Consider the following 57,671-nt stretch of genomic DNA (forward strand, 5'->3'; position numbering starts at 1 on the left):
GGCTTGTCGCGTCGTGAAATTCACGCTCGGCCGGCATAGACCGCCGACTGTCCAGACGGAAGGCAACACATGGCGTCCAATCTGCTGTCCCGGCGCGATCTCGACTTCTTGCTATTCGAGTGGCTGCGGGTCCAGGAGCTACCGTCCCGGGACCGCTTCGGGGAGCATTCGAAGGAGACATTCTCGGCCCTGTTGGATCTGTGCGAAGACCTGGCAACCCGCTATTTCGCGCCGCACAACAAAAAGAACGACGCGCACGAGCCGACGTTCGACGGGGAGCGCGTCAGTGTCATTCCCGAGGTGAAGGAAGCGCTGGACGCGTTCGCCAAAGCCGATCTGCTGGCCATGAGCATGGACCAGACACTGGGCGGGTGGCAGCTGCCGACCGTTGTCGCCGGCGCGGGTCTGGCCTGGTTCCATGCCGCCAACGTGGCCACTGCCGGCTATGTGCTGCTCAGTCTGGCCAACGCGAATCTACTGGCGCACTACGGGACGGCGGAGCAGATCGCGCGGTTCGTCAAGCCGACGATGGCCGGTCGCTTCACCGGCACCATGTGTCTGTCCGAGCCGCAAGCCGGGTCGTCTCTGGCTGACATCACCACCCGCGCCGAACCCCAAGACGACGGCAGCTACCGCCTGTTCGGGGCGAAGATGTGGATCTCCGGCGGGGATCACGAACTCGCCGAGAACATCGTGCATTTGGTGCTGGCCAAGATCGCCGGCGCTCCGGCGGGAACACGGGGAATCTCGTTGTTCATCGTGCCCAAGTTCCTGGTCGAGGCCGACGGCACCCTGGGGGAACGCAACGACGTCGTGTTGGCCGGCCTCAATCACAAGATGGGCTACCGAGGAATCACCAATACCGCGCTCAATTTCGGTGAAGGCAGACACCGGCCCGGCGGTCGGCCCGGGGCGGTGGGTTTCCTGGTCGGGGAGCCCCACCGCGGCCTCTCCTACATGTTCCACATGATGAACGAGGCGCGGCTCGGTGTGGGTCTCGGGGCAATCGCCCTGGGGTACACCGGCTATCTCAAGGCGCTGCAGTACGCGCGCGAGCGGCCGCAGGGCCGGCCGGTGACCGGAAAGGATCCCACTGCGCCCCAGGTGCCGATCATCGAACATCCCGACGTCAAGCGAATGTTGTTGGCGCAGAAGTCGTATGTCGAGGGGGCGCTCGCGCTGGCACTGTACTGCGCACGCCTGGTGGACATCCGCAACAGCCCCGAGTCTCCCGAGGAAGCGGAATCCGCCGGCCTGCTGCTGGATATCCTGACCCCGGTGGCGAAGAGCTGGCCTTCTCAGTGGTGCTTGGAGGCCAATAACCTGGCCATTCAGGTGCATGGTGGGTATGGCTACACGCGCGAGTACGACGTGGAGCAGCACTACCGCGACAACAGGCTCAACCCGATTCACGAAGGAACTCACGGGATTCAGAGTCTGGATCTATTGGGCCGCAAGGTGACTCAGCACGGCGGTGCCAGCCTTGCGGCACTGACGAAGACGGTTGCCGCCACGGTGTCGCGGGCCAGCGAAATCGGTGGTGAAGCGGGCGAGTTGGCCAGCCAACTCGACGACGCCTGGCGGCGTCTGGTGAGCGTCACCGCGGCAATGTTCGCGTCAGGCGACGTGGACGCGGCGCTCGCCAACAGTGCCGTCTATCTCGAAGCGTTCGGCCATCTCGTCATAGCATGGGCCTGGCTTGAGCAGTTTGTCGCCGCCCACAGCCGCTCGGGCGATTTCTACGACGGCAAGCGGCATGCCGCTCGTTACTTCTACCGCTACGAATTACCCAGAACCGGGCCGCAACTGGATCTTCTGCAGCGTTTGGACCGCACCACCATGGAGATGCGCGACAACTGGTTCTGACACCGGCCGGGCGGGACTCGGCGCAGGGGTAGCTCAGAGCCGGCTGAGCAGTTCGGCCTTCTTCGCGGCGAATTCCTCGTCGGACAGGATGCCGCGCTGATGCAACCCCGCCAGCGACTCGATGGCGGCGACGACGGCGTCCGGGTCGGCTGCCTGGTGTTGCGGTGCGGGCGCTGCCGTCGGCGTCTCGGCCACCTGCTGGGCGCCGAGTTCGGTCAGGCTCGAAACGTCGAAGGTGCCCAACTGGCTGGTGAAGCTCACCGACCCGTAACCACCGCCCTGCTGCTGTTGCACGCCGGTGATCTGATGTTCGTCGGTGTCGAAGACCCTCGTGGCGCCGTTGATCTGGATCGCCAGCCGCCGGGTGTTCGGAAAGATGGCGTAGCGCAGGCTGTTCTGCGCTCCCGTGGAGGTGGGCACGCCCAGGTCCGCCGGCCACCAGTTGGCAGAGGTGAAGCCGGCCTGCGACTGCGTCGCAGTGCTGCGGAACACCCTGGTCGAGGCGAGCAATTGCGCCAACTCGCCGCACAGCGCGTCGACGCGGGCCTTCAGCGCGTTGTCGAACATGTTGCCGACCATCGTCATGCCGCCCCGCATCCATTGCCCGGAGCCACCCAGCTCGGGAATGGAGAACTGGGCCATCGTGCCGCCGCCGGCGTGGATGGCAAACAGCATGGCCAGCACCGCCTCGCGGGATAGTCCGTGGCGCTGCGCGATGTCGGTGATGGCGTTCTCGGCGTCGGGGGTGACCGTTGCTTGCATGGTCATCAATCTTTCGTCGTCGGTCCAGTTGCGAGACTACTCACGTGGTGCTGAAGCTGCAGGGCACGGATGTCTCAGTCCATTGGTACCCCGCCATAGTGGTCGGTGAATCATGGGCAGGGTGGACGTGTCGAACGGCTTCGACGTACGGGGGCGGATGCTGCGGGCGGGCGAGCTCGCGCCCTGGCTGGCGGAGAACAGCCTGGGAAACCGGTTCGGCCTGGCTGTGGTGGGCAGTGATGCCGGACACCGATCTAAAGCCGTTGCGCTGGCCATCGTCGCGGCCGACGGGGATGGCCGCTATCTCGACATCGCCACTTTGACCTCGGACGACGAGGCGGCATTGGCGTCTTGGCTCGCCGACCCGGGCCCGCCCAAGGCGGTACACCAGGGCAAGTGGACGACGCATGCGCTGGCCAACTGCGGATGGACATTGCGCGGCGTCACCTCCGACACCGCGCTGGCGGCGCACCTGGTGCGTCCCGGGCGGCACCGCCCCGCGCTCAACAATCTGCTGGTGCACCACATGCGTTGCGCGCTGCCCGAGGAATCTGCTGATCTCAACCGGTATTCGTCGCCCCCTGACGAGCCGGCGGTGCGCGCGTTGATCCTGCGTGCCTGCGCGGTCCTCGACCTGGCCGACGTGCTCGACGAGGAGTTGGCGCGAATCGACTCCTCGTCGCTGCTGGAACGGGTGGAGTTGCCGGTGCAGCGGCTGCTGGCCGAATTGGAGGCCGTGGGCATCGCCGTCGATCGCGCCAGCGCGGACCCGATCGCCGCCGCAGGGCGGGTACATGCCACGTACCACCACGCCGTGACACCGACCGGCAGTCTTTCGTCATCGAGCCCGGATCTGCGCAGTGTCGGGGCACCGTTCGTCGCGGCCGACGGCTACGCCGGACTGCTGCGCGCACGCTACGACCGGCTCGAGCTACGGCTGCTGGCCCACTTGTCAGGTGACACCGAGCTGGTTGGCACCGGGGGCAGCTCGGATTCCTACCGCATGCTGGCGTCGCGAGTGTTCAACATGGAGCTCGGCGAAGTGGCTCCTGGAAACCGGCGCCGGATTGAGACGGTGTCGCGAGGGCTCGCCTACGGGTGGCGTGGCGCGGCGCTGGCGGCCGCGCTGGGGATGTCCCACGATGAAACCAAAGGGCTTTTGCGGCAGTACTTTTCCTGCTTACTGAGCAACTATTTGGCGGGCACCGTCGACGACGCCCGGCGGCTGGGCCATGTGGCAACGGTGCTGGGCCGGCGGCGCTACCTGCCCGACTTGAGCAGTCCGGACACTTCGCTGCGGCAGGCCGCCGAACACGCCGTCTGCGTCATGGCGCTGCAGGGCGGGGTGGCCGACATCGTCAAGACGGCGATGATCGACGTCGGCGGTGCCGTCAAGGCCGCCAGGCTGCAATCGCGGCTGGTGGCGCAACTGGACGATGAGTTGATTCTCGAGGTGACCGACGACGAGCGCGAGGCCGTGGCAGCGAGCGTCCGCGAACAGATGGCCTGCGCTTACTCGTTTGACTCGCCGCTGGTGGTCTTGGTGGAGTAGGGGCCTGAATGTTGTCGCCAAGCCCTCACTTTCAACCTATACCGCATTGGTGGGCTTGCGGCAAGACCCCGGGTATGCCGCAAAATCGCTGAGCTAAACCAAGACTCGGCGAAAAGGGGGTAAGGGTGAGGTCCGAACATGCGGTGGTGGTCGTCGGTGCCGGTCCTACCGGATTGATGCTGTCAGCCGAATTAGCCTTGGCCGGAATCGATGTCGCTATCGTCGAACGTCGGGTAGACCAGACCCTGATCGGCGCACGTGCCGGCGGCCTGCATTCCCGCACCATCGAGATCCTCGATCAGCGCGGCGTCGCAGACCGTTTCATCGAGCAGGGCCAGGTCGCCCAGCTGGCCGGGTTCTCGCAGATCCACCTGGACATCAGCGACCTTCCCACCCGGCACCCGTACGGACTTGCGTTGTGGCAGAGCCATATCGAGCGACTGCTGGGCGAATGGGTCGCAGAGCTTGGGGTGCCCAGCTACCGTGGCCACGAGGTGAGCAGGGTTGTGCAAGACGATGCCGGCGTAACTGTCGGGTCGGTGGACGAGGATTTTGTGCGTGGTGAATATGTGGTCGGTTGCGACGGCGGGCGCAGCACGGTCCGCAAAGCGGCCGGCATCTCGTTTGCGGGTTGGGACCCGACAGCGAGCTACCTGCTGGCCGAGGCCCGACTCGACGCACCCGAAGAGCCGCCGTGGGGTATCCGTCACGACGACCTTGGTGTCCACGCGCTGAGCCGGGAGGGCGACGACGGGCCGGTGCGGGTGATGGTGACCGAACGCGACATCCGGTCCAGCGGGCAGCCCACGCTGCGCGAGCTGCGCCGGGCGCTGTGCGACGTTTACCGTACGGATTACGGAATACAGAGTCCGACTTGGCTTTTCCGATTCACCGATGCCGCCAGGCAAGCCACAGCCTATCGGCACCGGCGGGTGCTGCTGGCCGGCGACGCCGCACACGTGCATCACCCGATCGGAGGCCAGGGGCTCAACACCGGATTGCAGGATGCGGTGAACCTGGGATGGAAACTCGCGCAGGTGGTCGAGGAGACGTCACCCGACGCCTTGCTGGACACCTATCACGCAGAACGGCACCCGGTCGCAGCGCGTGTGTTGCGCAATGCGATGGCTCAAATGGCGCTACTACGCACAGATGACCGCACCAAGGCGCTGCGTGCGACCACCGCCGAACTGCTCGGCATGGATGAGCCGCGCAAACGGTTCGGCGCCATGATGTCCGGATTGGACATCCGTTACGGCCTTGGCGACAGCCATCCGCTGGTGGGACGGCGGATGCCCGATCTGGACCTGATCGGCGCCGACGGTCCGTCCACGGTTTACGCGCTGCTCCACCGGCCCCAGCCCGTGCTGCTCGACTTCGGCGAACCCGGCGACACCGACATCACCGGCTGGGGTGACCGGGTGCGGCTGGTGAATGCGAAACACGATGGTAAGTGCGAGCTTCCAGCGTTGGGCGAGGTGACACTTCCCACCGCCGTCCTGATACGGCCCGACGGACATGTCGCGTGGGCGGGTGACGGCCCGCACCCCGGTCTGACGGAGACACTGGCCACCTGGTTCGGCGCGGGGGGAATGGACCGACGGCGCGGATTTGTTAGAAAAGGTTATGGCTGAAAACGTCGAGCTGAGCCCCACGGATTGGGTACGCGAACAGACCGAACGGATTCTGAGGCAGGGCACCACCGACGGGGTCGAGATTTTCGACAAGCCCGTCGTGTTGGTCACCATGACCGGCGCGAAGTCCGGGAAGAAGCGGTACGTGCCGCTGATGCGCGTCGAGCACGACGGGCGGTATGCCATCGTGGCATCGAAAGGTGGCGCGCCCGATCATCCCTCGTGGTATTTCAACGTCAAGGCGAACCCCGCCGTGACGGTGCAGGACGGCGAGCGAGTGCTCAGCCTGACGGCTCGCGAACTAGAGGGCGCTGAGCGGGAGCAGTGGTGGCAGCGGGCCGTCGAGGCTTACCCCCCGTACGCCGAATACCAGACCAAGACGACCAGGCAGATCCCGGTTTTCGTATTGGAGTGAGGGAAGCGACGGTGCCGGTTTCGCGCCTCTCGGCAAAGGGTCGCTCGAAGCGACGATTCTGGTGTGGTACCCGGGGGAAGTATCCGGCACCGTCGAGATCGGTAACGCGGTTGCTGCCCCGGATATTTCCGATTGACCGGCGCCCCTGATCTAATGGCACCCATCACTAGCCTCCGCCCACGAGGGATTCCACTGCCGCGGCTGCCGAAGGTCCCCGCGCTGGCTCCGGTCGGGCAGCTGCCGGACGGGGTAGTCGTCGACCTCCCCGGACGGGGCAGCACCTATGTGCTCGACTCGGGTCCCGCTGACGGGCCCACCTACATCCTGTTGCACTCGCTGGCCTGCACTGGCCTGATGACGTGGTATCCCGCGCTGGACGTGGTACGTGAGTACGGCCGCGTGGTGATCTTCGACCAGCGCTGTCACGGACAGGGCATCTCGCCGCCGCGGATGCTGTTCGAAGACTGCGCCGACGACGTCGCGGCACTGGCCGACGTCCTCGGCATTCCCAGTTTCGTGCCGGTCGGCTATTCGATGGGGTCGTTGATCGCGCAGTTGGTGTGGCGGCGCCACCGGGATCGGGTCGACGGACTGGTGCTGTGCGCGGCGACGGCGGCGGTCAGTCGCGCCCGTTACGAGCGTGTCGCCACTGGTCTGTTCGCGGCTCTCATCGAGACCCTCACGCCCCTTCCCCGCCGCGGCGGACCGATGGCGGCCGTGCCCAGCGGATTCTTCGCCGACTACCAATGGGTGCTCAATCAAGCCCGCGCAACCTCCCCGGGCGGCATCACTCGCGCGATTGCCGAGGTCGTTCGCTTCGACTCGACCACCTGGGTCGGCGACATCGACGTGCCGACGTCGGTGGTGGTGACGATGAAAGACCGTGCCTTCGGCGTTGCGCGGCAGAAGTGGCTGGCCGAGCGCATCCCGGACGCGGAGATGGTGCCGGTCGATGCCGGACACGCCGGGTGCACGCTGCAGCCGGCCGCGTTCGTCCCGGGGCTCGCGCGGGCGATCGAATCGGTACACCACCGGCTCCCGCCGTCTCGGCACGCTACGCGGGCGGCCCAATAGGAGGCGGGCGGTGAAGCGACTCAGCGGTTGGGATGTGCTCATGCTGGCCAGCGAGACGCCCAACGTTCACCAGCACACCTTGAAGGTGGCAGTCGTCGACACCACAGACTTCGCAGGCAAGGCGACGTTCGAGGCGTTTCGCGAAGTGTTCCGCGGCCGACTGCCCGCGCTCGAGCCGATGCACTACCAGCTGGTGACGACGCCCTGGCACCTGCATCGCCCCGTCTGGCACGAGGACGCCGAGCTCGACCTGGACTATCACCTGAAACGCGTACGGGTTCCCCCGCCCGGCGGACGACGCGAACTGGATGCCGTGGTGGGCCGCGTCGCCAGCACGCCGTTGGACCGCGACCGGCCGCTGTGGCAGTTCTACTTCGCCGAGGGACTCACCGGTGAGCGCATCGCGGTGATCGGCAAGATCCATCACGTACTGGCCGATGGTGTCGCCTCGGCGAATCTCATGGCGCGGACCTTGCAGTGGCCCGCCGGCGAAGCAGCCGAGGGGCAGACTGCCGCTCTGGCTCCGCCGAAGACGCGGGACGTGGTGCGGTTCGCGGCGCGCGACCACGTGGCCCGCGTCCGGATGCTGCCATCGGCGGTACGCGACTCGTTGGTCGGTGCCTACCGGTTGCAGCGCCGCGCGCGGCAGCGCCTCACCAATCCAGCTCTGGCGGCCCACTTCGACCCGCCGCCGACTTTTCTCAATCACAAGCTCACCGCGGAACGTACGTTCGCCAGCGCCGCGCTGCCGTTGGCCGACGTCAAAGCGGTCGGCAAGAAATTGGGGGTGACGATCAACGACGTGGTGCTCACCGTCGCGGCGGCCGCCCTCCGGCGGCTGTTGCTGGACCACGGTGAGCCTGCCGACCGCCCGCTCGTCGCGTCGATACCCACCGCCACCGACACCTCACCGGACCGGATCGCCGGCAACGCGCTCGCCACGATGCTGGTCTCGTTGCCCGTCCAGGTCAGCGATCCCATTGAACGACTGAATCTGATCCGCACCTCGACGCGCATCGCCAAGGAAGACCACCAGCTGCTGGGACCGACCCTGGTCGGCCGGTGGCTGGAGTTCGTGCCGCCCAGCGTGACTCGCGCGACTTTCGGGTGGATGTCACGGCGCGAGGCACCGAACCAATTGTTCAACCTCATCGTTTCCAATGTGCCGGGTCCGCGCGAGCGGGGCCGTGTCGCGGGTGCCGTGGTGACCGAGTTCTACTCGGTGGGCCCATTAGCCGCGGGCTCGGCGCTCAACATCACCGTCTGGAGTTACGGTGATCACTTGAGCGTGTCGGTGCTGGCCGACGACGCAACCTTCAAGGACACCCACGAGGTGACCGATGCCTTCGTCGCTGCGTTCGCCGAGTTGCGCGACGCCGGAAAAGGCATTTCTCCGGTGTCGACAGATTAGTCGGACGATCCGTGGTGCCGGCACGCAGTTCGCGGCGCGGTTTACCGTCGCGGCGCTTCGGGTAATTCCGTGGGCGACGAACTGCAGCGATAAGCGTCAGCGTTCGGCGGCCGGAAACTGCCGGAAGAGGGACCGATGATGAGCGCCAGACACTGCCTGAGCGAGTCGCCGAAGTGGCGATCTCGGCCGGCTGAGAATGGGCCGGCGCGCACGAGTGCTCCTTTGCCCGGAATTATCCGCACGGCGTGGAGTGTCGTTTTCGGTTCGATGATTTTGGTGGCGGTATTGGCCGCGTTCTTGGCGGATGCGGCCGGGCGGGAGCAGACGCCGCCGGCGGCCGGACAACATGAACAGGTCAGCCAGGAGGGGACCCTGATTGCGGTGTCGGCGGTCTCGGTGACCGCTCGCAGCCCCGACGGGATCACCCGAACGTATCTGGTCACCCCGGAAACCGCGGTGATCACCAGGGCCGGCCGCCAATTCGCGGTCCATGACGAAGTGGCCATCGTCGGTACCATCCAGGGTGGAACGGCACTGGCGACCGCCGTCGCCCACCGTGAGCTGGGCCACGGGGACGCGCCACCGATGGATTGCGTTGCGGCGAAACCGGTCAACGGCGAGCTGGACAGCGACTGAGTGCCGGGCTTGGACGTGCGGGCCGGGTGTCCAAAGCGGATGGAATTCGGGCCTTGTGGCGGCGTGCGGCCGGACGGCCAGTGCGAAATGCGTTCCGGCCCATGTGTATTCGATGAAGTCGTGCCCTGGTCGGGACGGCCTGCGAACAATCGGCCGCCGGCCCCGGCGCCATTGGTGTTGACCGACTTCAGCTGTACGCCCTTTGATCGTGATGACGTCGCGGCGACCGCCGCGGTCCTGGCGTCCTCGTGTGACGCCGTCCTGGTGGGTGAGCATCAGAACAAACCGGATTTTCCGCCCACGTTGATGGGTTCGCTGCTGCTCGACGCGGGCGTGACGCCGTGGATCACGCTGTCCTGCCGGGATCGCAACCGCATCGTCCTGGAACAGGAATTGCGGGGGCTACGCACCATTGGGGTCGAGACGGTCCTCTGCGTAACCGGTGACGGGCGGGGCTACGACGTGCGTCCGGACGTCACTCAGACCTTCGACCTCGACGGGCTTCGCCTGGTGTCGCTGGCCGCCTCGGTGGGGATGGTACCTGCGGTGCCCGAGACGCCGACCGCGCCGCCTGTCCATGCCCGACCCGCCAGGCTGGTCGAAAAACAGCGGGCGGGTGCCGGATTGGCGGTGCTCAACCATGTGCCGTTCGCCGACATGATCGCCGAATTCATGAAAAACGCCCGTTCGCAGGGGTTGTCGATCCCGGTCATCGCCGCGGTCGCGGTGTTCACCGACAGCGTCTCGGCGGCCGTGCTACAGGGACTGCCCGGTCTCGAACTCGATCCGGCCGTGACGGAGGAGGTCTTGAGCGCGGCAGATCCGATAGCCGCCGGCATTTCGGCCGCAGTCGGCGAAGCGCGGGCGTTGCTGTCGATCGACGGCGTCGAGGGCGTGAACGTCTCCGGGTTGGCTTCGGCTTCCGGCGGCCGCGTCGGAGCCGAGATCAAGGCAGAGGTGGGTCGGCTGATCCGGGAGGACATGTCATGACCGATGCGATGGAGGCGGAGTTCGACACGGTCGCGGAGTGGACCGCGCAAGTCGCTGCCGACCTCGGCCCCGACTACCACGTGCCCGCAGGCTGCCGGGGCAGTGGCAGCCCGGCTGCACTGGACTGGCTCGTCGAGCGGATGGAACTCGACAGCGGCGCAACGTTTCTGGACTGTGGAGCGGGCGTCGGTGGTCCGGCGGCGTACGCGGCGCAATCCCGGGAGTTGCGGCCGGTACTCGTCGAGCCGGAGGCGGGCGCGTGTCGCGCCGCGAAAAGGTTGTTCGGTTACCCGGTGCTGCAAGCGGTGGGTTCGAAATTGCCGCTGGCGGAGGCCAGCTGCGGCGCGGCGTGGTCACTCGGAGTCTTGTGCACCACCCCGGATCAGCGAGCGTTGCTCACCGAACTGCACCGCACCGTGCGACGCGGCGGCCGAATCGGCCTGCTGGCGTTCGTCGCGCACCGCGAGTTGCCGAGCGATCAGCTGGAAGGCAACCACTTTCCGACCCCGGACCGGTTAGAGAACCTGGTGGAAGAGTCGGCGCTGCATGTCGAGCACTGGCTGAGAACCGCTGAGCTGCCGCCTATCCCGGGCGAATGGAATGAGCGGATGGACGCCGTGACGAACGAGCTGACCCGGCGGTACGGGCAAACTGAGGGCTGGCAGCTCGCCGAGCGTCAGAGCTCGCGGATAGCGCGGCTGCTGGAGGACGGGACGCTGACCGGCGAGTTGCTGGTGCTGCGTCACGCGTGAGCCGTGCTCATGACGTCGAGCCTGCGCCCACAGCCGCCCATGTCGAGATAGACAGGCCCCCGAAGCAGACTCGACGCCGTCAACGCAGACTCGGCCCAAGGTCACCAGTCAAACCCGTTCAGCGCTCGCGCCGCCATCCCGAAACACCGCGGTGATCTCGGCGACCCTCGGATCGGCACGCAACTCTTCGAATGTCTGCGGCAGCGGCAACCGCCAGTTCGGGTACTCGTCGATGGTGCCGGGCAGATTGGGCTGCCGCGTCTCGGCCAGCACGTCGTACGGCGAGATCAACTTCAGCCGGCTCGGCGTCGTCGCCAGCAGCCGGTGCATGGCGGTGATGATCGTCGTCTCGTCGGGTTCGGCGTCCCCGGCGGGCAGCAACCGTTCCGATCGCAGCAGTGCCAACCACTCGTCGCGTTCTTTTGCGGCCGAGGCCTGTTCGGCCGGCACGTCGTCGAGCAGACCAAGATCGGCGCGCGCCCGCACGTGTTGGCCGCGCAGGAAGCCCGCCGCCGTTGGCAGGTCGTGAGTGGACAGGCTGGCGGCCGCGCGGGCGGGCCACTTGGCCGGCGCCAACAATGGCTCGTCGGGTGCCGACTGATCGCGGGTGAACCACGACACCGCGCAGCCCAGCATCCCGTTGTCGGCCAGCGCCTCGGTGACCTCGGGCTCGACCGTGCCCAGGTCTTCGCCGACCACGGTGGCCTTCGCCCGGTGTGCCTCCAGTGCGAGCACCGCCAGCATCACCTCGGCGTCGTAGTGCACATAGGTGCCGCGGTCGGGGCCGTCGCCCGGCGGGATCCACCACAACCGCCACAGGCCGGCCACGTGGTCGATTCTCAGGCCGTCGGCATGGACGAGCACGGCGCGCAGCATGTCCCGCAGCGCGCCGTAGCCGGTGGCCGCCAGACGGTCCGGCCGCCAGGGCGGCAATCCCCAGTCCTGGCCGCGCGGGGTGAAGTTGTCCGGCGGTGCGCCGATACTCACTCCGGTGGCCAGCACGTCGGACAAGGCCCAGGCGTCGGCGCCGTCAGCGTCCACCCCCACCGCGAGATCATGCAGCACGCCAAGTGCCATGCCGGCGTCCCGCGCGGCGGATCGCACGGCGATCAACTGCTCGGCGCACCGCTGCTGTACCCAGGCATGAAACGCCAGGCGGGGCGCCAGTTCCCGGCGGGCCTGCGCAACGGCCGGGTCGTTGACATCCCGCAGCGGCGCGGGCCATCGGCTCCATCGGCCGCCATGCCGCTCGGCGAGCGCACAGTAGGTGGCCCAGTCACGCAGTCCGACGGAGCCGGGCGTCTCGTCCAGCGGCGACGGCCGGCCCTGTGCGCGCCAGAGCACTTCCAGTGCCGACCGCTTGGCGGCCCACACCAGATCGTGATCGATTCGCTCGGTGCTCGGCGAGACCCGCAGCGCATCCACTTCGGCGCGGGTGTCCGGACCGGCTTGACGGTAGGCGTCGAGGTCCTCGATGCGCAGTGCCAGCGGGTTGGCGAAACGCCGGCTGGATGGCGTATACGGCGAGGGCTGTACGGGATGGGTGGGGCCGGGTGCGTGCAGCGGATTGAGCAGTATTGCACCGGCACGGTGCCGCGCGGCCGTCCAGCCGATGAAATCCCGCAGATCTCCGAGATCGCCGATACCCCAGGAGCGGGCCGAGCGCAGCGCGTAAAGCTGCAGCATCCAACCCCAGGTGGCGGGCGTCGACGGAACCTGCCGCGGCGCCGCGACGACCGTGGCCTGCTGGCCGTCACGGGTTTCCACGCGGTACCACCCCGCCGGCAAGTCGCTCGGCAGCTCATCCCGCACGTCAATGCGGGCGCCGTCCTCGGCCGCCAGCGCGACGGCGCCGGGCAGCCGCCGCGGACGCCCACCGACACGTACGGCGACGGTCGGTGGCAGGACGCCGGCGCGGTCGGCCTCGCCGAGCCTGGCCAACTCGCGGCGCTGGTCGGCTTCGGTACGGGCTTCGACGTCGAGCAGGCCGAGCACGTTGATCACGACGTCTGCGTCGACGTCGACCGGTTCCCGTCGCTCGTTTCGGTAAGAGGTCGCCACGCCGTGCGCCGCGGCCAGCTCGCGCAAGCTGCCGGAGGCCGGTGAAGGATTCGCCACAGCGCGGTGTATACCCGGGCGAGGACATCTCACACCCGCGAAAGTCAGTGTGCTGCCGTGAAATATGGCCGTGAAATGGCTACGCGTCGAGCGCGCCGGCAGCCACCGCAGCGGCGTTGATCTTCGTCAACACCTCGCGCAGATGCTCAAGTTCGGCGAGTTCGACGCCGAGGCGCTCGATTACCGCTGGTGGAACCTTCAGCGCTTGCCGGCGAAGACTGCGGCCCTGCGCAGTCAGCGCGATGTGGGTGGTTCGTTCGTCAGCCGCACTGCGCGTGCGCGTGATCAGGCCTTGCGACTCGAGGCGTTTGAGCATCGGCGACAAAGTGGCCGAATCCATCTGCAGCAAACCGGCAATGTCTTTGACCGACAACGGGTTTCCGCCAGGTGTTGCTTTCGCGTTGTCCCACAATGCCAGCATCACCAGATACTGCGGATGGGTCAGACCCAGCGGTTCCAGTAGCGGCCGGTATACGGCGAGCACCGCCCGGTTGGTGATGGCAAGCGCGAAGCATACTTGGCGCTCCAACGACAGTGGGTCCAGTTCCGGGCCGGCTCCGGTGCGCATGACGTCATAGTTCCTTCGTTGCCGCTACAGCCCGGCGCCTCAGAACGGGCTGCTGTTGTCTTGCCACTTCGCCTCTTCGGGACGCGGGCCATAACGCCGGGCGTAGTCATCGTGGATATGGGCCTGCTTCTGGCGTCTGATGACGTCGACCAGCCCAGGGTCCAGGCCGTGCTGGGCCAACCGGTGCCGGCGCCAGACCTTGTTCAGGGCCAGCGCCATGAGCAGAACCCAGATGAAGATCGGGGCCGTCATTTCGGTGTGTACGTACAGCGATGCCGGCAGCAACCAGAGCGGGGCCAACACGACAAGCGCGGGTATCGCCATCCGGGTCAGATGCCGACGGATGGCGCCGGGCCCGGCAAGGTCACGGGAGACCCAGTCGCGCATCGAGTCGGGCAATTGTCGGCCGTAGGAATAACCGATGTATTGCCACAGGTTTGGGCGAGCGTTGGACATGGTCGCTCCTCGGGGAGTCCGAGCCGAAGCCGTGATCGGCCTCAACAGAATAATTGTACCCGATTAATTAGGGTACTAACTATGTGGGCCTGGTCACGCCACGGTTCAAGCGGCGATGAGCTTGACCGGCAGCTGGCGGTGCCGGTGGATGATGTTGTTGATCGCCCAACGGGGCTGCCCGGTCACTTCGATGCGGTCGACGCGTTCGAGCAGGGCGCGCAGGATGGCCGCCGTTTCCATACGGGCGAGGCCCTGGCCGGCGCAGGCATGGGTGCCGTTACCGAAGCCGATCTGGCGACTGGCGTCGCGGCGAATGTCGAAGGAATCGGGGCTGTCCCACTCGTTCTCGTCCCGGTTCGCCGACGCATAGAGAATCAGCACCCGGGAGCCCTTGGCGATCGGCGTGCCGTCGACTTCGGCGTCGGCGCGAATCTGGCGGGCGAAGGCGCGCAGCGGGGATTCGTAGCGGATGACTTCGTTGATGGCGTTCGGAATGAGAGCGGGGTCGTTCTTGAGCAGGCGCCATTGTTCGGGATGGGTTGCGAGCAGGTAGACGGCATTGGAGATGGCGCTGATCGTGGTGTCCAGCGAGGGGGCGATGTAGTCGACCATCAGCTTCGGGCATTCGGCGTGGCTGAGCTTCCCGTCGTCGGCGGCGCAGAGCAGTTCGTGCGCCATGCTTCCGTCGAGCACCGAGCGGTTGCGCACCACGCGTCGGGCGAACATCAGCATCTGCAACGTGAGTGGAATCGCCTTGACCGCTTGCCAATTCAGCGGACCGAGAATGTCGAACGTGGCACCGCCCCACGCGATCAGATGGTCACGCTCGTCGCGCGGCCAGCCGACCAGGTCGGGAACGATTGCCAGCGGCAGCGCGGTCGCGAGGTCGGCGACCGCGTCCACCGCGCCTTGGCGTACCGCGGCCTGGACCACTGCGTCGGCCTGTGCGTCGATGCTTTCCCCCACCGAACGCAGTGCTCGGGGAAGCATGCGGTGGGCAAGCAGCTTGCGGCGTCGATCGTGTTCGGCGCCGTCGCTGTTCAGCGTGGTGCCGCGGGACAGCCGGTTGCTCAACGGATTGAGCGCGACCCCGTTGCCGGATATGAAAAGGCCGTCGTCGCGCAGTGTGGCTTTGCACTCGGCGTAGCGCGGCAGCGCGTACACCCGGTGCCGGCTCAGCCAGACCACCGATCCGGCCCGGCGTAGTCGCTGGTAATGGGGATAGGGATGCAGCAGGGCGTCGGTGGAATAGAGGTTCTGGCGGTCGACCGCCACGCCGTGGGGGCCTCGACGCATGTGACCGCTCCTCAGACCCTGTGCGGGCAATTTCTGACGAAATCGTCACATACGATAACCCGCTCAGTCAATGTCTGGGCGGTAAACCTCCGCCCGCGGACAATCTGCCCGGGCATATGGTCGAGCGGTGACCATCACCTACGACGAGGTCCTGCGTGACCGGATTCGGGTCCACCTGTCAGGTCACCACCGTCGCACCGTGACCGACCCGACCAAGCGGCATGCGGCCGTCGCGGTGGTGCTTGTCGACTCCCAGGTCGGTGAAGACCGGGTGGATCCCGCGCCGGTGGACGAGTGGAACGACGGCCGACCCCTGCCGCAGGAGGGCCTCGACGGTCACATGGTCGACGTTGCCGGTGGCGCCGCATTTCTGTTGTGCCGCAGAGCCTCTCGCCTCAGAGCGCACGCCGCCCAATGGGCACTGCCCGGTGGCCGCCTCGATCCGGGTGAAACGGCGATCGACGCCGCGCTGCGCGAATTGCACGAGGAGGTGGGGGTGCGGCTATCGCCGACCACGGTGCTGGGCCAACTCGACGACTACCCGACACGGTCTGGGTACGTCATCACGCCGGTGGTGATCTGGGGTGGTGGCCGGCTCGATCTGCGGCCGGCGCCCGACGAAGTACTTGCGGTTTACCGGGTGGGATTGCACCAGTTACAGCGAAAGGATTCCCCGCGTTACATCAGCATCGCTGAAAGTCCGCGTCCGGTCGTCCAGATTCCCCTGGGCAACGACCTGATCCACGCACCGACGGGTGCCGTGCTGCTACAGCTGCGGTGGCTCGGCCTGGAAGGCCGCCACGACCCGGTCGACGAACTCGAGCAACCGACGTTCGCTTGGCAGTAGGGGCTAATTGCCGCCGCCGCAACCTCCCCCGCCACAGCCGCTACCGCCGCCGCAGCCGCTCAAGCCACCCCCGCAGCCGCCGCAGCGCAGTTGCTCCCCCCGCTGCATCGGTGCGATCGGGTCGCCGAAAGCCAAGCCGCCGTGGCCCGATCCTTGTAGCGGCTGGTCCCCCGCTGAGCACGGTGACCGGGGTGCGGTAGAAACGCTTTGTGCAAGGCGACTCCGGCGACGGCGCGGCGACACCGACCCTGCCCTACTTTCGGCGTGAGGAAAGCCGCTATGTGCCAACCGATATCGCGCGGGGCGGGTGGGGACCTGCGCTGAGCGGCCACGTCGTCGGCGGCTTGCTGGGCTGGGCGCTCGAACGTGCGATCGGTGACCCGCAGTTCCAACCAGCGCGTCTCACCATCGATCTGCCTCGTCCGACCGCGCTGCAACCGGTCGAGGTGCACGCCAGCGTTCGGCAAGACCGCCGTCGACTGCGCCTGGCAGAGGCTGTTCTCGTCCAGAACGGCGCCCCGGTTGCCCAGGCCAGTGCACTGTTTCTCCGCCGCGGACCGCAGCCTGATGGTCGGGTGTGGTCACAGACCGTGCAGATGCCGGAACTCCCGATGCAGGAAGGTGATGTGGAGTCACTGTTCATCCGTACCTATGGCTGGGGCGCGGAGATTCAGAATCCCGATCCGCACTGGCCCCAGACACTCGGACCGAAGTACACGTGGCTGCAGGAGACGCGCCCGCTGGTCGACGCCGAACCGATGACCGCGTTCACCCGGGCGGCGATGGCCGGCGACATCACTGCGTCCATTACGAACTGGGGAACGCAGGGCCTGCAGTTCATCAACGTTGATTACACCCTCACGCTGAGCAGGCTGCCCGACGGTCCCCAGCTGGGGCTGGGCTCGCTGACGCACTTCAGCGACGACGGGGTGGCCAGCGGGGCGGCGGTCCTGCTGGACCACAACGGCCCGATCGGCAACTGTGTATCTGTCGCCATCGCGCAGACCGGGTTTCTCGCTCCATCCGACAAACCGGCCCATTGACGGTCGCTCAGGTCTGACGGTGCCCGTCGCGCCGCAACCGCACTGCCCTGCTGATTGCAGCGGCCGCCGCCGAACCTGCCAGCGCTATGAAGATCATCGTCGCTTCCCGGCCAGTTCCGAGCATGGTCAGCAGGAGCGGCAGGGCGAATCCCAGATAGGTCACCGAGTAGAAAGCACAGGGATTTCTGAAGACCGCTGCGTCAGGAAGCCGATCATCGCTGCGGTCGAGGGCTATTGCTACGCGGGTGGGATGGAGATCCTGCAGGCTTTCGACATCCGGGTGGCCGATGCCAAGGAGGGGCCGCGTGCGTTTCCGGAGAAGCGGCCGCCGAACTTCACCGGCTCGTGACGGCGGTGTCGTTTCGTCGGCTCAGCAGCACGGCCGCAGTGAGTAACTGCCACAGAAAGATCGAGTAGGCGCTGCCGCGTTCCCACGCGCCGACCGGCAAGAGTCCGATGTTGGCCACTAGTAGCGCCAGGGACAGAAAGCCCAGGACTGCAACAACTGTCGAGCCGATGCGATACCACCGCAGTTGCGGCACCAGCAGTGTCGATCCAGCCAGGATGGCGGCGTTGCCGCCGGCAAGCGCCAGCGCCGCGCCGACCAGGTGCACCGGCCCGCTGTGCACCGTGCCGACCAGAATGTTGCCGACCGCGTTCGCCGCGACCAGGCCCAGGAACAGGCTTACCCGCCGTCGGACAGGCACACCGACCGCGACCAGTGCTCCCAGCAAGAACATGCTGCCCTGTAGGCAGAAGGCCGCATGCATCAAAGGCGCTCGTGGGCCGTGCCTCCCGAGATCACTGATGTAGTTGTGTGCATAGCTGTAGGCGGGCCGGTATGCGTCGGCCGCAACGGCTTCCAGCACCAGGTAGCCGAGGACTCCCACAATCCACACGGCGGCTCCTGTGCCGCGACGGTTCACTCGCCGGGCTGCACGTGAATATTCCGCGCGCCCTTGACATTCCGCAGACCCGAACAGTTGACACAACCGATACATCCGACGCAGTCGGTGCAGCGCACGCAGGCGATGCAGGCGACACACCGCGTGCAAGCCACGCAGGCCAGGCACGCCACGCATTCCCGGACAGCGACGCAGACCACCGTGAGCAGGCAGGCGATCACCCCGACGCTCCCGGCGGTGGCCGCCGACCCTGCCACCGCAACGCTGCCGGCGGTGGAGACCGACCCGGCCACCGCCACGCTGCCGGCGGTCGTCACCGAGCCTGCCACTGCGACACTGCCGGCGACCGCCGACGCGCCCGCCACCGCAACGCTTTCGATGGCCCCGACCGAGCCGACCACGGAGTCTGCTGCGTCGACGGTTCCCGGAGATTTCAAGTCAAGCATGGGCCCATCATGTCAGTCCTGCGGCTGAAGCCGAAGGGTTGACGCCGCATGCGGTTACGCGCTGCCGCCCTTGCCGCCGGTGCCGCCAACCCCACCCGCACCGCCGATCCCGGGGGTCCACCGCCAACCGCCTTCCCAGACGCCAAGTTGCCCGAAGTCTCCGTTTTCGCCGTCACGGCCGACGGCACCGGGCCCGCCGTAGCCGGTGCCACCTGTGCCGCCCGCACCGCCGCCACCTCCTGTACCGCCCGGCGCGTTGCCCAGAAGCGTGGTGCCGCCCCTGCCGCCGATGCCCCCGTCGGCTCCGTCGCCACCGGTTGCACCCGACCCTCCGTTCCCGCCGGCGCCGCCGTTGCCACCAGCGCCGCCGACGTAGGGGTTGGGGTTGTTGTGCCAGGTTCCCAGTCCGCCGCTGCCGCCGTTGCCGGCGGCGCCGCCCGCGCCGCCGATGTGGCCGCCGGCGCCGCCGGTGCCTCCGGTACCGCCGTTGCCGCCCTGACCGCCGATGCTTGGGGTGCCGATCAAATTGCCGAATAGGGCGTCGGTGTTCCAGGTGCCGGCCCCGCCGGCGCCACCGGGCCCTCCAATGCCGCCCGCACCGCCGGTGAGGCTGCCGGTCCCACCGGTGCCGCCGTTGCCGCCGTTGCCGCCGTTGCCGCCCCACGTAGGACTGTACGAATAGTCGCTGATTCCGCCGGTGCCGGCGGCCCCTCCGGCGCCGCCATTACCCCCGGCCGCCCCGGACACGCCGCCGCCACCGGCGCCACCGTTTCCGCCGGCACCGCCGTCGCCTCCAGACGTGTTGCTCGCGACGTCACCATCACCGGCTCTGCCACCCGTGCCGCCGTCACCGCCCGCGCCGGCGCCACCCGGGCGGCCCGCCAAGCCGTGCTGGGCTTGACCGGCTGATCCGCCGTTTCCACCGGTCCCGCCGTCCCCCCCGGCGCCGCCGTCGTTCTGGCCGTTGCCACCGTTCGCGCCGGCACCGCCCGCGCCCCCGGTACCGCCCGCACCGCCGGCCCCGCCGTTGCCGCCATTGCCTGCCTGAAGTCCTCCGTGCCCGCCCGCACCACCGTTGCCGCCGTTGCCGCCGACGGAGCCGGCACCGCCCGCGGCGTCTGGTTGAGTGGCGTTGTCGCCGGCGGCCCCCGAGCCGCCGACACCCCCGGCCCCGCCGTTGCCGCCGTTGCCCCGCAAACCGGCATTGCCGCCGGCTCCGCCGTCACCACCGTCGCCGCTCGCGAGGCCTGAGGCGCCGTTCCCGCCATCACCGCCCGTACCCCAAAGCCAGCCGCTGTTCCCGCCGATCCCACCGGCGCCGGAGCCGAATCCGCCGGCCCCGCCGGCACCGCCGTTGCCGAACAAGGTCGCATTGCCACCGGCGCCGCCCTTGCCGCCGCCGGTGCCGCCCGCACCGCCGCGACCGCCGTCACCGAACAGACCCGCGGGCCCGCCGTTGCCACCCGCGTGACCGGCCTTCCCCGAGCCCCCGTTACCACCGTTGCCGAGCAGGAGGCCGCCGGCGCCCCCGTTGGCGCCGCTACCGGGTGCACCGTCCGCGCCGTTCCCGATCAACGGTCGTCCGAGCATCGCTTGGGTCGGTGCGTTGACGGCGGTCAGTGCGAGGTTTGCGGTCTGCTGCAGGGGGTCGGCGTTGACTGCCTCGGCTGACCAGTAAGACGCGGCCGCCGCGGTCAGCGTCTGCGTGAAGCGGTCGTGAAAGGCCGCGGCGTAGCTGCTCAGCGCCTGATACTGCTGACCATGAGCGTTGAACAACGACGCGATCGCAACCGAAACCTCGTCAGCGGCTGCTGACGACACTTCGGTCGTCAGGCCGGCCGCCGCGGCACTGGCGGTACCGACCGCAGCTCCGATTCTCTGCACATGTGATGTCGCCATGCTCATCGCGTCGGTCGCAACGTGCACAGATGCCATCGCGTTCACCTTCCGGAGGGAGCTTGCTTCAATCTCGCAGTAGCAGGTTCGGCCAAACGCGGCATCGCGTCCAGTACAAGGTATCGGACGCATTCTTGCGAAATTTGATTTGGTCTATTGCCGCGACAGCGTTGTGACGCAGGCATCGTTCCAAACACGGTGCCCGGAACCGCCGCGAAAAGCAGTATGCGCGAGTATGATTCGACGTTCGGTTGACCGTTGGAACAGCTTGGGTCGAGATCGTGCGGCACGCAGGCACCGCATGAGCCGACCGGCGCGGCGCGCAAGACATCATTCGGTATGGTCTGCCGGACAATCCCTTTGACGCGCTGCAACCATGCGTAGCCGACCAAAACTTACACAGTTTGCAAGACGCTGTTGACAAGGACGCCGTAGTGCCAGCGGCTGTGCGTTGTCCAGAGTTGATCCTGGAATCGGCCTTCGCCGCAGTTCAACCGGGTGACTCGACGGTCGAAAGCACATGGGCTATTGCGCAGCAAAACGCAATGGTGCCTTGCAGGTTGGTCAGAGACGGTGGTCGCATCCGATCAGGAAATGTGATTGCTTGGTCGCATCGAAGATTCTGAACGATCTGCCACGGAGGCGACCGATGTCGTTTGTTCATGCGGTGCCGGAGTTGCTTACAGCCGCGGCATCGGATCTGGTGGATATCGGCTCGGCAGTCAGCCAGGCAAATGTGGCGGCGATGGCTTCCACCACCGCGGTGGTTGCGCCAGGCGCTGACGAAGTGTCGACGGCTATCGCCGAGTTGTTCGGCGCCCATGCTCAGGCATACCAAGAAGTCAGCACCCGGACGGCGGCTTTTCACAACCAGTTCGTCCGGTTGGTGAACGCCGGCGCCGGCGCTTATGCCACTGCCGAGGCTGTCAACACCTCACTGCAGACCCTGCAACAGGAGCTACTCGTCGCTGTCAACACACCGACTTTGTTGCTGCTGAACCGGCCGCTGATCGGCGACGGCGCCAATGCCGCCCCGCAATCCGGTGCCGACGGCGGCAACGGGGGACTGTTGTGGGGTAACGGTGGCAACGGCGGATCAGGCGGGGAGGGTCAGGCAGGTGGAAATGGCGGAGCCGCTGGCCTTTTCGGAAGCGGCGGCGCGGGGGGTGCCGGCGGTTTCAGCACCAGCGGCGGGGACGGCGCAGCCGCCGGATCCGGTGGTGCCGGAGGCCTGTTGTGGGGCAGCGGGGGTGCCGGAGGTGCGGGCGGACCAGGTCATGCCGGGGGGAGCGGCGGCGCGGCGGGACTGTTCGGCCGTGGCGGATCCGGTGGCGCCGGAGGAGATTCGGTCAACGCGGCAGGCGCGGGCGGTAACGGAGGCACGGGCGGGATGGTCTTCGGCGCCGGTGGCGACGGCGGGGCTGGTGGACAAGCCCTCAACGGCGCGGCCCCCGGATCTGGTGGCACGGGCGGCTCCGCAGGGTTGTTCGGCGCAGGTGGGGCCGGTGGGGTCGGGGGATCCTCGGGACCAAATCAGGGGCCCTACGTTGGCGGACACGGCGGTGACGGCGGTGCCGGCGGCAGGATCTTCGGCCATGGAGGCACCGGCGGAGCCGGCGGCTCCGTCAACGCGCTGCCGGAGACCACGGTCGCGGGTCTTGGTGGCACCGGCGGAAATGGCGGAGCCGCAGGCCTGATCGGCTTCGGCGGCAGCGGCGGTGCCGGTGGGTACGGGGGGATCTCGGACTGGGTTGTCGCGAATTGGGTCGGCGGTGCCGGTGGCAACGGTGGGGCGGGCGGATCGCTGGTGGGAACAGGCGGCACCGGCGGCACCGGCGGGTTCGGGAATTACGGTGGTGCCGGCGGCGTCGGCGGGTTTGGCGGCATGGTCTTCGGTGACGGCGGCTCCGGCGGCACGGGCGGATGGGGCACCTTCACCGGCGGAAGCGGTGGCGCGGGGGGCGACGGCGGCAACCTCACCGGTTCAGGTGGCAGCGGCGGCAGTGGCGGCAATGTCTTTGTAGGAGGGTTCGGCAATGCCGGCGCCGGCGGCGCCGGGGGAAGCGCCAAACTGCTCGGCAACGGCGGGAACGGAGGCAGCGGCGGGGTGGCGTTCAACGGTCCGGTCGCAGGAGGCCCCAGCGGGGTCGGCGGGTCGGGGGGTCTGTGGTTCGGCCGCCCCGGGGTGTCCGGGGCGTCGACCCTGAGCTGATAGTGGCGCCCGCGAAGCGCTGTCACGGCGGGTGCGCAGATGTCTCCGTGACGACTGTTCGAAATTCGTCGACTACCCGTTCAACGGTGCGCAGTGCCGATAGGCGCTGCAGTGGAATGCCGGCTCTCAACACGAGTGGCGCCAGAACGCGCTGATAATGGCAGCGGCCGAGTTACAAAGCCGAGCCATGTCGCCTGTCACGACCTGTGGCACAACCATATTCGTGAGCAGTTCGGGAACTCGGACTTCGACGCATTGTGCGCTGACGTTGCCGCGCTCCCGTTGGATACGCGGCCGCCGCAGCCGTGGAATTAGACGAGTACCGATTGAGCGAACCTGCAAAGCTCCTGCGATACGCAAGCTTTGGTTCGCAACCTTCTACTGGACCGTCCGGACAACGTTGCATAGCCTGACTCAGCAGCGGGGCTACAGGCCGACTCCGGCGACGCCACGCACCTTGAAAGCGTTGTGAAAACAAGGGACTGGCCGTTCGGGCACAGTCGGATGAATGAGGTCGTCGTGAACTTTTTCGTGCTTCCGCCGGAGATCAACTCCGCCCTGATGTTCGCCGGAGCGGGATCAGGGCCGATGGTTGCGGCAGCAGATGCCTGGAGCGGACTGGCCGACGATCTGCACTCGGCCGCAAGCAGCTTCACCTCGGTGACAGTCGGGCTCGCGGGCCAGTCCTGGCAGGGGCCCGCCGCCCAAGCGATGACGGACGTAGCGCAAACATACGTGGGTTGGCTCGCTGCTGCCGCGGCGCAGGCCGAGCAGGCAGCGGGTGGGGCCAGCACCGTAGCCGCGGTGTTCGATCAGGCGCGCTCCGCCGTCGTCCACCCCGTTGTCGTAGCGTCCATTCGCAACGAGCTGATCTCTTTGGTGGCATCGAATCTGTTCGGGCAGAACGCGCCGGCGATCGCGGCCACGGAGGCCACATATGAGCAGATCTGGGCCCAAGACGTTGCCGCCATGGCCGAATATCACGCGGCGGCGGCGGCCGCGATTGCGCCGTTGACGCCGTGGTACGTCACACCAGAGGGCTTGTACTTCAGCGTCGGCCAAATCGGGGGAACCATCAACCTCACCCCCGGCAACGTCGGCTCACTCAATCTCGGTCTCGGCAACGTCGGCGCGCTGAACCCGGGCTTCGGCAACACCGGCAACTACAACCTGGGCGCCGGCAACTTCGGAACGCTCAATCTCGGCAGCGGCAACGGCGCCTCCGGCAAGGGAAGTTCGGGAGCTCAGCTGCCGGCCGCCATGAATCTGGGCAGCGGCAACCTGGGCAGCTACAACCTGGGCAGCGGCAATCTCGGAGGGTTGAACATCGGCAGCGGAAACGCGGGCGACGCCAACCTCGGGCTCGGCAATCTGGGTAACTCGAACTTCGGAAGTGGGAACCTCGGCAGCTTGAACCTCGGCAGTGGCAACTGGGGTAGCCACAACCTGGGCAGCGGCAACACCGGTGACGGGAACTTCGGACTCGGGAACACCGGCAACACCAACCTGGGCAGCGGCAATACCGGTTCTGCGAATGTCGGTGGCGGCAATCTGGGCAACGCCAACTTCGGCCTCGGTAATCTCGGCAGCAACAACATTGGGTTCGGCAACAAGGGCAACAACAACATCGGCTTCGGACTGTCCGGCGACAACCAGATCGGCATCAATTTCGCCGGCCTGAACAGCGGTTCCGGAAACATCGGCCTGTTCAATTCGGGTACCAACAACATCGGGTTCTTCAATTCCGGTGACGACAACTGGGGCATCGCCAACTCAGGTCAGGGCGTAGGCCCGCTCAGCGTCGAATTCGGCACGTCAGGCGTGTGGAACACCGGCATCGGCAACTCGGGTTATCTCAACACCGGTTTGGGCAACTCGGGCAGTTACAGCACCGGCCTGTTCAACTCGGGCGCCACCAACACGGGCTTCTTCAACTCGGGCACCACCAATACGGGCCTGTTCAACTCGGGCGCCACCAATACCGGCCTGTTCAACTCGGGCGCCACCAACACCGGGTTCTTTGACTCGGGCACCGCGAACTTCGGCAGCTTCAACGGGGGCAGCACCAACACCGGCGGCTTCAATTCGGGTGATATCAACACGGGCTGGGGCAATTCCGGGGGTGTGAACACGGGGATCCTCAACGGCGGCAACCTCAACACCGGACCCGTCAGTCCGTTCAATCAGGACTTCGCCAACTCAGGGTTCTCCAACGCGGTCGACGGCGAGTTCGGCCGCGGCGGATACAACCAGTCAGGCATCGCGAACCAGGGTCTGAACAACTCAGGCATCGATTCCGCCGACAACATCACCAGCATCATCGGCGGGAAGGTCATCCAGGGCACCATCGGTTCCTCCGGATTCGAGAACCACGGAAACTTCGGGTCCGGCTTCCTCAACTCAGGCGCCTACAGCTCGGGCTTCAGAAACACCGGACCAACCTACACCGGCCCGGCGAACATGTCCGGATTCGCCAACAGCACAGGACAATTCATATCCGGCTTCTTCAATGCCGGCACAATCGCCGACGGCGCTCTGGTTCAATTCAACTCGGGAATCGCGAACCTGGGCAACGAGGTGTCGGGCTTCTTCAACGCGCAGAATCAAGAGTCAGGGCTGTTCCACTGAAATCTCGTTCACAGTGACCAGCGACTCGCACATGCAGAGCGACAACACGGTCGCTGTTGCATGGACCGACCAGCCGTCCGCGCGACACCGCGTTCAGGCAACCGTGGCGACCGTCCGGGATGGCGGGCGATTCCGCATCACCCGGGTGGGCCAGGGTTGCGGGACTCCGGTGGTGCTGCTGCCCGGGATGTTCGACAATCGGCGGCTGTATCTCTGGCAGGGAGGTCTCGCCGACACCCTGGCCGACGCAGGCTTCGACCCGTGGATCGTCGAGCGGCGCAGAACCGGCGGGGTAGCCCTGGGAAACGGCGCGCGGGCCGGCTGGGAGGAAACGGTCCGAGTCGACCTACCGGCGGTGCAGCGGCTGGTTGCGGCCGAGTCCTGCCGACCGGCGTTCTGGATCGGGCATTCTTTCGGCGGCGTGGCCCTGGCACGCGCCGCCGCGGAGACGCTGGACCGATCGGACCTCGCAGGGTTGGTACTGGTCAACTCCGCCGTCAATATTCCGTTGTTGGCCAATCGATTTGTCGCGGCCGTGGTGCGGTCCCGAATGTGGGACGGGGTGTTCCCGGCCCGACGATTGGGTCTCGGTCCCGAAGACGAGCCGATCGCTGCCCTCGGTGACGCTGTTGACTGGGGGATCGCCGAGCGAGGTCACCGCTACCTGTCGAGCGTGCTCACCACCGTCGACACACCGCTACTCGCGATCACCGCGCCCCGGGACCTCATCGCCCCCGCGACGCGGAGCCGCCAGATGGTGCGCCCGACTGCCGGTCTGGAAAGACGTGTGCAGTCTGCTGCTCGCGCAAACGGATTCGCCCGGGATTACGCGCATGCGAACACGTTGTTGCATCCCGCCGCACGAACGGACGTATTTCCCTTCCTGGTGGACTGGCTCATGACTCGGAGCGGTGAGCCCGCGCCGTCGAACGCGGCGCCGCGCGCAGCGGGACGTCATCAGCTGCATTTCAGCGAAACGTTAGACGTCTCTGCGGAGCAGCTATTCGGCCTCCTGAGCCGGCATTGGTCATCGCTGTGGCCGGTGCGGCAGCGTCGGGTGCGTGACGGGGTCGATACCGCGGAACCCGACGGTCTGCGTTCGGTTCGCTCGCAACTGGTGTTGGGGATGTGGCGGGTCCAGGAAGAAATCGTCACGTACCGACCACCCGGGCTCGTCGAGTACCGCACCATCAAGGGGCCGGTGCGAAACCATCTGGGACGCGTCGAGCTTCAGCCCGCGGCCGGCGGCGCCACCCATCTGGACTACCGCATCGACTTCGACGCGCCCGCCTGGGTTCCCGGGTGCATGCTGACCGCCGTGCTTGAAATGACCTGGCGCAAATGGAGCCTGCCTCGACTGCGGCGGCTCGTCGCCAGGGTCGACGATCAAGCGGCATGATGCAACTGTTCTGGAAGGACCAGTCGGCATGGCGGCAACCCAGTCGCATGCGATCGATCTCTTCGACCAATGCGCCAGGCAGATTCCCGAACTCGGTGCCCTTCAGCAGTCTTCCAGCCCGCGTCCGTGCCATGGACTCGCAGAAATTGCCCCGATCAGTCCAGAGCCCGGTGCTCGAACACCCGGTGTTCGTCGCACGCGTATCGGTAACTGACGCTGATTCTTTCCACCGCGTCGATGATGTCGTCCCCGGTGTGGTTCGCCATCACCTGCATACGGAAACGGGCTTGATCCCGCGCGACCGCGGGGTACTCGACGAGGTTGGCAACCAGGCCGTTGGCGTGCAATTGCCGACTGACGAGGCGGGCCATGCTCTCCGATCCCATCTTGACGCAGACGATGGGTGACGGGTCTCCGTAAATGTCAAAGCCTGCGCGTCCCAGCCGCGTTCGCAATTGAAGGATATTGGCCATCAGGCGCTGCCTGAGCATTTCACCCTCGCCGCCGTCCACGATGTCGAACGCCTTGAGCACGATTGCGGCTTGCACCGGCGAGAGCGCGTTGGAGAACGTATTCGGCGAGGAATAGAAGCGCAGGTACTCCTTGACTTTGCGGTGTTGGGTCGCAACGAATCCGCCATTCGATGCAAACGTCTTCGAGAACGATCCCATGATCAGATCGACCTTGCCGATCATGGATTGAACACCGAGGTGCCCACGACCCCCTTTGCCGATAGCGCCGAGGTCGTGCGCCACGTCGACGACCAGTGTTGCTCCGAACTCGCTGCACAGCCCTTGCACAACCGCGATATCAGGGGTGTCGGAGTCCATCGAGAACAGCGCTTCGGTCACCACCATGACGCCGCATTTCGTGTCCAGGGATCGGATGGCCTGCAGCTTTGCCCGCACGTCGTCGAGACTGTTGTGATCGAACAGATGAATATTGCGGGTTGCCGCCTGCGCCCCCTCCTGCAAGCACGCGTGAGCGAGTCGATCCATCACAATGTGGTCCTGCGGGCGCACCAGGCCTTTGATGACTCCGAAGCCCGCGGCCCATCCGGTGGGGAAGAGGCTGACGTGTTCGGCCGCAAGAAATTCGGCGATGCGCTGTTCCAGAGCCAGTGACAACGAGGTGTTGCCGACCAGCGCCGGTGAACCGGCGCTGTGCACTCCGTACTCCTCGATGGCGGCGCGCGCGGTGGCCTTGATTTCGGGATGGCCGGAAAGCGACAAATAGTCCTGTGACGCGAAATTCACTCCGGTCATCTTGCGGCCGTGATCGTCGTACACCGTCGCGTACGGTCGGGGACCCGCTTCCGTGGACCTACCGTAGGACCACAGCCCATGGGTGCGTCGCAGATCCTGCCATTGATAGAACGCGTCGAGCCGGTCGATCAAGTCGCCGCCGGACGGTTCGCGGAAGTCACGCAGACTTCCGCGAAGGCTGTAATGCGGGGCAACGAGGTCGCGGGGAGAATCCAAATGCAATTCCGCGAGGGGTTCTGACAAGGTCACTGCTTTACCTCCTGAGTCGTGAACGCGTGGAGATCGGTCGCAAATGTCGACGTTCAGGCGCCGGCCGCTTTTGCTTGCAGCGCAACGCTTTCAGCGCATACGCGAATGGAGGACGGATCGCGCCGGATTGCTGTGATGCTGCTCACACAGGGATGCTAAGTTCACAAATCGATAAACGTCCACCACGTAGTTCGCAAGAATCGCTTGCTTTTTTCGCAACGGACACGACGGACCTGGCTCGCCGGTGAGTATCGCTGAAGTGCTTGTCAGCGCATGGATTCCAGCGCAGCTACTCGCTGTCGGTGAGTCGGCAGTCGTGCGTGCACGCGCACCGTGCACAAGCTTGTGCTTGAGAAACTGCGCGGTGATCCCGACGGGGCTTCTCGTGGTGAGCCGTAGCGACTACCGCAGCGTCGCGAAACGACGCGCCGGCCAGGCCGGCGGGTCGGAGCCGTAGGGCACCAGCCGATCCGCAGCAGGGAGGGTCAGGTCGGAGAATGTCACGGGCGGAGCGAGGTTGGTGACCGGTCCGTAGGCGGTGTCGACCGACAATGTCTCCGCGGGGTAGATGTCGGTGCGAGGCAGGCCGTCCTGGATGCCGGCGTCCAGCAATCCGAACTCCTGAACCCACATCGTGCTGCGCGCGAGCGATACCTTCACGTGGTAGGAGCCACCCTCGGTAGCACGTCGATACAGGGCCGCCATCATGCCCGCTGCGGCCAGGTATCCGGTGATCAGATCGGCGAGGTAGAAGACCGGAGAGAACCGGGGCGGGCCGCCCTGGCCTTCGGTCACTGCGAAACCCGTTGCGACCTGAGCGTTCTGGTCGAACCCGGGGCGGCCCTGCCAGGGACCGCGGTGGCCGTAGGCGGTCGCCGACATGTATACCAGTCCCCTGCTGCTCACTGCTGCAAGCGACTGCGGACGCAGGCCGAAGCGCGCATTCACGCTCGGCCGGTAACTCGACGCGAATACGTCTGCGGTGGTGGCCAGTTCGCGCATCACCGCGATGTCCTCGCTGCAGCGCAGGTCGAGATAGGCGTTGTGCTTGCCGACGTCGGTGCCAAGGTGCTGGGGGAGGGTGTCGGCGTGGAACGGCGAGGTGATCCGGAGTACGTCGGCCCCGTACTCTGCCAGCGTGCGCGTGCTTCTGGGCCCGGCGAGCACATGGGTGAAATCGAGCACTCGTATCCCGTCGAGCGGCGAAGCACCGTCGGCGGCGAACGGAATCGGCTCACCGTCGCCGATCTTGACGATCTCGATCGGAGGCACGGCCGCCAGCGTCCTGCCCTGGGTATGCCGCAGCCACTCGTCGCGGGTGAACGCGCGGCACGCGGGCAAGCCGGCGTCACTGAGTGCATCCTCGAGCTGCTCGGCATCCCACTTGGCGACTTCCCGGGCGAGCGCAGCTCTACTGTTGCCGCAGTCGAAGAAATTGAGGTAGCCCGACAGCAGCTTCGGGTATGGCGGACCGGCTTCGATCATGATGTAACGCTGGTCTCGCGTCTGGAAGATCCCGTTCGTCGGCACGTGTTCGGCGCCGACATTCTGACGGAAGCGACCCTGCCTGACGTAGTGCGTGGGGTGCAGATAATGCAGCGCGTGGATGATGTCGGTGGAGATATCCGTAATCGCACCGTTGCGCTCCTGCCATATCGCGGCGCCCGCGGCGGCGATCAGCAGCAACGCGGTGGCGGAGGCCTCACCGAGGCGATGAGGGGAGCGGATCACCGGGTCGCTGCCGTGCAGCACGGCGTCGCCGCTGAACTGCTCCGCCAGGCCGATCCCCTCGAGCAGGGCACTCAGCTGACCCAAGTCCCCGGCGCGCAGCCGGGACTCCCAACGTGGTTGCATCTGTCGGCTTCCGTTTCTCGACACCCGAACCGGCCCTGTGCTAGCAGTACGGTCCGGTGAAAGCTACGCTAGCGGCCGCCATCACACAGCGTCCAGTAGATGTTTCGTTAACTAAGCTTGCATATTGCGCAAATATTAGGGATCCGCGTTGGTTCGACAGAGCGCAATGGTCTGTCTGGAAGCTTCTACTGGACGTCGCATGACGCGCCTGGATACCGTCTTGGGACGGTTGGCGGCGTAGAGACGGGCTTGAGTAGATGACAACGATGAACACCCCGCAACAGACGCGGAAGCCATTGACTGCGAACGACTTCCTCACCATAGACAGGGGTCTGTCCGACGATGAACGATTGATCCGTGACACCGTGCGATGCTTCGTCCGTCGAGATATGCTGGGACGCTTGCCCGATGCCTACATCGACGGCCGGCTCCCGTACGGATTTCCAACCGCTGCAGGAGACTTGGGACTGCTCGGTATGTATCTGAAGGGCTACGGCTGTCCTGGTACGAATGCGGTTTCTTACGGGCTGGCCTGCATGGAACTCGAAGCCGGCGATAGCGGTTTGCGGAGTTTCGTCTCGGTGCAGGGGTCACTTGCCATGTTCGCCATTTGGCGTTTCGGCAGTGAGCCCCAGAAGCAGACCTGGCTCCCGCCCATGGCTCGTGGCTCGGCGGTAGGGTGCTTCGGCCTGACCGAACCCGACGCCGGCAGTGATCCGGCCGGCATGCGCACCACCGCCAGATTCGAGGACGGACAGTGGGTGCTGAACGGCACCAAAACGTGGATCACCAACGGTGACATCGCGGACGTCGCCGTGGTCTGGGCCCGAAACTCCGACTGCATCCGTGGATTCGTCGTGCCGCGAGGGACGCCGGGTCTCGTGAGCCGGCAGATCAAGCGCAAGATGTCTCTTCGTGCATCGACAACGGCAGAGCTGGTGTTCGAGGATTGCCGGCTGCCGGCCGAAGCCTTGCTGCCCGATGCCGAGGGGTTACGGGCGCCGCTGGCTTGCCTGAACGAGGCGCGTTTCAGTATCGCCTGGGGAGCGGTCGGCGCGGCACGGGCGTGTTACGAGTCCGCACTGAACTACGCCGTCACCCGTACTCAATTCGGTTCTCCCATAGCGGGATTCCAACTGACCCAGGCCAAACTCGTCGATATGCTCACGCAGGTCAACAACTCCTACCTGCTCGCCTTGCACCTGGGCCGGCTCAAGGATGCCGGCCAGTTGCATCCCGAACAGGTGAGCTACGGCAAGCTGCATAACGTGCAGAAGGCGCTGGACGTCTGCCGTACCGCGCGCACGATCCTCGGCGCCAGCGGAATCACGCTGGAATACCCGGTGATGCGCCACATGGCCAACCTCGAATCGGTTCTCACCTACGAAGGGACCAGCGAGATCCAGACCCTCATAGTCGGTCAGGCCATCACCGGCATACCGGCATTCCGTTAGGCCGCGAGCACTGATTGCTAGACAGATTCCTGGCTCGTGTGCAGAACCTCGCCGCTAGCACAGCCGGGGACGCCGCTTGCGCCAATGCTGCCATCGGCGCCACCACTGCCGAACAGTCGAGCGTCTCCACCGAACCCGCCGAGCGCGCCGGGGCCTGCGTCTCCGCCTCCGTTACCACCACGACCACCGTCGCCGCCGCTGCCGCCCGGGCCGGCTGCACCGCCGTTGCCGATCAGGCCGCCGCGCCCGCCCGATCCGCCGAATCCCCCGCAACCGCCGTTGCCGCCGCGCGTCGTGCCCACCAGGTTGACCGTGCTTCCGCCTCCCGCGCCGTTGCCGCCGACGCCGCCGAACCCGCCGCTTCCGCGCAGGAATCCGCCATTCCCCCCGTCGCCCCCGTCGGCGCCGTCGCCGCCGTGGCCGCCCCGGATGCCGGCTAACGCAGTCACCGGCTGGCCCACGCCGCCATGGCCTCCGTCCCCTCCGGCGCCCCCGTTGCCGATCAAGCCCGAGTCTCCGCCCCGGCCGGCGGTTGCGCCGAAGTAGCTGCCGCTGGCGCCGCTCACGACCGTGTCGTCCTCAGCGAAAGAACCGCCGTGTCCGCTGTTTCCGCCGGCCCCGCCATCCCCGCAGAACCAGCCGCTGCGCCCGCCATTTCCGCCGTTGCCGGCCAGGCCGCCGGTTCCGCCCACCTGGGCGCGGGTCGCGGAGCCGGCGGCATCCCCGCCGTCGCCACCGAGACCGCCGGTGCCCCCATTGCCGGACAGGAGACCGCCTGGCCCGCCGGCGCCACCAGCACCTCCGTCGCCGCCGTTGTGGGCCGAGCTGACGCCCTCGCCTCCGGTTCCGGCATTGCCGCCTGCGCCTCCGACTCCGCCGTTGCCGCCCTGACCATGTATCCAGCCGCCGGCGCCGCCGGCGCCTCCCGTGCCGCCGGGCAAACCGGGTTGGCCCGCAATGCCATTGATCCCGGCGCCGCCGCGACCGCCGGATCCGCCGTTGCCGAACAACCCGGCTGACCCGCCACGGCCGCCGTTCTGTCCGGGCGCTCCAGAGCCGCCGCAACCGCCGTTGCCATACAGCCAGCCGCCGTCGCCGCCGTTTTGCCCGGTACCTGGGACCCCGTCGGCACCGTTTCCCATCAGTGGCCGTCCGGTGATTGCCCGCACGGGGTCGGTGAGCAGACTCTGCAGCGGCGGTAGCTGGGTATCGTCACCGGCTTCGGCGCAGGCATAGTGCTCCGCACCTGCGGCGATGAGCTGCACAAAGTGGTGGTGGAACGTGGCTGCCGCTGCGCCGAATTCCTGATATTGGTGTGCGTGCGAATTGAATAGTGCTGCCACTGCAGCCGAGACCGCGTCGCCGCCCGCAGCGATCGTTGCGGTAGTGGGCCTGGTGACGGCGCCATTGGCCTGCTTGATCGTGGAACCGATCGCGCTGAGCGCCGACGCCGCGGCAGTGAGAATCGTCGGTGACGCAATAACTTTCGACATGGGTGTTCCTACGGTCAAGCTGCCGGACAAGACAATGCGTCCATGCCACTTCACGCTAAGGAGCGCGATACCCGGCGTCCAGTAGAAGATTCCCAAACTAAAATTGCAACGAGCGCAACTGATCCCGCGGTTCGGCCGTCGCCGATCGTGACGACGACGACGCGAGTCGGCACCGGTCATAGACCTCGGCACCGGTCATACTGTTGTGCACCCGGCAACCGGTGAGGAGCCACGTGGATCTGGAGCGCATCACTCACCCGCTGCGACTGGCCCGGGGATCGCACCGACCGGGTTCAGCCAGAGGCTGCGCGATGAACGTCGTCTCTTACGTCAACGGCGACGAACAGATCACCGACTTCCCGGCCACCTCGGCCCGCCCCCTCGCCGCATTCGTTCAGCTGTGCAACGACCAGCTGGCCGGACCCGACGGCTACCTGTCGCCGGGAGACGCGCTCCTTGCCCTCGACCTGGCCTGGCTGACGGTCGGTACCGCGGAGGTCGGCGAAACCGTCATCCGGCCCTGGGTGTCCAAACTACTGACAAGTCCGCCGTGGGGTGTGGTGCGTTACGCTGATGGCGCTGCGGCCGAAGCGATTTCGGCGATTGCCGAGCTGCATCGCACGTTGGCTCCCGGCGAGATGCCCGACATCGCCAGCTGGGACAGGGCCGCGCGAGCCGCCCGGGAGATCAGCGGCCGCATGTCACCGGGCGCTCAGCGCTACGCCGTGCGTGCTGCATATCAATCGACCGCCCTCGCCGATGCCGAAGCCTGGGACACGCTGGATGCCGTCACCGGCAACGCCCTGCGTGCGCATCGGTTGGCGAACCTGGAAAACGGGGCCGGCCGAATCGTGGAGGCAACGCGTCAGGCCATCCGGTCCTGGCGGCGTCTGGCCGGCCTCTCGGTGGTCGGCCACGTTCCGGTGTCGGTGAGCAAGGCATTGCAGCACAACAAAGCGGCCGCGCTACCTGGTCGATGTATACGGTAGGGGGTATGGTATTCTTGTCGCAGCGAGAGGAGTGCTGCGATGTTCGATAACCACGACCGCACCAGCCCGGCGGTGACAATCTGGTTGGATCCGGTGTGCCCGTATTCCTGGAACACCGCCCGGTGGCTGAAGGCGGTGGCCGACAAAACCGGCATGGGTATCGATTGGCGGCTGATGAGCCTGTCGGTTCTCAACGAGGGCGGGGAAATGCCGGCCCCGCAGCAGGCTCGCATGCGTGACTCGGCGAAAATTGGGCGGCTGATGGCAGCCATCCGCGACCAACACGGCGTGGCGGGTTTGGCCACAGCGTATTTCGCGTTCGCCGAGCGATACTTCGAACAGTCCCAGCAGATCGACGACGAACTCGTCTCGGCCGTGCTGAATGCCGTCAAGTCTTGGGATGTCTCCGCGGATGTGCTGGCGGACTCGTCCTGGGACGAACTCATCCGGCGCAGCCATCAAGCCGGGCAGGACGCACTCGGAGAAACCGGCGGCAGTCCGATCGTGCGTATCAACGGTCACACCTTCTTCGGTCCCGTTTTGACGGCACTTCCCGATCCGGCGGCGGTCGAAGCGCTATTCGACGCGGTGGCGGCTTTGGCCGCGATACCGCAGTTCGCACAGTTGCAGCGCCCGCGCCAGCGATAAGGAGAGATATGTGCCACGCGGTTCGATGCCGGGTCTGCGGCAAGACCACTTGGGTGGGCTGTGGTGCGCACGTGAAAGACGTTCAGCGCACCGTTCCCGCCGACCAATGGTGCGACGGACACGAGCCATCCGAACCACGACCGAGCCTGTTCCGGAGGAAGCGGTGGTGACGCCCTCTACCGGATGGCCAGGCCGGTCAGTGCCCGCGAAATCACCAGCCGCTGAATCTCGCTGGTGCCCTCGAAGATGGTGAAGATCTTCGCATCGCGATGCATCCGCTCGACGGGGTAGTCACGGGTGTAGCCGTTGCCGCCCAGGATCTGGATCGCCTCGTCGGTGACGTAGACCGCGGTCTCGCTGGCCACCAATTTGGCCATTGAGCCCTCCGCGGCCTCGAAGTTCTGGTTGTTGCGGGCCATCCAGCCGGCCCGCCAGACCAGCAGACGCGCCGCGTCGATGCGACTCTTCATGTCGGCCAGCTTGAACGCAACGGCCTGGAATTCACCGATCTTCCGACCGAATTGTTCACGCTGGCAGGCATATTCGAGTGCGTACTCATAAGCCGCGCGGGCCACCCCGACGGCCATGGCGCCGACGGTCGGCCTGGTGCGCTCGAACGTCCTCATCGCCGCCTGACCACCGGCTGAGGCGCCGGACTTCACCCGGGCGATGCGTGCCTCGAACTTCTCCCGGCCACCCAGGATCGCTTCCTCCGGCAGGCGCACGTTGTCGAGCACCACCTCGGCGGTGTGCGATGCACGGATCCCGTGCTTCTTGAATTTCTGGCCTTGAGCCAGGCCCTTGGTGTCCGGGCCGATGATGAAGCTGGCCTGACCGCGGCTGCCGAGTTCCGGGTAGACCGACGCCACCACGATGTGCACGTTGGCGATGCCGCCATTGGTCGCCCAGGTCTTGGTGCCGTTGAGCACCCACTCGCGATTCGCCTCGTCATAGCGGGCGCGGGTACGGATGCCGCCGACGTCGGAACCGGCGTCGGGCTCCGAAGAGCAGAACGCGGCCAGCTTGGGTTCCTCGGCGGTGCCGAACATCTCCGGTAGCCATTGACCCAGCTGTTCTGGAGTTCCGTTGCCGGCCAACGCCGCTGCGGCCAGCCCGGTACCCATGATGGACAGCGCGATGCCCGCGTCGCCCCAGAACATCTCCTCGAACGTGGTGAGCATGCCCAGTCCGCTTTCCTCGGCGGCTTGCTGCGCCATGAAGTCGGGGGAGTACAGCCCCACTTTGGCGGCCTCCTGGATCACCGGCCATGGGGTTTCCTCGCGCTCGTCCCACTCGGCCGCGGCCGGGCGGATGACATCTGCGGCGAACTTGTGCACCCAATCGCGCACCTCGATCACGTCGTCGCTGAGTTGCATGGAAAATGTCATGGCGTTGCTCCTGTGTTTCGGGGTGTGCGGTAATGCGTGAGGACGCTGACGGTCTGGTTGACCCACGCCTCGAAATAGCGTTCTTCGTCGATATTTCCGGGTAAGCGGCCGGTGAGCGCCTGCAGCGTCGCGGCGTAGGACAACGCGCCGATCGCGGTGGCCGCGATCGCATCGGGATCGGGAATCCGGGTGCGGCCGGACCGATTGGAGGCGGTCAGTTCGTCGGCGAACCGCTGGTAGGCATTGTCGGTGATGACCTGCCAGGTCTTCTCGTCGAGGTCACCGAGCTCCTCAGGCTCGCGCAGCATCACCTTGAGCAGGTCCTCGCTCTGCTTGAAGTTGCCCCAGATCAGCTGACCCGCCGTGCGCACCGCCTCCTCGACGCTGGCCGGCTCTCCCGCGTCGTACTGCTCTCGTGCGGCGACGATGCGATCGATCCGGTGCGTCACCGCGGCCTCGAGCAGTTCTCGCTTGGAGCCGAAGTGCTTGTACAGCGCTCCAGAGCCGGGCGCCAGGCCGGCGGCACGTTGGATGTCGGCCACCGACGTCGCCGCATAACCCTTGGCGGCGAACAGCTTCAGCGCCTCGGCCAGCAGCCGATCACGTCCGCGACCGGGCTCTGTGACCATGGTGAGAGAGTACTCACTCACCACCGTAGCCGACAAATCGGCGTGGATCCGCGGTGGGCAGCGCTCGAAAGGAGCGCCGAAAGAAAACGGGCCGAGAAGTGGGATTGCAACGATTTCAGGGCGCGCAATATCGGGAAAACCCCTCGGGTCCGCTGGCGGAAAAAATGTTTGAACAAAGCAGGTGAATCACGTGAATTTCGCGCGGCGCCGAGGAACCGCGCAGCGGTCTTGACGCGGAGTGGATCGTGGGCCGGAAGAGTCGCGTCGACCGAATTATCAATCGGCACAGCCTCTTACGTCGATGTGGTGCGTAGCGGCGGGTTGCTGTGGTCGGCACGCGACGTGGAGCGAGTCGAGACTCGAAGCAATCGCCGGCGTGGGACTGCGCACATTGACAATAAATTCAAAACGACGAACGAAGATCCCCGGAAAATGCCCCTGCGGTGCGATACCATTCGAGTCTTTCGTGGATATCAACGTCCCGAATCATTCGTGACTAGCTAGGCGGGAGCCCCGGCATGTCGTACGTGATCGCAGTTCCAGACTTGTTGGCGACGGCGGCCGCGGATGCCGCGGGCATCACCGCATCGTTGCGTGATGCGAACGTCGCGGCCGCGCTGTCGACCTCGGGGCTGGCGGTCGCCGCCGCCGATGAGGTGTCGGCGGCGATCGCCGCGCTGTTCTCCAGCCATGCTCAGGAATATCAGGCGACCAGCGCACAGGTCGCGGCGTTTCACGCGCGGTTTGTTCAGGCACTGGCCGGAACGGGCGCGTCGTATGCCGCCGCGGAGGCCGCCAGCGTGTCGCCGTTGCAGGCCTTCGAGGATGCCGTGCTGGGGGTGATCAATGCGCCGACCAACCTACTGCTGGGACGTCCGCTGATCGGCCCGGGCACTGACGGCGCCCCGGGGACCGGGCAGGCCGGCGGTGGTGGCGGGATCCTATGGGGCAACGGCGGCAATGGGGGATCGGGTGCGCCGGGGCAGGCCGGCGGCGCCGGCGGAGCCGCCGGGCTGATCGGCGCGGGCGGTGTCGGCGGTGTCGGCGGTGTCGGCGGTGGCAATGGTGGTGTCGGCGGCGCCGGCGGGTGGCTGTGGGGCAACGGTGGGGCCGGGGGTGCGGGCGGGATCGGGGGTGCCAGCGTCAGCGGCGGTATCGGCGGTGCCGGTGGTAGCGCGTTGCTCTACGGCCACGGTGGGGCCGGCGGTGCGGGCGGGGCCGGGGCGGCCGGGGCAACCGGAACCGCGGGGGCCGCGGGTACGGCGATGGTGCCGGGTGGCGGCACCGGTGGTCCCGGCGGCGCCGGTGGTAACGCGGGTATGGGTGGGGCGGGCGGAAAAGGTGGGCTGGTGTACGGCGTGGGCGGCGCCGGTGGCCAGGGCGGTGTGGGCGGGGTGGGCGGAACCGGCGGCATCGGCGGGGCCGGCTGGGACAACACCAATGTGGGCGCTGCCGGCGGTACCGGCGGCAACAGCGGTACCGGCGGCGACGGCGGAAACGGCGGCATGGGCGGGGCCGGCGGGCAGGGTTCGGCCTGGTTCGGCCAGGCGGGAGCCAACGGTTACGGCGGGGCCGGCGGTGCCGGTGGGAACGCCGGGGCACCCGGCAACGGCGGCACGGGTGGGCCCGGCAGCGCCAGCTCCGTCGCAGGTGTCGGAGGCAACGGCGGCGATCCCGGCAACGTCGGCGTCGGCGGCACGGGCGGGGCGGCCGGCGGTCCCGGCGCCGGTGCCGGTGCGACCGGCGCCATCGGAGCGATCATCCCCGGAAACGGCGGAAACGGAGGCGCCGGCGGCCAGGGCTACGACGCCTCGCTGGCAGTCGCCGGCACGCCCGGCGGCGCGGGCGGGGCCGGCGGCAACGGCGGCAGCTACGGCAGCGGCGGTACCGGCGGTGCCGGCGGCAACGCCGCCCCGGGCGGTGCCGGGGCCAATGGCGGCGCCGGCGGGGCCGGCGGCACCAGCGGGGTGATCGCCGGCGTCGGCGGTGATGGCGGCCAGGGCGGCAACGGCACCGGCAGCGGCGCCGGCGGTGACGGCGGCGCGGGTGGCGTTGGGCTCAACCAGGGGCCGGGCAACGCGGTAGCCGGCGCCGGCGGCGCCGGCGGGTCCACGGTGAACGGTCGCGGCGGCAACGGCGGGGCGGGCGGTGCGGCGACCAACAACGGGACCGGGAACGCCACCGGCGGCGCCGGAGCGGTCGGCGGCACCGGGGCCGCCGGCGGCGGCAACGGCGGAGCCGGCGGGGCGGCGACCAACAACGGCACCGGGAACGCCACCGGCGGCGCCGGCGCGGCCGGCGCCAGTGGCGGGCCGACCGGCACCGGGGGCAACGGCGGCGCCGGCGGTGCCGCGACCATCAACAATGCCGTCTCGACCGGTACCGCCAGCGCGGGTGCCGGTGGTGCGGGCGGTAGCGGCACCACCGGCGGAAACGGCGGCGCCGGCGGTGCGGCGACTACCAGCGGCTTGGGCAACCTCACCGCGGGCAAAGGCGGCGCTGGCGGCACCGCCAGCACAGGGGGCGGTGGAATCGGCGGCCGCGGCGGCAACGCGACCATCAACAACAGCGCCTCGACGGTGACCGCGGTGGGCGGTATGGGCGGCGCGGCCGGGGCCGGCGTCAACAACGTCGGCTTGGTGGGCGCCGGTGGGGCCGGCGGTGACGCACAGACCACCAGCGCTACCGCCGGGGCGACCGGCGGCGCCGGCGGGGCCGGCGGCGACGGCAGCACCGGCCAAGCCGGGGTCGGCGGGCGCGGCGGCAACGCGACCATCACCAACACCGCGTCCGCGGGCACCGCCACCGGGGGCAAGGGCGGGGTCGGTGGCGTCGGCGCGGCCGGTGGCGGCACCGGCGGCGGCGGCGGCGACGCGGCCAACAACGGAATAGGGAACGCGATCGGCGGCGCGGGGGCGGACGGCACCAACACCGCCACCGGCACCGGCGGGGCCGGTGGCACCGGCGGCGGTGCGCGTCTTAACGGTGCGGGCTCCTCGGGCACCGCCACCGCCGGCAACGGCGGCAACGGCGGTTCCGGTACCTCCGGCGGCAGAGGGGGAACTGGCGGTTCTGCGTCCGTCGACATCGGGGGATCCGGAAACGCGTTCGGTGGCAACGGCGGCGCCGGCGGCACCGGCACCACGCTCGGCGGAGAAGGCGGGAGCGGCGGGTCCGTGACGATGGTCGGCAGCGGGACGGGAGTGGCCGGCGCCGGCGGAAACGGTGGCGGTGGCGGCACCACGGGCACCGGCAATATCGGTGGCCAAGGCGGCGTCGCGCAAGTCTTTGGTGCGTCCTCGACGGTATCCATCACGGGCGGCAACGGTGGGCGCGGCGGCGACGGCGCGGTCGCCGGGCGCGGCGGTGATGGTGGTTTGGCGCAGACGTCTGGGACCGGAAGCGCAACCGGCGGCAGCGGCGGTGCGGGCGGCAACAGCACCGGCAAGGCCGCCGCGGGCGGAGCCGGCGGATTCGGCGGAGGATCGAACATCGGCAACGGCGCCGCTACCGGTACCTCCGTCGGCGGTCATGGCGGGGCCGGCGGTGACGGTGACATCGGGGGGAACGGCGGTGGCGCCGGTGGCGCGTCCAACCAAGGCACCGGAAGTTCCACCGGCGGTGTGGGCGGGGCGGGCGGCACCGGCAGCGCCGGCGCGGGCGGGAACGGCGGGTCGGGCGGCAACGCCATCATCGGAAACAGCGGGGCCACGACTAGTGCCACCGCCGGTGCCGGCGGGGCCGGCGGTCACGGCGCCACCACCGGCGGGGGCGGCGGCGCGGGCGGCGCGGCGTCGACGAACGGAACCGGAAGCGCCACCGGCGGAGCCGGCGGCTCGGGCGGCGACGGCGGCACCGGCAACGGAGGCAACGGCGGGGGCGGCGGGACCGCGAGCATCACCAACAGCGCCTCGACAGCCACCGCGACCGCCGGCAACGCGGGTGCCGGAGGTGCCGGTGTGGCGGGCGGGGATGGCGGTATCGGCGGCGGAGCGACGACCACCGGCAAGGGCTCCGCGACCGCGGGCAATGGCGGAGCCGGTGGCGCCGGCACCACCGGCATCGGTGGGGGCGGCGGATCAGGCGGCCTCGCGAGTGTCACCAATGCCGCCGCGACGGGCACCGCCGCCGGCGGCAATGGGGGCGCCGGTGGTGACGGGACTACCGGCGGGGCAGGAGGATTCGGCGGGGGTGCCGCGATGGCCCTTGGGGGTTCCGGGAACGCGATCGGCGGCGCCGGCGGCAACGGTGGGAAGGGTCCCGGGGGCGGTGGAAACGGGGCAAGCGGAGGTGGCGCCACCGTAGGTTCATTCAGCTCCCCCGGAAGCGGGAAGGCGATCGGCGGTAACGGTGGAGCTGGCGGAAGTGGCGGAACCACCGGCGCCGGTGGTTCCGGTGGCAACGGCGGCCAGGTGACCGTTCTCGGCACGGCCTCAACGGGCAGCGCTACCAGCGGCAGCGGCGGCGCCGGTGGGGATGGCGTCACTGGCGGCAACGGCGGCGCCGGCGGCTTTGCGTCGAATGAGGGAACGGGATCCGTCACCAGCGGCGCCGGCGGGTCCGGCGGGGACGGCACCACCGGTAACGGCGGTAACGGCGGCAACGGCGGCGTCGTGAACACCCCCGGAACGGGAGCGGCCACCGGCGGGGTGGGCGGCGTCGCCGGCCACGGTACCGCCGGCGGGAACGGCGGCTCAGGCGGTGCCGGCGGCGCAGTGTCCATCAACAACATCGCCGCTACGGCGGCGGCCCACGGTGGCGACGGCGGGGCCGGCGGTGCCGGCGCCGTCGGCGGCAACGGTGGGGGCGGCGGTGCTGCGGGTCACACCGGAACCGGGAACGTCGTCGGCGGCGACGGCGGGCTCGGCGGTGGCGGCAGCACCGGCAAGGGCGGTGCCGGCGGTGCCGGCGGCGGCGGGAGCATCAGCAACACCGCCTCTTCGGGTACCGCCACCGGCGGGGACGGCGGGGACGGCGGCGCCGGCGCCACCGGCGGTGACGGCGGAAACGCTGGTACGGCGCTTACCAGCGGACTTGGCGGCGTCACGCCCGGCACCGGCGGCAAAGGTGGCAATGGCCTCACCGGCGGCGGAGGCGCCGGTGGGCGCGGCGGCAATGCGCAAGTCAGCAACAGCGCCTCGACGGTGGCCCCAGTCGGCGGCGCCGGCGGAGCGGGCGGCGATGGCGTCGACAACTCCCTGGTGGCGCAGGGCCGCGGTGGGGCCGGCGGCAACGCACAGACCAACAGCGCCACGGCTAACGCCGTCGGTGGCACCGGCGGAGTCGGCGGGGACGCCACCACCGGCACCGGCGGACGCGGCGGTAGCGGCGGTAATGCGATCCAGTCCGGGACTGGGACCGGGAACGCCACCGGTGGCGCGGCGGGTGCTGGTGGCACCGGCGGGACCACCGGCGTGGGCGGGTCCGGCGGGCTCGGCGGCACCGCGACCATCAGCGACACCGCCTCTGCGGGTAGCGCCACCGGCGGCAGCGGCGGGGCCGGCGCAGTCGGCGCCGCTGGTGGGGGCTTTGGCGGCAGCGGCGGTAGCGCGTTCAGTAGCGGCACCGGGAACGTGACCGGCGGCAACGGAGCGGCCGGAGCCAGCGGTGGCCTCACCGGCACCGGCGGAAACGGGGGCTTGGGCGGCGCCGCGACCATCTTCAACAGCGCGTCTACGGGTACCGCCACCGGCGGCAACGGCGGGGTTGGCGCTACCGGCACCACCGGCGGCGCGGGCGGAAATGGCGGCCTAGCCCAGATCAGCGGCGGGGGCGCCGCGACCGCAATCGGAGGCGACGGTGGGATTGGCGGCGACGGCGGCACCGGCGGGCTAGGCGGAAGCGGTGGTGCGGCGAGCACCAATGGAATCGGCAATGTCACCGGCGGAACCGGAGCCGCAGGGGGCGCCGGCACCACCGGCAGCGGCGGGACGGGCGGCAATGGCGGCGCCGCAACCATCTCAAATATCTCGTCGACAGCGACCGCCACTGCGGGTGCCGGCGGGTCAGGCGGCGACGGCGCTATCGGTGGGACGGGCGCTGGTGGCGGCGCAGCCTCCACCAGCGGGACGGGGGCTGCCAACGGTGGCAACGGCGGCGGTGGCGGCGACAGCTCGGCGACGAACGTCCAGGGCGGGTTCGGCGGAGGCGGCGGCAACGCCCACTCTGCCGTCTTGGCCAACGCCACGCCCGGCGTAGGTGGCAAAGGCGGAACGGGTGGTCCCCCTGCTGGTCTGCCGGGCGATGACGGGGCCGACGGAATCGCGTCCTAAAGCGTCCTCAGAAGTAGAAGCCGGCGTACGGAGCCTCGGGCACCGCGAACAGTCGGTCGGCGGCGGCGAGCGCGGCGGCGTCCTCTGCCTGGACCATGCCGGCGACTGCGAGGGTCTGCCAGGTTGCCCCGCCGAGCAGCACGGTACCGAGTCCTTCGATGCCGACGTGCAGCTCGGGCCGCTGGTCGGTCGGCGCGGCTCCGTCGGCGCTGATGATGAAGGTGGCCGAATTATCCCGCAGCAGTGGGTCGGTGACCGAAACGACGATGGTCTTGTCGCCGGCGTAACTCCGTGCGGCCAGCGCCCGGCGCACGTCGATGACGCGCAGCCAGGTCTCGTCGTGTACTGCGGTGACCTTCGCCGCGCGCCGGTCCACCAGCAGCAGGGGCATCGGATCGTCGACCGGCAACATCCAAAACATCACGCGGTCAACGAGATCCAGGCCGAACAGGAAACGGAGCAATCCGAGGTACGCATCGGCGGTGGGTGCGAAGAAGTCTTCGACGACGATGGTGCGTTGGTCACTGATGAACCATTTCTCGGTGTCGATCGGACGATATCGGGCGAACCCGGACTCTGCCCCGGGCATTCCGTGTACGGCGACATAGTCTGGGCCGGGCGAGGATTCGCTGCGCAGCCGGCGTGCCTGCCACCACACCGCCGGGCGGTCGATGGTGCCGGGACGAGCGGGTCGATGCTCGGAGTAGATGCGGGACAGGGTGTCCCACGCGTCGGCCGCCTCGAGTAGCCGCACCGGGCCGCCGGCCGCGACGTCCGGGCGCAGCGCCGCACGTGCGGTCTGGACTTCGACGGTCTGCGTCGAACTCGCCACGCCGTAGCCGTAGCGACCGTAGATCGTCGCCTCTGATGCGCGCAGTGTCGCGACCACCTCACCGCGGGCGGCGAAGTCGCGCAGTTGATGGTGAACCAGGCCGGTGGCCAGACCCCGGCGGGTGAAGGACGGCAGTACCCCGACGTGCGTCACCGCGGCGTGGCTGACCGTCGTACCGCCCGGAAGCGTCAGCCGGCTGGTTACCGCATCGGCGGTGCCGATCAAGTGGTCGCCGACGTAGGCACCGAGGGTGCGGCCCGGCTCGAGCAGTGTGGTGATCTGCCCGGGTTGCATGTTCGACAGGGGCGGGATTCCGATCATGGCAGTGCGAAAGACCCTCGCAGCAGCCAGGAGTTCGTCCTCGTGCTCGAGGACGCGGATGTCGCAGCTCATCTGGCCATCATCCCTGTTGGCCGTGCCGCGGTTTGACAGGTCCAGCGTTGCAAGACGGCGAGCCCATGCAGATCGGTCGGCCCAAGCGCAGACCGGCGCTACATCGCCGCTGCGGCACGACCGGACCGGCTCCGTCAGCCCCGGGGACTGATGTGCTCGTGCACACACCGGATGAACGCCTGGGTGGCAGCCGATTGGAGCTGAGTCTGCGGCGCCACCAGGTGAACCTCCCGACGTAGATCCGCACCGCGCACGGGTAATAGCACCAGCGTTGGATTCGTCTGGGCTCGGCTGTGCGCCACCGACTCGGGCAGTAACGCCACACCGAGGTTCTGGCAGACGAAGTGGATCACCTCGTCGACGCGGGTGACTTCGAATGCGACATGACGCCGCACCGCGGCGAACCCGCGGTCGGTCTCACGCCGCAGCCCGTAGCCCGGCGGGAAGTCGATGAAGGGAAGCTGTGCCAGTAAGTCCAGCGTGACCGAGGGTTTTGCGGCGAGTTGATGGGTCACCGGCAGTACTGCAACGAGCGACTCAGCGAACAGATGCTGACACGCCAGGTCGGCGGACCGGATGGTGTTGGATCCCACGATCGCCACATCGAGTTTGCGTTCGCGGGTGGCTTGAACCAGCGAGTCGCTGCCACCACTGCGCAGTGTGACGGTGACGTCGGGGTAGCAGGCATGGAAGGTAGCCATGAGCGCGGCGACGTCCAGCCTTTCCGACGGGATTTCCATCATCCCAACGGCGAGCCGGCCGCTCACCGTGCCGCGTAACGCCTGGGCGTCGATGGCAAGCTGATCCACCCCGGCGATGATCTGGTGCATCAGCGGTGTCAGCGCCTCTCCGGCCGGCGTCAGGGAGACAGAGCGGGTGGTGCGATTGAAGATTCGCACGCCCAGCTCGTCTTCGAGCTTGCGCACCTGTTGGCTCAGCGCGGATTGCACGACAAACAGTCCATCGGCGGCTCGGGTGAAGCTGCGGGTTTCGGCCACGGCGAGGACGTAACGCAGCTGCTGCACGTTCACGATTAATCATTATTGATGATTGATGACATCAGATCTATGCGCTGGACGGCTAAGTGCAGTGGCCGGACAATTGACGTCGTGTCTGTCGTCGTGCGCCCGACCGGTAAGTTCAGGGCCAGCGACTGCTCGTCGGTCGAAGTGCGCGACCGCATCACCGCAGAGTTGGCAACGCTGCCGTTTCTGGGGACCTTGACCTGTCAAACCAAGCAGGTCACCGCCGGAGCGATCGAAGAACTCATCTTCACCTACACCGTCGGGCAATCCGGTATCGCCGACAGCGGCTGGTTGAAACTGTGCTTCCGCTACTACTCCGACTGGGATCTGCAGACCTCCGATGCCGCCGGACGCGATTACGCGACCGCGTCCGTGGCTAGTCGGTCGCTGCTGGGCGGTGCATCCGAAGAAGGGACGGCTCGCCGACTGGCCACTCGCTACGACGTGAAAGGCGGTGAGCGGCCCTTCCAAAAGTCACTGCTGGTGCACGTGGTCGACGGCTATCTGCGGCCCGGAGACGTCGTGGAGATCCGATTCGGGGACCGGCGATTCGGCGGACCAGGGACCCGCGCGCAGACCTTCATCGAAGATGAGTTCGAGGTGCACCTGTTCGTCGATCCGCTCGGCACCTCCCGAATGGCCCACGCCGCGGTTACCAAAGTGGCCATCGTCGCCGGTCCGCCCGCGAATCTGGTGGTACACGGACCGCGCGTAGTCGGACCGAACCAGACGGTCACACACCTGCGGGCGCACCTGCAGGACCGCTGGGGCAACGTCTGCCGTGACGTCGCCGCGACGTTCCGCGCCGATGCCGACGGCGAGAACATCACCAGCGCAACGACGCCGGCGACCGGCTGGGCGCACGTCACGTTGCAGGTGCCGGCCCGACCGGGGGGCGTCGAGGTGAGCGCACACACCTGCGCCGCTACCTACGGACCCGCCACCGCCCTGATCGACGTCGTCGCGGATCTCCCTGCGCCACAAGGATATTTCGCTGATCTGCACGTCCACTCCAACGATACCGTCGGAACGCAGAGCACGGACTGGAACCTGCGCTACGGCCGGGACATCGGCGGCCTGGACATTCTTGGCTACACCGCCAATGACTTTCAGATCACCGACGGCGCATGGGCCGATGTGGTGGCGGCCTGTCGAGCCGTCGCACGGGACGGCGCGTTCGTCTGCTTCCCCGGGGTGGAGTGGTGCGGAACCGCCGGCGTGGGCGGCGATCACAATGTCGTGTTCCTCGGCGAGGACACCACCATCGCGCGGTCCCTGGAATGGCGGCAGGGAATGACGGCCAGCGCGCCGACACCGCAGACCTGGCCGATCACCGAACTGTACGCGGCTTACGAGAAAGAGCCCGACTCTTACCTTTTGATCCCTCATGTCGGAGGCCGCCGCGCCATCCTGGACTGGCACCACCCCGAACTGGAGCGCCTCGTAGAGGTCCACTCGACCTGGGGCAGCAGCCCATGGTTCCTCGAAGATGCACTGGCCCGCGGACTCAAAGTCGGTGCGAGCGCCGCCAGCGACGAGCACCGTGGCCGCCCGGGCGGCGGTGCGCCCGGAGCCAACATCTTCGGGGGGTTCGGTGGTCTGACCGGCGTGCTCGCCGGCAGTCTCACCGCCGAACATGTCGGTCATGCTCTGCGTGCTCGCCGCACCTGGGCGACCACCGGCAGCCGCTCGGTCGCACTGCTACGCAGTGGCAGTAACTGGATGGGAGACGAGATCCTCACCGCCGCAGATGAATTCAACATTGAGTACGCTTTGTATGGCAGTGCGGGCTGGGAAGAGATGGTTCTCTACGACACGCGCGGTCCACTGTTGCGCCGAGATCTGCAAGTCGAGGCGGGCCTGTCGGAGTCGCTGGTGCGAATTCGCTGGGGCGGTGCGCGGCACCGAGACCGCTACCGCTGGGCTAGCTGGGCAGGGCGCCTGAGCGTCGCCGGCGCCCGCATCAATTCCGTGACGTCTTGGGCGGCAACCCATCCCGAGCAGCTCATCGAGGCTGACGGTTCGGGCGTCAGCTGGCGTACCACGACCTACGGCTCCGACATCGGCTTCGTGTTGAGCCTGAGTGACCTGGCGCAGGCGCGGCTGGCGATAGAGACAACGGTGCTCGAAGACGACCATCGATCGACCATGGCCGTGACCGGCTCGGAACTGATCGCGCAGTCGTTCCATGAGCAGCTTGCCGGCGGACTGAACCTGCGGATCCGCGCCGAACGCATCGCCGAGTCGCGGGCTCTACCCTGCGTGCTTACCGGCAGCGTGATGCTGCAATTACCACGTGAGCGCAGCGCGGTGTATCTGCGAGCCAGGCAATCCGACGGACATCAGGTCTGGACCAGCCCGCTCTTCTTCGCTCGACCACAGGAGAAGTGATGGATCAACCCGCGCTCACCAGGCGCCGACACGTGGACTTCGGTCGCGTCACCCGCGCGGCCTGTCCACCGGCATCCGGCGGCCAACGTATCGTGCCGTCGCGAGCGGCCCTGTCTCTGACCTTTTTCGGGAGAACCGATGCATATTCCCAAGATTGCTCATGCCGCAGCGGTATCTGCAATCACCCTGGCCGCTGTGCTTGCCGCGTGTAGTGGCAACGCCCCAACGTCGAACTCGTCAGGGGTCACGCTGCGGCTGGGTTACCTGACCCGAATTACCCACGCCTCCGCCTTGATCGGCATCGACAACGGAGCGTTTGCCAGGAACCTGGGAGCCCAGGTCAAATTTCAGCCGCAGGCATTCAGCCAGGGCACCGCGGAGACCACGGCATTGCTCTCCGGTCAACTTGATGCGGCGTTCGTCGGCCCCAATCCGGCATTCAACGCCTGGCAGCGGTCCAATGGCACCGCGATCAAGATCATTTCGGGTTCGGCGACCGGCGGCACTTCGATGGTGGTCAAGCCCGGCATCAACTCCGCGGAGGACCTGCGCGGAAAGACGATCGCCGATCCCGCTCTCGGGGGTGCGCAGGATGTCAGTGTTCGGGACTGGCTGCGCAAGAACGGGTTGAAAACGAATCCCCAGGGCGGTGGCGATGTCACCATCAAGCCGACGACCCCCGAGTCAGGCATCGTCCAGCAGTTCATCAGCAATCAGATCGCGGGCGCCATCGTTTCCGCGCCCTACGATGTGCAGCTGGTCAAGGCAGGGGGCACCCGGCTGTGGTCAGACTCGAATACCATCACCATCCTGGTGGTCCGACAGGAATTTCTGGCTGCTCACCCAGACGTGGTTGCCGGTCTGGTTCGAGGTCAGATCCAGGCCAATGACACCATCCACAAGGATCCCGAGGGTGCCGCACGGTCCGCCAATGCCACGTTGATCAAAGCACTGGGCGCCGGACTCGCATCCGACGTGCTCACCGCGTCATTCCAGGAAACCACTTTCACCAATGACCCCGGCGTGCAGTCACTCAACGATCAAGTGCGGAAGGCGGTTTCGGTAGGTCTGCTGCAGCCGCTCAATCTTGACGGCATCTTCGAACTCAGCCTTCTGAACCGTGAACTCGCGGCCGTCGGCCAGCCGCCGGTGGCGGCGTGACGACGGCCGCGCGACAAGGTGTTCCCTTGACGAACTTCGCCTCGGCCGAGCCGTTCCAGCGCGGCAATTCGCCGGCAATTCGCCTTGACCGGGTCGCGAAGCGTTACGGGAAGGGCCGGGCGCTCGTCGAGGCTTTGGGTCCACTGTCATTGACGGTCGACCGTGGCGAATTCGTCTGTGTGGTGGGCGTCTCCGGGTGTGGCAAGAGCACGCTGCTGTCGCTGATCGCCAAGCTCGACAAGCCGACGTCCGGTCTGGTGGAGACCGGTGACCACCGCATCGCCATGATGTTTCAGGAGCCGGCATTGTTCCCCTGGCTGAGTGCCGCAGGCAACGTCGAGCTGGCACTGCGGGCCAAAGCCGTTCCCCGCCGCCAACGACGCGCACGGGCCAGCGAATTGCTGCACACCGTGGGACTGGCCGACTTCGCCGACAAGCGGCCGCACCAGCTGTCCGGAGGCATGCAGCAGCGGGTGGCGCTGGCGCGTGCTCTAGCCCAGGAAGCGGACGTCCTGCTGATGGACGAACCGTTCGCCGCCCTGGATGCGTTGACGCGCGACCGACTGCAGGGAGAACTGGAACGGATCGTTGTGAACCGCAGCCTCACCGTCGTCTTCGTCACCCACAATGTGCGGGAGGCGGTACGCCTGGCGGACCGTGTGGTGTTGCTGAGCGCACGGCCCGCCGACGTCGTCGAGGAGTTCACCGTCGCGATACCCCGGCCGCGCGACATCAACACCGCGGAGGTCGCGGAATTGGCTGCTCACATCACCGAGCAACTCAATCGGAGCGCACGTGTCGACGAAATCTGATCTGCACAGCGCTGGTGCAGCGCACCGCATCGCCGCCACCCTTTGGCCCAAGATGGTCGGCATCGGCACCGTTGTGGCCCTCTGGCAGCTGGTCGTGTTGAGCGGGTGGAAACCGTCCTACGTGCTGCCCGGCCCGGCCGCAGTCGGCGAAAACCTGTGGCGCCAGATGCAGGGGGCGCTCCTGTGGGACGCTGTGGGAACGACGATGGGCCGCGCGATGACCGGTTTTGCGCTGGCCGCGGCGATCGGTTCGTTGATCGGCGCGCTCATCGCGCGGAACCCGTTGGCGAGGGCCGCTTTCGGACCGTTGATCACCGGCCTGCAGACCATGCCGGCGATCGCATGGTTTCCGTTCGCGATCATCTTCCTCGGCCTCGACAACTCGGCGATCCTCTTCGTCATTGTGATTGGTGCTGTACCCGCCGTGGCCCTCGGGGTCATCTCGGGCGTCGACCACACCTCGCCGCTGCTGCTGCGTGCCGCGGCGACGATGCAGCTACGGTCGGTCGCTTTGTATCGCTTTGTGATCCTTCCCGCTGCGCTACCGATGGTCGTCGCCGGCCTCAAACAGGGATGGGCCTTCGCCTGGCGCAGCCTGATGGCCGGCGAACTCGTGGTGCTGGTCGCCAACACCTCATCGATCGGAGTGCTGTTGGAGAACGCCCAGAACCTCAGTGACATGCCTTCGGCGATCTCGATCATGATCGTCATCCTGGCCATCGGCATCGTCGTCGACGCCTTATTCAGCATGCTGGACCGTGCGGTCCGCCGGCGGTGGGGTCTGCTGAACGACCGCGATGCATAGCAGCCGGCCCTTTCGGTTGTGGGCCTTCGGCGATGCTCATGTGGGTACCGATAAGCAGTACGGCCGAGAGAGCCTGGCGGAAGCCATCGTTCACAGCGAATGCGGAGGACAGCATGGCGGGCCGGCGTTCGAGTGGGATCTCGCCGTCGACGTCGGAGACATGTCGGGGGCCCATCACAGCCTGCCTGACGACGCCGAAGGACAAGAAGTGCGAAGGCAGTTCGGCGCCCTGCGCCGCCACCGTCGCGAGGACGTGTACAGCGTGTGCGGCAACCACGACCGCAGCGGCCTCGACGAGAATGAGGCCTGGTGGTGGCGTAAGTGGATCGATCCGCTCGGTGAGCACACCGAGAGCTCCGGGGTGGACCCGCGAGCTCGGCGCTACGCGGTCACCGGTACCTGGGAGCGCTATTCGTTCCAGGTGGGAAACCTGCTGTTCCTGATGATGAGCGACCGCAATGAGCCGACCCAACAGGTGGGACGTGGCACCTTGGGCGGCAACCCCGGCGGAGTGGTCAGCGGTGAGACGTTTCGGTGGTGGAAGCGCATGGTCGCCGCGCACCCGGACCACAACATCATCTCCGTGCATCACTACGTACTGAAGGACACCACCGTCGCCTCCGGGGAATGGGAAGGTGTCCGCAAGGGAGCCGACGGGCAGTGGCACGAGCACTACCACCGTCCCTTCGCCCAAGGCACGCCCCAGGGTGCGTCGTTCCTCTACTGGGTGGACAGCCGGCCGGACTCGGCTCAGTTCGAGTCGTTCCTGGCCGAGCAGCCGGGCCGGGTTGCCATGTGGCTGGCCGGCCATACCCACACCCATCCCGACGACCGGCACGGGGCGAAGACTCACATCGAAAGACGCTGGGGAACATGGTTTCTCAACGTTGCGTCACTGAGCCGGCATCACATGCCGCTGACCACCTTACCGGTCAGCAGGCTGCTGACCTTCACGCCCGGCAGCACCGAAGTACGCGTGCAGTGCTACCTGCACACCGACCAGCACGCCGCCCAGGGCTGGTATCGCCCGGCCGAACGCATGATCACTCTGCCCCGACCGTTCCACTGGCCGGCCTGATATCGAAGTGCGCCGGGTCCGGTGCCGCCAGCATGGTTGTCAAGGTCCCGCGGTCCCACGGCCACAGATCGATCGCGTTGCCTTCGGTGAAGTACCACGAGTTGCAGCCGGTGTTCCACACGGTCGGCGTCATCGCTTCTGCCACGGCGGCATTGAACTCGTCGGTCGCTTCCTCGGTCACTTCGACGGACGACGCCGCACCGTCGCGCAACATCTCCAGAAAACGCGCGATGTAGTGGGATGTTCGCTCGGCTGAGTACTGCAGCGAGATGGATCCAGTGGGGGAGTTGGGGCCGAGCACGGTGAACAGGTTGGGAAATCCGGGAATTGCGGTCATCCGGTAGGCCCGCGGTCCGCCCGCCCACGCCTTGTCGATGGTCAAGCCGTCACGCCCGGTGATCTCTATGGGCCGCATGTAGTTGTGCGCCAGGAATCCGGTGGCCAGTACGATCACATCGGCGGGCCGGTCTCGGCCGTCGGCCGTTCGGATCCCGGTCGGGGTCACCGCCGTGACCCGGTCGGTCACCAGCTCCGCATTGTCGGATTGTATTGAGCGGTAGTAAGTCCCGGAGACCACCTGACGTTTGCACAGCGGCTGGTAGTCCGGCGTCAACTTCTCCCGCAGCTCTTCGTCGCGCACCTGCAGGCGCAGGCACAGCCGGGCATACCTGTGTACCATGCGCCGCCGCCACGACGGACGGGTGGTGACGTCGGCGAGAATTCCAGATGCCCACAGCAGTGTCCGATACAGCCGTTCGTGACCGCCGGGGAACCGTCGCAGTGCGGCACCGACAAAAGCGCTCTGGCGCAACGACATCGGCGCCCACAGAATCCACTGCGGCGAGCGGACGTAGTGGGAGATCGAGGCGGCGCCCGGCTGCAGCGCGGAGACGATCTGCACGCCGGTGGAACCGGTTCCGATCACCGCGATGTGCCTGCCGTCGGTTTCGACGGCGTCGTCCCAGCGCGCGGTGTGCAGCACCGGGCCGGGGTATTGGTCGAGGCCCGGGATGTCCGGGACCGCGGGATGATGCAGCACCCCGGTGGCGCAGACGACCACGTCGGCCTCGATCTCGCCGCCGGCGCGTGTCACCAGCGTCCAGCCGGCACGGTCTTCATTCCACTGTGCGGCAACGACTTCGGTGTTCAACTGAATCCGGTCGCCCAATCCGAGTGAGTTCACGACATCGCGGTGGTAGCGCTGTATGTCGGCTCCCTCGGCCCAGATGTGCGACCAGTCCGGCTTTGGCGCCCAGCCGAACTGGTAGAGCTGCGAGGGCACGTCGCAGCGCAGACCCGGGTACCGATTCCAGTGCCACACGCCGCCGACATCGGAAGCCTTCTCCAACACCGTGACGTCGGAGAAGCCGCGCTCGGTGAAGACCTGCAGTGCGGTGATACCGGCCATACCCGCGCCGATGATCACCACTCGTGGCTCCCTCGTCATGCGTCAAACTCGCTGTGGGCCAGCGCGTGCCGCACGGTGTCGGGTGCTGTGGTCATCGCCGCCTCGAATGCGTCCCGCCGGCGGGCACGGTTCATGAAGTTGGGGCCGAGGCCGGCCAGGTCGGTGACCGTCGGCACGATCGGGACCACACGCTGCCCCCTGGCCCGCGCGGCGGCGATCTCGGCCCACAGTCCCGTTGACATAGGGCGTCGCAGTAATCGGTCTTCGAGCACGCCGCCGATCCCGGGCACCCGCACACCGGGTGCCGACGCCATGGGCGCGATGACGTAGATGACGGTGGCGTCCGCCGGGCCGACGAGATCCACCGAGGCCGTCGAGGCCGCGCCGCCGTCGACATAGGTGTGCGGGCCCACGCCCACCGGCGGCATCCACCCGGGAATGGCCCATGATGCCCGAAGCGCTTCTCCTACAGTGGCTTCGGGCGATCCAGGTGCGCCGAAGGCCACTCGGTGACCACGCCGGACGTCGTAGGCCACCAGCCGGGTGTCTGGGTGGTTCAGCCACCCCGTGGGCGACTGGAACCCATCGGCCAGACGTTGCAGCCACGCGGCATCGCCCCGGCCGGTCGGCGCGATACCGGTCAGCCCGGCCAGACCAGATCGGGATCGCAGCAACGCCGGATTGAGCAGTCGCGGCCGCGGCAGCGGCGGAAGGCCGGACGGTGTGTCGCGGATGTGGCGGCACAGCCTGTCATCGGTTGCCTGCCCGCGGTGCATGGCGACCAGGTCGGCGATCGAGGCGCCGCCGCCGAGCATGGTGACGATCTCCGCGCCCGCCGACGTGCCCTGCAGGACGTCAGCCGCGCCTGGTTCACTTCCGGTCTGCTCGGCCAGCGCATGCAGAGCCGCGACGATCCACGCGCCCCCGATCGTGCCGCCGCAGCCGATCACCAGAGCCGTTTTCGAGGCCTTCTTTGTCACGGGTCTCCTCGGGGCCGGGCTGACCTATGCCCGTGCCGGCGACCTGCGTTCGATGATCGTCAGCGCCCGCTCGGCCCAGCGGATGTTCTCTTCTTCGAAAGATATGCCACGTAGCAGTGTCAGGTAAGGGCCGACCCGTTCGGCCTGAGCTACGAACTCCTCCTCGGTGCGGCCGGCCAGTAGCCGGGCCCGCAACCGCTCGTAGCGTTCGAGCTTGGCCTGCGCCCACTGCAGGCGTTCGGCGATGGAGTCCCGGACGGCGCGGGTGTCACCGGCATCTGCGGCGGCGACCTTGATCATCAGGTCGTCACGCATCATCGACGGCTTGGGCGCCTTGCCGGTGAGCTGCTGGATCGCTTCGCGTCCCGCGTCGGTCAGCGAGAACATGCGCTTGTTGGGCCGGCGTTCCTGGTGGACGATGCGCGCCTGGATCAGGCCCTGCTCGGCCAGCCGGTCGAGTTCGCGGTACAGCTGCTGCGGCGTGGCCATCCAGAAGTTCGCGACCGAGGCGTCGAACTCCTTGGCCAGGTCGTAGCCCGAGTACTCGCGTTCGAGAAGTGCGGTCAGGACGGCGTCACGCAGCGACATCCGCCGATAGTACAACGATGCACCTATTCAACAAAGTGATTATTTGCCTATGGACATATGGTGAGACAGGATCTAGCGTCGATCGGGTCTACTCAACAAATTGACTATTGCGAGGTTCCTTGTGAGTACTCAGCACCCCTTCCGTAAAGCCGTCGAGGCGCACGACGTGGAAGCCGTCGAGGCGATGCTGGCCGACGACGTGGTGTTCACCAGTCCGGTGGTGTTCAAGCCGTACGTCGGTAAGCCGATGACCAAGGCATTGCTGCGCGGAGTGTTGCGGGTGTTCGAGGACTTCCGGTACGTCCGCGAGATTCACGACGAGAACGGCCGCGACCACGGGTTCGTGTTCGAGACGATGGTGGGCGGCAAGAAGATCACAGGCTGCGACTTCCTGCACTTCAACGAGGACGGTCTGATCGACGACTTCATGGTGATGGTGCGGCCGTTGTCCGGTGCCATGGCCCTGCAAGAGGCGATGGGCGCGCAGTTCGACCGGATCCGCGACGAGGCGCTCGAGTTCGCTTCCGCACCAGGCCCAGTGCAGGGCGGCTGACCATGCGGATCGGACTGGCGATCAACTATGCCGGCGGCTTCAAGGAAGTGGCCGCCGAGGTGGCCGACCTGGAACGCGCCGGGCTCGACATCGTCTTTGTGCCCGAGGCGTATTCGTACGACGCGGTGAGCGCGTTGGGGTATCTGGCGGCCAGCACCGAGCGCGTGCAGCTGGCGTCGGGCATCCTGCAGCTCTACACCCGGACCCCCACCCTGACGGCGATGACCGCGGCCGGGCTCGACTATGTCTCCGACGGCCGGTTCACGCTCGGGCTGGGAGCTTCCGGCCCGCAGGTGATCGAGGGTTTCCACGGGGTGCCCTACGACGCACCGATCGGGCGCACCCGCGAGGTCATCGAGATCTGCCGTCAGGTGTGGCGCCGCGAGACGCTGAAATATGACGGGCAGTACTACACGATCCCGTTGCCCGCCGAGCGGGGGACCGGACTGGGCAAGCCACTCAAGCTCATCAATCACCCTGTCCGGGAACGGATCCCAATCCTGATCGCCGCGCTGGGCCCCAAGAACGTCGAGCTGGCCGCCGAGCTGGCCGAGGGCTGGCAGCCGATTTTCTATCTCCCGGAGAAGGCGCAGGATGTCTGGGGTGCATCGCTCGCGGCAGGCAAGGCCAAGCGTGACCCCGCGCTGGGCGAGCTCGAGGTGTACGCCGGCCCGACGCTGGCGATCGGCGAGAACGTCGAGCCGCTGCGCGAATTCGTCAAGCCGCACCTGGCGCTCTACATCGGCGGCATGGGGGCCAAGGGCAAGAACTTCTACCACACGCTGGCCACCAAGTACGGCTACGGGCCGCAGGCCGACCGCATCCAGGAGTTGTACCTCTCTGGCGACAAGGACGGCGCCGCCAAGGTGGTGCCCGACGAACTGGTGCGCGACGTCAACCTGATCGGCACCAGAGAATTCGTCAAGGAACGGGTGGCGGCCTTCCGTGCGGCGGGAGTCACCACCCTGAACGTGGCGCCGATAGCCGCGACGCAGGCCGAGCGGGTCAAGCTCATCGAACAGCTGCGGGAGTTGACTCTCTGACCGTTCCGCCGCGAGATTGCTGCGACGGCCGTGCTCTCTCACCGAGCCACGACCGTGGCCGCAATCTCGCGGCTTCGCCGTGCGCATCGCGCGTGCGGGGGCGCCCTACTAGTGTTCGGGGGTATGGCTCCCAAGAACCGCGTATCGCGACTTTTCCTGGAATGGCCCGTAGTCCGGCAGCTGCGATCCGGGGACGCCTTCGGTCGCGGTCCCGCGGTGACCTCCAAGCACACCCGCGCCATCACGCCGCGCACGGCGACGGCCGACCGGATGGTGCAGAGCGTCTGCCCGTATTGCGCGGTCGGCTGCGGTCAGAAGGTCTACGTGAAGGATGAGAAGGTCGTGCAGATCGAGGGCGACCCCGACTCGCCCATCTCCCGGGGCCGGCTGTGTCCCAAAGGTTCGGCCAGCGAGCAACTCGTCAATTCCCCGGGCCGGCAGGTCAGAGTGCTCTACCGCGCGCCCCACGCGACCGATTGGGAGCCGCTGGAGCTGGACAGGGCCATCGACATGGTCGCCGACCGGTTCGTCGAAGCCCGTCGCCACGCCTGGCAGGACATCGACAAGAAGGGCCACCCGCTGCGGCGCACCATGAAGATCGCCGCACTGGGCGGCGCGACGCTGGACAACGAAGAGAACTACGTCATCAAGAAGCTCTTCACCGCCGCGGGCGCCATTCAGATCGAGAACCAGGCGCGTATTTGACACTCCGCCACGGTTCCCGGTCTGGGAACCTCGTTCGGGCGCGGCGGCGCCACCCAGTCACTGCAAGACATGGCCAATGCGGACTGCATCGTCATCCAGGGCTCGAACATGGCCGAGTGTCACCCGGTCGGCTTTCAGTGGGTGGAAGAGGCTAAAGCCCGCGGCGCGAAGGTGATTCACGTCGACCCACGATTCACCCGAACCTCCGCGGTGTCGGACAAGCACATCCCGATTCGGGCCGGATCCGACGTCGTGTTGCTGGGCGCATTGATCAATTACGTGATCGGCCAAGACCTCTGGTTCAAGGAGTACGTGCTCGCCTACACCAACGCTGCCACCCTGATCAATGAGGATTACCGCGACAGCGAGGATCTGGGTGGCCTGTTCTCCGGTTTCGACCCCGAAACGGGACAATACGACCTCTCCACTTGGGCGTACGCCGGCCAGGAAGAGGACGAGGCCGACTTGGAACACGGGGCCAGCGCAGCGGCGCGTGCCGCCGGTGATATGCACGGCAGCGGCGGCCCGCCGTTGCCGCATGCCCGCGTCCAGCGTGACGAGACGCTGCAGCATCCACGGTCGGTATTCCAGATCGTCAAGCGGCACTTCGCGCGCTACACCCCCGAGATGGTGCGCGACGTCTGCGGCATCAGCATCGCGGACTTCGACTATCTGGCCCGGGCAATCACCGAGAACTCCGGCCGCGAGCGCACCACCTGCTTTGCGTACGCCGTGGGCTGGACCCAGCAC

The 57,671-nt window shown here is 67.4% G+C and carries 46 protein-coding genes and 1 pseudogene (1 of these 47 running past the window's edge); 28 read left to right on the forward strand and 19 right to left on the reverse strand.

The window, feature by feature from the left end:
• Positions 1–69: 69 nt before the first annotated feature.
• Positions 70–1,866: an acyl-CoA dehydrogenase gene (locus tag AC5Y7D_RS04835; RefSeq protein WP_499922187.1), complete on the forward strand. Its 1,797-nt coding sequence runs from the start codon at positions 70–72 to the stop codon at positions 1,864–1,866.
• Positions 1,867–1,899: 33 nt separating this feature from the next.
• Here AC5Y7D_RS04835 and AC5Y7D_RS04840 read toward each other — a convergent pair whose 3' ends face one another.
• Positions 1,900–2,628, reverse strand: a complete 729-nt coding sequence (locus tag AC5Y7D_RS04840; RefSeq protein WP_499922435.1) for an SHOCT domain-containing protein — start codon at positions 2,626–2,628, stop codon at positions 1,900–1,902.
• Between the two features lie 121 nt (positions 2,629–2,749).
• Here AC5Y7D_RS04840 and AC5Y7D_RS04845 point away from each other — a divergent pair, with 121 nt between their 5' ends.
• From AC5Y7D_RS04845 to AC5Y7D_RS04880, 8 genes are all read left to right on the forward strand, one after another.
• Complete coding sequence (locus AC5Y7D_RS04845) at positions 2,750–4,180, forward strand: DNA polymerase (protein ID WP_499922188.1); 1,431 nt, start codon at positions 2,750–2,752, stop codon at positions 4,178–4,180.
• A 125-nt stretch (positions 4,181–4,305) separates the two neighbouring features.
• Positions 4,306–5,814: an FAD-dependent monooxygenase gene (locus tag AC5Y7D_RS04850; protein ID WP_499922189.1), complete on the forward strand. Its 1,509-nt coding sequence runs from the start codon at positions 4,306–4,308 to the stop codon at positions 5,812–5,814.
• A complete protein-coding gene (locus AC5Y7D_RS04855) occupies positions 5,807–6,229 on the forward strand; it encodes a nitroreductase family deazaflavin-dependent oxidoreductase (protein WP_499922190.1) in 423 nt (140 codons plus the stop codon). The genes AC5Y7D_RS04850 and AC5Y7D_RS04855 overlap by 8 nt, the downstream gene beginning before the upstream one ends.
• A 153-nt stretch (positions 6,230–6,382) precedes the next feature.
• Positions 6,383–7,303 carry an alpha/beta fold hydrolase gene (locus AC5Y7D_RS04860; RefSeq protein ID WP_499922191.1) on the forward strand — a complete coding sequence of 307 codons (921 nt, stop codon included), beginning with the start codon at positions 6,383–6,385 and terminating at the stop codon, positions 7,301–7,303.
• 10 nt (positions 7,304–7,313) lie between these two features.
• The gene (locus AC5Y7D_RS04865) at positions 7,314–8,714 is read left to right on the forward strand and encodes a WS/DGAT/MGAT family O-acyltransferase (protein ID WP_499922192.1); all 1,401 of its coding nucleotides are present in this window, start codon (positions 7,314–7,316) and stop codon (positions 8,712–8,714) included.
• Positions 8,715–8,990: 276 nt separating this feature from the next.
• On the forward strand, positions 8,991–9,350 hold the full coding sequence (locus AC5Y7D_RS04870; protein WP_499922193.1) for a hypothetical protein: 360 nt from the start codon (positions 8,991–8,993) through the stop codon (positions 9,348–9,350).
• 15 nt (positions 9,351–9,365) lie between these two features.
• Complete coding sequence (locus AC5Y7D_RS04875) at positions 9,366–10,340, forward strand: methylenetetrahydrofolate reductase (protein WP_499922436.1); 975 nt, start codon at positions 9,366–9,368, stop codon at positions 10,338–10,340.
• Positions 10,337–11,092: a class I SAM-dependent methyltransferase gene (locus tag AC5Y7D_RS04880; protein WP_499922194.1), complete on the forward strand. Its 756-nt coding sequence runs from the start codon at positions 10,337–10,339 to the stop codon at positions 11,090–11,092. The genes AC5Y7D_RS04875 and AC5Y7D_RS04880 overlap by 4 nt, the downstream gene beginning before the upstream one ends.
• A gap of 108 nt (positions 11,093–11,200) precedes the next feature.
• Here the strand turns inward: AC5Y7D_RS04880 and malQ are convergent, their stop codons facing one another.
• The 4 genes from malQ to AC5Y7D_RS04900 all read right to left on the reverse strand — a co-directional run bounded on the left by malQ (position 11,201) and on the right by AC5Y7D_RS04900 (position 15,530).
• Complete coding sequence (gene malQ / locus AC5Y7D_RS04885; RefSeq protein ID WP_499922195.1) at positions 11,201–13,210, reverse strand: 4-alpha-glucanotransferase; 2,010 nt, start codon at positions 13,208–13,210, stop codon at positions 11,201–11,203.
• Positions 13,211–13,289: 79 nt separating this feature from the next.
• On the reverse strand, positions 13,290–13,778 hold the full coding sequence (locus AC5Y7D_RS04890; RefSeq protein WP_499922196.1) for a MarR family winged helix-turn-helix transcriptional regulator: 489 nt from the start codon (positions 13,776–13,778) through the stop codon (positions 13,290–13,292).
• Positions 13,779–13,817: 39 nt separating this feature from the next.
• On the reverse strand, positions 13,818–14,234 hold the full coding sequence (locus tag AC5Y7D_RS04895; protein WP_499922197.1) for a DUF5313 domain-containing protein: 417 nt from the start codon (positions 14,232–14,234) through the stop codon (positions 13,818–13,820).
• Between the two features lie 105 nt (positions 14,235–14,339).
• Positions 14,340–15,530: a cytochrome P450 gene (locus AC5Y7D_RS04900; RefSeq protein ID WP_499922198.1), complete on the reverse strand. Its 1,191-nt coding sequence runs from the start codon at positions 15,528–15,530 to the stop codon at positions 14,340–14,342.
• Between the two features lie 127 nt (positions 15,531–15,657).
• On the opposite strand from AC5Y7D_RS04900, the gene AC5Y7D_RS04905 reads away from it, so the two are divergent.
• Positions 15,658–16,377 carry an NUDIX hydrolase gene (locus AC5Y7D_RS04905; protein ID WP_499922199.1) on the forward strand — a complete coding sequence of 240 codons (720 nt, stop codon included), beginning with the start codon at positions 15,658–15,660 and terminating at the stop codon, positions 16,375–16,377.
• A gap of 248 nt (positions 16,378–16,625) precedes the next feature.
• The gene (locus AC5Y7D_RS04910; protein WP_499922437.1) at positions 16,626–17,420 is read left to right on the forward strand and encodes an acyl-CoA thioesterase domain-containing protein; all 795 of its coding nucleotides are present in this window, start codon (positions 16,626–16,628) and stop codon (positions 17,418–17,420) included.
• Between the two features lie 7 nt (positions 17,421–17,427).
• Here AC5Y7D_RS04910 and AC5Y7D_RS04915 read toward each other — a convergent pair whose 3' ends face one another.
• Positions 17,428–17,583 carry a hypothetical protein gene (locus AC5Y7D_RS04915; RefSeq protein WP_499922462.1) on the reverse strand — a complete coding sequence of 52 codons (156 nt, stop codon included), beginning with the start codon at positions 17,581–17,583 and terminating at the stop codon, positions 17,428–17,430.
• Between the two features lie 36 nt (positions 17,584–17,619).
• Between AC5Y7D_RS04915 and AC5Y7D_RS04920 the strand changes: the two are divergent.
• A pseudogene (locus tag AC5Y7D_RS04920) lies at positions 17,620–17,706 on the forward strand (hypothetical protein); the annotation flags it as partial.
• Positions 17,707–17,755: 49 nt separating this feature from the next.
• Here AC5Y7D_RS04920 and AC5Y7D_RS04925 read toward each other — a convergent pair.
• The 3 genes from AC5Y7D_RS04925 to AC5Y7D_RS04935 are packed head-to-tail and all read right to left on the reverse strand — an operon-like array spanning position 17,756 to position 20,706.
• Positions 17,756–18,319: a DUF998 domain-containing protein gene (locus AC5Y7D_RS04925; protein WP_499922200.1), complete on the reverse strand. Its 564-nt coding sequence runs from the start codon at positions 18,317–18,319 to the stop codon at positions 17,756–17,758.
• A gap of 23 nt (positions 18,320–18,342) precedes the next feature.
• Positions 18,343–18,771, reverse strand: coding sequence for a hypothetical protein (locus AC5Y7D_RS04930; RefSeq protein WP_499922201.1), 429 nt, complete (start codon positions 18,769–18,771; stop codon positions 18,343–18,345).
• Positions 18,772–18,825: 54 nt separating this feature from the next.
• A complete protein-coding gene (locus tag AC5Y7D_RS04935) occupies positions 18,826–20,706 on the reverse strand; it encodes a PE family protein (protein WP_499922202.1) in 1,881 nt (626 codons plus the stop codon).
• Positions 20,707–21,316: 610 nt separating this feature from the next.
• Between AC5Y7D_RS04935 and AC5Y7D_RS04940 the strand changes: the two genes are divergently transcribed.
• The 3 genes from AC5Y7D_RS04940 to AC5Y7D_RS04950 all read left to right on the forward strand — a co-directional run bounded on the left by AC5Y7D_RS04940 (position 21,317) and on the right by AC5Y7D_RS04950 (position 26,906).
• On the forward strand, positions 21,317–22,879 hold the full coding sequence (locus AC5Y7D_RS04940; RefSeq protein ID WP_499922203.1) for a PE family protein: 1,563 nt from the start codon (positions 21,317–21,319) through the stop codon (positions 22,877–22,879).
• Between the two features lie 519 nt (positions 22,880–23,398).
• On the forward strand, positions 23,399–25,507 hold the full coding sequence (locus tag AC5Y7D_RS04945) for a PPE family protein (protein WP_499922204.1): 2,109 nt from the start codon (positions 23,399–23,401) through the stop codon (positions 25,505–25,507).
• A gap of 13 nt (positions 25,508–25,520) precedes the next feature.
• A complete protein-coding gene (locus tag AC5Y7D_RS04950) occupies positions 25,521–26,906 on the forward strand; it encodes an SRPBCC family protein (RefSeq protein WP_499922205.1) in 1,386 nt (461 codons plus the stop codon).
• A gap of 155 nt (positions 26,907–27,061) precedes the next feature.
• Here the strand turns inward: AC5Y7D_RS04950 and AC5Y7D_RS04955 are convergent, their stop codons facing one another.
• Positions 27,062–28,414 carry an aminotransferase class I/II-fold pyridoxal phosphate-dependent enzyme gene (locus AC5Y7D_RS04955; RefSeq protein ID WP_499922206.1) on the reverse strand — a complete coding sequence of 451 codons (1,353 nt, stop codon included), beginning with the start codon at positions 28,412–28,414 and terminating at the stop codon, positions 27,062–27,064.
• 408 nt (positions 28,415–28,822) lie between these two features.
• Complete coding sequence (locus tag AC5Y7D_RS04960; RefSeq protein ID WP_499922207.1) at positions 28,823–30,274, reverse strand: CoA transferase; 1,452 nt, start codon at positions 30,272–30,274, stop codon at positions 28,823–28,825.
• A 266-nt stretch (positions 30,275–30,540) separates the two neighbouring features.
• Between AC5Y7D_RS04960 and AC5Y7D_RS04965 the strand changes: the two genes are divergently transcribed.
• A complete protein-coding gene (locus AC5Y7D_RS04965) occupies positions 30,541–31,728 on the forward strand; it encodes an acyl-CoA dehydrogenase family protein (RefSeq protein WP_499922438.1) in 1,188 nt (395 codons plus the stop codon).
• Positions 31,729–31,745: 17 nt separating this feature from the next.
• Here AC5Y7D_RS04965 and AC5Y7D_RS04970 read toward each other — a convergent pair whose 3' ends face one another.
• Positions 31,746–33,221 (reverse strand): PE family protein, encoded by a 1,476-nt coding sequence (locus AC5Y7D_RS04970; protein ID WP_499922208.1) that lies wholly within the window; start codon positions 33,219–33,221, stop codon positions 31,746–31,748.
• A 311-nt stretch (positions 33,222–33,532) separates the two neighbouring features.
• Between AC5Y7D_RS04970 and AC5Y7D_RS04975 the strand changes: the two genes are divergently transcribed.
• Genes AC5Y7D_RS04975 through AC5Y7D_RS04985 form a run of 3 tightly spaced genes read left to right on the forward strand, consistent with a single transcriptional unit; the run spans position 33,533 to position 35,028 of the window.
• The gene (locus AC5Y7D_RS04975) at positions 33,533–34,210 is read left to right on the forward strand and encodes a hypothetical protein (protein WP_499922209.1); all 678 of its coding nucleotides are present in this window, start codon (positions 33,533–33,535) and stop codon (positions 34,208–34,210) included.
• 39 nt (positions 34,211–34,249) lie between these two features.
• On the forward strand, positions 34,250–34,858 hold the full coding sequence (locus AC5Y7D_RS04980) for a mycothiol-dependent nitroreductase Rv2466c family protein (protein WP_499922210.1): 609 nt from the start codon (positions 34,250–34,252) through the stop codon (positions 34,856–34,858).
• An 8-nt stretch (positions 34,859–34,866) separates the two neighbouring features.
• Positions 34,867–35,028 (forward strand): DUF8730 family Cys-rich protein, encoded by a 162-nt coding sequence (locus tag AC5Y7D_RS04985; RefSeq protein ID WP_499922211.1) that lies wholly within the window; start codon positions 34,867–34,869, stop codon positions 35,026–35,028.
• A gap of 6 nt (positions 35,029–35,034) precedes the next feature.
• Here the strand turns inward: AC5Y7D_RS04985 and AC5Y7D_RS04990 are convergent, their stop codons facing one another.
• Together AC5Y7D_RS04990 and AC5Y7D_RS04995 are read right to left on the reverse strand one after the other, a co-directional pair.
• Positions 35,035–36,246, reverse strand: coding sequence for an acyl-CoA dehydrogenase family protein (locus AC5Y7D_RS04990; protein WP_499922212.1), 1,212 nt, complete (start codon positions 36,244–36,246; stop codon positions 35,035–35,037).
• The gene (locus tag AC5Y7D_RS04995; RefSeq protein ID WP_499922213.1) at positions 36,243–36,875 is read right to left on the reverse strand and encodes a TetR/AcrR family transcriptional regulator; all 633 of its coding nucleotides are present in this window, start codon (positions 36,873–36,875) and stop codon (positions 36,243–36,245) included. Before AC5Y7D_RS04995 ends, AC5Y7D_RS04990 begins: the two co-directional genes overlap by 4 nt.
• Positions 36,876–37,393: 518 nt before the next feature.
• On the opposite strand from AC5Y7D_RS04995, the gene AC5Y7D_RS05000 reads away from it, so the two are divergent.
• A complete protein-coding gene (locus AC5Y7D_RS05000) occupies positions 37,394–43,147 on the forward strand; it encodes a PE family protein (protein ID WP_499922214.1) in 5,754 nt (1,917 codons plus the stop codon).
• Positions 43,148–43,154: 7 nt separating this feature from the next.
• Here AC5Y7D_RS05000 and AC5Y7D_RS05005 read toward each other — a convergent pair whose 3' ends face one another.
• The gene (locus AC5Y7D_RS05005; RefSeq protein WP_499922215.1) at positions 43,155–44,372 is read right to left on the reverse strand and encodes a GNAT family N-acetyltransferase; all 1,218 of its coding nucleotides are present in this window, start codon (positions 44,370–44,372) and stop codon (positions 43,155–43,157) included.
• Between the two features lie 134 nt (positions 44,373–44,506).
• Positions 44,507–45,403, reverse strand: a complete 897-nt coding sequence (locus AC5Y7D_RS05010; RefSeq protein WP_499922216.1) for a LysR family transcriptional regulator — start codon at positions 45,401–45,403, stop codon at positions 44,507–44,509.
• A gap of 36 nt (positions 45,404–45,439) precedes the next feature.
• Between AC5Y7D_RS05010 and AC5Y7D_RS05015 the strand changes: the two genes are divergently transcribed.
• The 5 genes from AC5Y7D_RS05015 (at position 45,440) to AC5Y7D_RS05035 (ending at position 51,644) form a co-directional block, all read left to right on the forward strand.
• A complete protein-coding gene (locus AC5Y7D_RS05015; RefSeq protein WP_499922439.1) occupies positions 45,440–47,788 on the forward strand; it encodes a CehA/McbA family metallohydrolase domain-containing protein in 2,349 nt (782 codons plus the stop codon).
• A 138-nt stretch (positions 47,789–47,926) separates the two neighbouring features.
• The gene (locus tag AC5Y7D_RS05020) at positions 47,927–48,949 is read left to right on the forward strand and encodes an ABC transporter substrate-binding protein (protein WP_499922217.1); all 1,023 of its coding nucleotides are present in this window, start codon (positions 47,927–47,929) and stop codon (positions 48,947–48,949) included.
• A gap of 77 nt (positions 48,950–49,026) precedes the next feature.
• Positions 49,027–49,761: an ABC transporter ATP-binding protein gene (locus tag AC5Y7D_RS05025; protein ID WP_499922440.1), complete on the forward strand. Its 735-nt coding sequence runs from the start codon at positions 49,027–49,029 to the stop codon at positions 49,759–49,761.
• Positions 49,745–50,566, forward strand: coding sequence for an ABC transporter permease (locus AC5Y7D_RS05030; RefSeq protein WP_499922218.1), 822 nt, complete (start codon positions 49,745–49,747; stop codon positions 50,564–50,566). The genes AC5Y7D_RS05025 and AC5Y7D_RS05030 overlap by 17 nt, the downstream gene beginning before the upstream one ends.
• The gene (locus AC5Y7D_RS05035; RefSeq protein ID WP_499922219.1) at positions 50,559–51,644 is read left to right on the forward strand and encodes a hypothetical protein; all 1,086 of its coding nucleotides are present in this window, start codon (positions 50,559–50,561) and stop codon (positions 51,642–51,644) included. Before AC5Y7D_RS05030 ends, AC5Y7D_RS05035 begins: the two co-directional genes overlap by 8 nt.
• Here the strand turns inward: AC5Y7D_RS05035 and AC5Y7D_RS05040 are convergent.
• Genes AC5Y7D_RS05040 through AC5Y7D_RS05050 form a run of 3 tightly spaced genes read right to left on the reverse strand, consistent with a single transcriptional unit; the run spans position 51,610 to position 54,620 of the window.
• Positions 51,610–53,091 carry a flavin-containing monooxygenase gene (locus tag AC5Y7D_RS05040; protein WP_499922220.1) on the reverse strand — a complete coding sequence of 494 codons (1,482 nt, stop codon included), beginning with the start codon at positions 53,089–53,091 and terminating at the stop codon, positions 51,610–51,612. The genes AC5Y7D_RS05035 and AC5Y7D_RS05040 overlap by 35 nt on opposite strands.
• Entirely contained in the window at positions 53,088–54,032 is a 945-nt protein-coding gene (locus tag AC5Y7D_RS05045) for a patatin-like phospholipase family protein (RefSeq protein ID WP_499922221.1), read from the reverse strand. The genes AC5Y7D_RS05040 and AC5Y7D_RS05045 overlap by 4 nt, the downstream gene beginning before the upstream one ends.
• Positions 54,033–54,056: 24 nt before the next feature.
• Entirely contained in the window at positions 54,057–54,620 is a 564-nt protein-coding gene (locus AC5Y7D_RS05050) for a PadR family transcriptional regulator (RefSeq protein ID WP_499922222.1), read from the reverse strand.
• Between the two features lie 184 nt (positions 54,621–54,804).
• Here AC5Y7D_RS05050 and AC5Y7D_RS05055 point away from each other — a divergent pair, with 184 nt between their 5' ends.
• The 3 genes from AC5Y7D_RS05055 to fdh all read left to right on the forward strand — a co-directional run.
• Positions 54,805–55,173, forward strand: coding sequence for a nuclear transport factor 2-like protein (locus AC5Y7D_RS05055; RefSeq protein WP_499922441.1), 369 nt, complete (start codon positions 54,805–54,807; stop codon positions 55,171–55,173).
• 2 nt (positions 55,174–55,175) lie between these two features.
• Positions 55,176–56,216 (forward strand): LLM class F420-dependent oxidoreductase, encoded by a 1,041-nt coding sequence (locus tag AC5Y7D_RS05060; RefSeq protein ID WP_499922223.1) that lies wholly within the window; start codon positions 55,176–55,178, stop codon positions 56,214–56,216.
• A 123-nt stretch (positions 56,217–56,339) separates the two neighbouring features.
• A protein-coding gene (gene fdh / locus AC5Y7D_RS05065) for a formate dehydrogenase (RefSeq protein WP_499922224.1) crosses the window boundary here: on the forward strand, positions 56,340–57,671 show its start. The gene runs 1,974 nt beyond the window's last position; 1,332 of the gene's 3,306 nt are visible here — the first part of the coding sequence; its start codon is at positions 56,340–56,342; its stop codon lies off the right edge, out of view.

The sequence above is a fragment of the Mycobacterium sp. NGS49 genome, assembly GCF_059812565.1.

What these genes read in the sequence shown, in the direction of transcription:
- AC5Y7D_RS05040 (WP_499922220.1), bottom strand. Translation starts at nt 53,091, where the DNA reads ATGACGAGGGAGCCACGAGTGGTGATCATCGGCGCGGGTATGGCCGGT.
- AC5Y7D_RS05005 (WP_499922215.1), bottom strand. Translation starts at nt 44,372, where the DNA reads ATGAGCTGCGACATCCGCGTCCTCGAGCACGAGGACGAACTCCTGGCT.
- AC5Y7D_RS04890 (WP_499922196.1), bottom strand. Translation starts at nt 13,778, where the DNA reads ATGCGCACCGGAGCCGGCCCGGAACTGGACCCACTGTCGTTGGAGCGC.
- AC5Y7D_RS04970 (WP_499922208.1), bottom strand. Translation starts at nt 33,221, where the DNA reads ATGTCGAAAGTTATTGCGTCACCGACGATTCTCACTGCCGCGGCGTCG.
- AC5Y7D_RS05050 (WP_499922222.1), bottom strand. Translation starts at nt 54,620, where the DNA reads ATGTCGCTGCGTGACGCCGTCCTGACCGCACTTCTCGAACGCGAGTAC.
- AC5Y7D_RS05015 (WP_499922439.1), top strand. Translation starts at nt 45,440, where the DNA reads ATGCGCTGGACGGCTAAGTGCAGTGGCCGGACAATTGACGTCGTGTCT.
- AC5Y7D_RS05055 (WP_499922441.1), top strand. Translation starts at nt 54,805, where the DNA reads ATGCTGGCCGACGACGTGGTGTTCACCAGTCCGGTGGTGTTCAAGCCG.
- AC5Y7D_RS04985 (WP_499922211.1), top strand. Translation starts at nt 34,867, where the DNA reads ATGTGCCACGCGGTTCGATGCCGGGTCTGCGGCAAGACCACTTGGGTG.
- AC5Y7D_RS04935 (WP_499922202.1), bottom strand. Translation starts at nt 20,706, where the DNA reads ATGGCATCTGTGCACGTTGCGACCGACGCGATGAGCATGGCGACATCA.
- AC5Y7D_RS04860 (WP_499922191.1), top strand. Translation starts at nt 6,383, where the DNA reads ATGGCACCCATCACTAGCCTCCGCCCACGAGGGATTCCACTGCCGCGG.
- AC5Y7D_RS04930 (WP_499922201.1), bottom strand. Translation starts at nt 18,771, where the DNA reads ATGCTTGACTTGAAATCTCCGGGAACCGTCGACGCAGCAGACTCCGTG.
- AC5Y7D_RS04840 (WP_499922435.1), bottom strand. Translation starts at nt 2,628, where the DNA reads ATGCAAGCAACGGTCACCCCCGACGCCGAGAACGCCATCACCGACATC.
- AC5Y7D_RS05035 (WP_499922219.1), top strand. Translation starts at nt 50,559, where the DNA reads ATGCATAGCAGCCGGCCCTTTCGGTTGTGGGCCTTCGGCGATGCTCAT.
- AC5Y7D_RS04880 (WP_499922194.1), top strand. Translation starts at nt 10,337, where the DNA reads ATGACCGATGCGATGGAGGCGGAGTTCGACACGGTCGCGGAGTGGACC.
- AC5Y7D_RS04990 (WP_499922212.1), bottom strand. Translation starts at nt 36,246, where the DNA reads ATGACATTTTCCATGCAACTCAGCGACGACGTGATCGAGGTGCGCGAT.
- AC5Y7D_RS04960 (WP_499922207.1), bottom strand. Translation starts at nt 30,274, where the DNA reads ATGCAACCACGTTGGGAGTCCCGGCTGCGCGCCGGGGACTTGGGTCAG.
- AC5Y7D_RS04900 (WP_499922198.1), bottom strand. Translation starts at nt 15,530, where the DNA reads ATGCGTCGAGGCCCCCACGGCGTGGCGGTCGACCGCCAGAACCTCTAT.
- AC5Y7D_RS04895 (WP_499922197.1), bottom strand. Translation starts at nt 14,234, where the DNA reads ATGTCCAACGCTCGCCCAAACCTGTGGCAATACATCGGTTATTCCTAC.
- AC5Y7D_RS04980 (WP_499922210.1), top strand. Translation starts at nt 34,250, where the DNA reads ATGTTCGATAACCACGACCGCACCAGCCCGGCGGTGACAATCTGGTTG.
- AC5Y7D_RS05020 (WP_499922217.1), top strand. Translation starts at nt 47,927, where the DNA reads ATGCATATTCCCAAGATTGCTCATGCCGCAGCGGTATCTGCAATCACC.
- AC5Y7D_RS04965 (WP_499922438.1), top strand. Translation starts at nt 30,541, where the DNA reads ATGAACACCCCGCAACAGACGCGGAAGCCATTGACTGCGAACGACTTC.
- AC5Y7D_RS04835 (WP_499922187.1), top strand. Translation starts at nt 70, where the DNA reads ATGGCGTCCAATCTGCTGTCCCGGCGCGATCTCGACTTCTTGCTATTC.
- AC5Y7D_RS04995 (WP_499922213.1), bottom strand. Translation starts at nt 36,875, where the DNA reads ATGGTCACAGAGCCCGGTCGCGGACGTGATCGGCTGCTGGCCGAGGCG.
- AC5Y7D_RS04855 (WP_499922190.1), top strand. Translation starts at nt 5,807, where the DNA reads ATGGCTGAAAACGTCGAGCTGAGCCCCACGGATTGGGTACGCGAACAG.
- AC5Y7D_RS04975 (WP_499922209.1), top strand. Translation starts at nt 33,533, where the DNA reads ATGAACGTCGTCTCTTACGTCAACGGCGACGAACAGATCACCGACTTC.
- AC5Y7D_RS04940 (WP_499922203.1), top strand. Translation starts at nt 21,317, where the DNA reads ATGTCGTTTGTTCATGCGGTGCCGGAGTTGCTTACAGCCGCGGCATCG.
- AC5Y7D_RS05000 (WP_499922214.1), top strand. Translation starts at nt 37,394, where the DNA reads ATGTCGTACGTGATCGCAGTTCCAGACTTGTTGGCGACGGCGGCCGCG.
- AC5Y7D_RS05060 (WP_499922223.1), top strand. Translation starts at nt 55,176, where the DNA reads ATGCGGATCGGACTGGCGATCAACTATGCCGGCGGCTTCAAGGAAGTG.